Origin of the sequence: Streptomyces sp. cg40, assembly GCF_050320165.1 — a bacterium.
GTDB classification, from domain to species: domain Bacteria; phylum Actinomycetota; class Actinomycetes; order Streptomycetales; family Streptomycetaceae; genus Streptomyces; species Streptomyces hokutonensis.
In genome coordinates, this window is record NZ_CP190128.1 from 2633094 (window position 1) to 2690764 (window position 57671).

General features: G+C 69.8%; 48 protein-coding genes and 2 pseudogenes (2 of these 50 cut by a window edge). 28 read left to right on the forward strand and 22 right to left on the reverse strand.

What is annotated here, in order from left to right; all coding sequences use genetic code 11:
- The 6 genes from ACQHII_RS11630 to ACQHII_RS11655 form a co-directional block, all read left to right on the forward strand.
- On the forward strand, nt 1-1626 hold the 3' portion of the coding sequence (locus tag ACQHII_RS11630; RefSeq protein WP_427919227.1) for a flavin-containing monooxygenase. 12 nt of this gene lie to the left of the window's left edge; the window shows 1626 of its 1638 coding nt (coding positions 13-1638); the start codon falls outside the window, past its left edge; the stop codon is at nt 1624-1626.
- A complete protein-coding gene (locus ACQHII_RS11635; protein ID WP_427919228.1) occupies nt 1623-2441 on the forward strand; it encodes an enoyl-CoA hydratase/isomerase family protein in 819 nt (272 codons plus the stop codon). The genes ACQHII_RS11630 and ACQHII_RS11635 overlap by 4 nt, the downstream gene beginning before the upstream one ends.
- A complete protein-coding gene (locus ACQHII_RS11640) occupies nt 2438-3589 on the forward strand; it encodes a CaiB/BaiF CoA transferase family protein (RefSeq protein WP_427919229.1) in 1152 nt (383 codons plus the stop codon). Before ACQHII_RS11635 ends, ACQHII_RS11640 begins: the two co-directional genes overlap by 4 nt.
- Nucleotides 3590-4041: 452 nt before the next feature.
- The gene (locus ACQHII_RS11645) at nt 4042-4803 is read left to right on the forward strand and encodes a FadR/GntR family transcriptional regulator (protein ID WP_427919230.1); all 762 of its coding nucleotides are present in this window, start codon (nt 4042-4044) and stop codon (nt 4801-4803) included.
- A gap of 115 nt (nt 4804-4918) precedes the next feature.
- Entirely contained in the window at nt 4919-5524 is a 606-nt protein-coding gene (locus ACQHII_RS11650) for a hypothetical protein (RefSeq protein WP_427919231.1), read from the forward strand.
- The gene (locus ACQHII_RS11655) at nt 5521-6426 is read left to right on the forward strand and encodes a ribosome-inactivating family protein (RefSeq protein WP_427919232.1); all 906 of its coding nucleotides are present in this window, start codon (nt 5521-5523) and stop codon (nt 6424-6426) included. The genes ACQHII_RS11650 and ACQHII_RS11655 overlap by 4 nt, the downstream gene beginning before the upstream one ends.
- A 239-nt stretch (nt 6427-6665) precedes the next feature.
- On the opposite strand, the pseudogene ACQHII_RS11660 reads toward ACQHII_RS11655, so the two are convergent.
- Nucleotides 6666-7373, reverse strand: a pseudogene (locus ACQHII_RS11660) (recombinase family protein); the annotation flags it as partial.
- Nucleotides 7374-7449: 76 nt separating this feature from the next.
- A pseudogene (locus ACQHII_RS11665) lies at nt 7450-7908 on the reverse strand (ribosome small subunit-dependent GTPase A); the annotation flags it as partial.
- A gap of 271 nt (nt 7909-8179) precedes the next feature.
- On the opposite strand from ACQHII_RS11665, the gene ACQHII_RS11670 reads away from it, so the two are divergent.
- Nucleotides 8180-8710, forward strand: a complete 531-nt coding sequence (locus ACQHII_RS11670) for a hypothetical protein (RefSeq protein WP_427919233.1) — start codon at nt 8180-8182, stop codon at nt 8708-8710.
- Nucleotides 8711-8886: 176 nt separating this feature from the next.
- On the opposite strand, the gene ACQHII_RS11675 is transcribed toward ACQHII_RS11670, so the two are convergent.
- The 8 genes from ACQHII_RS11675 to ACQHII_RS11710 form a co-directional block, all read right to left on the reverse strand.
- Nucleotides 8887-9879 carry a L,D-transpeptidase gene (locus tag ACQHII_RS11675; RefSeq protein WP_427919234.1) on the reverse strand — a complete coding sequence of 331 codons (993 nt, stop codon included), beginning with the start codon at nt 9877-9879 and terminating at the stop codon, nt 8887-8889.
- Nucleotides 9880-10026: 147 nt separating this feature from the next.
- The gene (locus ACQHII_RS11680) at nt 10027-10590 is read right to left on the reverse strand and encodes a YbhB/YbcL family Raf kinase inhibitor-like protein (RefSeq protein ID WP_427919235.1); all 564 of its coding nucleotides are present in this window, start codon (nt 10588-10590) and stop codon (nt 10027-10029) included.
- A complete protein-coding gene (locus ACQHII_RS11685) occupies nt 10587-11243 on the reverse strand; it encodes an isochorismatase family cysteine hydrolase (RefSeq protein WP_427919236.1) in 657 nt (218 codons plus the stop codon). The genes ACQHII_RS11680 and ACQHII_RS11685 overlap by 4 nt, the downstream gene beginning before the upstream one ends.
- The gene (locus ACQHII_RS11690) at nt 11234-13120 is read right to left on the reverse strand and encodes an MFS transporter (RefSeq protein WP_427919237.1); all 1887 of its coding nucleotides are present in this window, start codon (nt 13118-13120) and stop codon (nt 11234-11236) included. Before ACQHII_RS11690 ends, ACQHII_RS11685 begins: the two co-directional genes overlap by 10 nt.
- Before the next feature lie 28 nt (nt 13121-13148).
- Nucleotides 13149-13592, reverse strand: coding sequence for a MarR family winged helix-turn-helix transcriptional regulator (locus ACQHII_RS11695; protein ID WP_427919238.1), 444 nt, complete (start codon nt 13590-13592; stop codon nt 13149-13151).
- Nucleotides 13593-13756: 164 nt separating this feature from the next.
- Nucleotides 13757-15253: a cellulose binding domain-containing protein gene (locus ACQHII_RS11700; RefSeq protein ID WP_427919239.1), complete on the reverse strand. Its 1497-nt coding sequence runs from the start codon at nt 15251-15253 to the stop codon at nt 13757-13759.
- A gap of 214 nt (nt 15254-15467) precedes the next feature.
- The gene (locus ACQHII_RS11705; RefSeq protein WP_427919240.1) at nt 15468-16787 is read right to left on the reverse strand and encodes a radical SAM protein; all 1320 of its coding nucleotides are present in this window, start codon (nt 16785-16787) and stop codon (nt 15468-15470) included.
- A gap of 242 nt (nt 16788-17029) precedes the next feature.
- Nucleotides 17030-17689, reverse strand: coding sequence for a pyridoxamine 5'-phosphate oxidase family protein (locus ACQHII_RS11710; RefSeq protein WP_427919241.1), 660 nt, complete (start codon nt 17687-17689; stop codon nt 17030-17032).
- A 127-nt stretch (nt 17690-17816) separates the two neighbouring features.
- Here ACQHII_RS11710 and ACQHII_RS11715 point away from each other — a divergent pair, with 127 nt between their 5' ends.
- From ACQHII_RS11715 to ACQHII_RS11775, 13 genes are all read left to right on the forward strand, one after another.
- Complete coding sequence (locus ACQHII_RS11715) at nt 17817-18356, forward strand: TetR/AcrR family transcriptional regulator (protein WP_427919242.1); 540 nt, start codon at nt 17817-17819, stop codon at nt 18354-18356.
- A gap of 5 nt (nt 18357-18361) precedes the next feature.
- Nucleotides 18362-18688, forward strand: a complete 327-nt coding sequence (locus ACQHII_RS11720) for a hypothetical protein (protein WP_427919243.1) — start codon at nt 18362-18364, stop codon at nt 18686-18688.
- Complete coding sequence (locus tag ACQHII_RS11725) at nt 18685-19929, forward strand: FAD-binding protein (protein WP_427919244.1); 1245 nt, start codon at nt 18685-18687, stop codon at nt 19927-19929. The genes ACQHII_RS11720 and ACQHII_RS11725 overlap by 4 nt, the downstream gene beginning before the upstream one ends.
- 176 nt (nt 19930-20105) lie before the next feature.
- Nucleotides 20106-21353, forward strand: a complete 1248-nt coding sequence (locus ACQHII_RS11730) for an ROK family protein (protein ID WP_427919245.1) — start codon at nt 20106-20108, stop codon at nt 21351-21353.
- A gap of 11 nt (nt 21354-21364) precedes the next feature.
- Entirely contained in the window at nt 21365-23221 is a 1857-nt protein-coding gene (locus ACQHII_RS11735) for a glycoside hydrolase (RefSeq protein ID WP_427919246.1), read from the forward strand.
- A gap of 214 nt (nt 23222-23435) precedes the next feature.
- Nucleotides 23436-24701 (forward strand): ABC transporter substrate-binding protein, encoded by a 1266-nt coding sequence (locus tag ACQHII_RS11740; RefSeq protein ID WP_427919247.1) that lies wholly within the window; start codon nt 23436-23438, stop codon nt 24699-24701.
- A 20-nt stretch (nt 24702-24721) separates the two neighbouring features.
- On the forward strand, nt 24722-25690 hold the full coding sequence (locus ACQHII_RS11745; RefSeq protein ID WP_427919248.1) for a carbohydrate ABC transporter permease: 969 nt from the start codon (nt 24722-24724) through the stop codon (nt 25688-25690).
- The gene (locus ACQHII_RS11750) at nt 25687-26553 is read left to right on the forward strand and encodes a carbohydrate ABC transporter permease (protein WP_427919249.1); all 867 of its coding nucleotides are present in this window, start codon (nt 25687-25689) and stop codon (nt 26551-26553) included. Before ACQHII_RS11745 ends, ACQHII_RS11750 begins: the two co-directional genes overlap by 4 nt.
- 27 nt (nt 26554-26580) lie before the next feature.
- Nucleotides 26581-29469 carry a glycoside hydrolase family 2 TIM barrel-domain containing protein gene (locus ACQHII_RS11755; RefSeq protein WP_427919250.1) on the forward strand — a complete coding sequence of 963 codons (2889 nt, stop codon included), beginning with the start codon at nt 26581-26583 and terminating at the stop codon, nt 29467-29469.
- Nucleotides 29470-29480: 11 nt separating this feature from the next.
- Nucleotides 29481-30638 carry an MFS transporter gene (locus tag ACQHII_RS11760; protein WP_427925293.1) on the forward strand — a complete coding sequence of 386 codons (1158 nt, stop codon included), beginning with the start codon at nt 29481-29483 and terminating at the stop codon, nt 30636-30638.
- A gap of 34 nt (nt 30639-30672) precedes the next feature.
- Nucleotides 30673-31683: an ABC transporter ATP-binding protein gene (locus ACQHII_RS11765; RefSeq protein WP_427919251.1), complete on the forward strand. Its 1011-nt coding sequence runs from the start codon at nt 30673-30675 to the stop codon at nt 31681-31683.
- Nucleotide 31684: 1 nt separating this feature from the next.
- Nucleotides 31685-32488 (forward strand): ABC transporter permease, encoded by an 804-nt coding sequence (locus tag ACQHII_RS11770; protein WP_427919252.1) that lies wholly within the window; start codon nt 31685-31687, stop codon nt 32486-32488.
- Entirely contained in the window at nt 32488-33294 is an 807-nt protein-coding gene (locus tag ACQHII_RS11775) for an ABC transporter permease (RefSeq protein ID WP_427919253.1), read from the forward strand. Before ACQHII_RS11770 ends, ACQHII_RS11775 begins: the two co-directional genes overlap by 1 nt.
- Nucleotides 33295-33456: 162 nt before the next feature.
- Here ACQHII_RS11775 and ACQHII_RS11780 read toward each other — a convergent pair whose 3' ends face one another.
- The 4 genes from ACQHII_RS11780 to ACQHII_RS11795 all read right to left on the reverse strand — a co-directional run bounded on the left by ACQHII_RS11780 (nt 33457) and on the right by ACQHII_RS11795 (nt 37945).
- Nucleotides 33457-34656: an MFS transporter gene (locus tag ACQHII_RS11780; protein ID WP_427919254.1), complete on the reverse strand. Its 1200-nt coding sequence runs from the start codon at nt 34654-34656 to the stop codon at nt 33457-33459.
- A gap of 30 nt (nt 34657-34686) precedes the next feature.
- A complete protein-coding gene (locus ACQHII_RS11785; RefSeq protein WP_427919255.1) occupies nt 34687-35994 on the reverse strand; it encodes an MFS transporter in 1308 nt (435 codons plus the stop codon).
- A complete protein-coding gene (locus ACQHII_RS11790) occupies nt 35991-36599 on the reverse strand; it encodes an ArsR/SmtB family transcription factor (protein WP_427919256.1) in 609 nt (202 codons plus the stop codon). The genes ACQHII_RS11785 and ACQHII_RS11790 overlap by 4 nt, the downstream gene beginning before the upstream one ends.
- A gap of 65 nt (nt 36600-36664) precedes the next feature.
- Entirely contained in the window at nt 36665-37945 is a 1281-nt protein-coding gene (locus tag ACQHII_RS11795; protein ID WP_427919257.1) for a YhgE/Pip domain-containing protein, read from the reverse strand.
- A gap of 124 nt (nt 37946-38069) precedes the next feature.
- On the opposite strand from ACQHII_RS11795, the gene ACQHII_RS11800 reads away from it, so the two are divergent.
- The 3 genes from ACQHII_RS11800 (at nt 38070) to ACQHII_RS11810 (ending at nt 40961) form a co-directional block, all read left to right on the forward strand.
- Nucleotides 38070-38651 (forward strand): TetR-like C-terminal domain-containing protein, encoded by a 582-nt coding sequence (locus tag ACQHII_RS11800; protein ID WP_427919258.1) that lies wholly within the window; start codon nt 38070-38072, stop codon nt 38649-38651.
- 131 nt (nt 38652-38782) lie between these two features.
- Nucleotides 38783-40213 carry a hypothetical protein gene (locus tag ACQHII_RS11805; RefSeq protein ID WP_427919259.1) on the forward strand — a complete coding sequence of 477 codons (1431 nt, stop codon included), beginning with the start codon at nt 38783-38785 and terminating at the stop codon, nt 40211-40213.
- A gap of 22 nt (nt 40214-40235) precedes the next feature.
- A complete protein-coding gene (locus ACQHII_RS11810; RefSeq protein WP_427919260.1) occupies nt 40236-40961 on the forward strand; it encodes a hypothetical protein in 726 nt (241 codons plus the stop codon).
- Here the strand turns inward: ACQHII_RS11810 and ACQHII_RS11815 are convergent.
- Nucleotides 40948-41376: an NUDIX hydrolase gene (locus tag ACQHII_RS11815; RefSeq protein ID WP_427925294.1), complete on the reverse strand. Its 429-nt coding sequence runs from the start codon at nt 41374-41376 to the stop codon at nt 40948-40950. The two genes, ACQHII_RS11810 and ACQHII_RS11815, sit on opposite strands and share 14 nt — an antisense overlap.
- Nucleotides 41377-41546: 170 nt before the next feature.
- Here ACQHII_RS11815 and ACQHII_RS11820 point away from each other — a divergent pair, with 170 nt between their 5' ends.
- Complete coding sequence (locus tag ACQHII_RS11820; protein ID WP_427919261.1) at nt 41547-43112, forward strand: hypothetical protein; 1566 nt, start codon at nt 41547-41549, stop codon at nt 43110-43112.
- Here the strand turns inward: ACQHII_RS11820 and ACQHII_RS11825 are convergent.
- On the reverse strand, nt 43057-44763 hold the full coding sequence (locus ACQHII_RS11825; protein ID WP_427919262.1) for a DUF2264 domain-containing protein: 1707 nt from the start codon (nt 44761-44763) through the stop codon (nt 43057-43059). The two genes, ACQHII_RS11820 and ACQHII_RS11825, sit on opposite strands and share 56 nt — an antisense overlap.
- A gap of 115 nt (nt 44764-44878) precedes the next feature.
- Nucleotides 44879-45922, reverse strand: coding sequence for a rhamnogalacturonan acetylesterase (locus tag ACQHII_RS11830; protein ID WP_427919263.1), 1044 nt, complete (start codon nt 45920-45922; stop codon nt 44879-44881).
- A 186-nt stretch (nt 45923-46108) separates the two neighbouring features.
- Between ACQHII_RS11830 and ACQHII_RS11835 the strand changes: the two genes are divergently transcribed.
- Nucleotides 46109-47788 (forward strand): rhamnogalacturonan lyase B N-terminal domain-containing protein, encoded by a 1680-nt coding sequence (locus tag ACQHII_RS11835; RefSeq protein WP_427919264.1) that lies wholly within the window; start codon nt 46109-46111, stop codon nt 47786-47788.
- Between the two features lie 15 nt (nt 47789-47803).
- Here ACQHII_RS11835 and ACQHII_RS11840 read toward each other — a convergent pair.
- Nucleotides 47804-48663 (reverse strand): IS5 family transposase gene (locus ACQHII_RS11840; protein ID WP_427925200.1). Its coding sequence is split into 2 segments (ribosomal slippage): nt 47804-48318 and nt 48318-48663, totalling 861 coding nucleotides; the frame shifts between segments, so codons are not numbered across the junction.
- A gap of 65 nt (nt 48664-48728) precedes the next feature.
- Between ACQHII_RS11840 and ACQHII_RS11845 the strand changes: the two genes are divergently transcribed.
- Nucleotides 48729-49802, forward strand: coding sequence for a pectinesterase family protein (locus tag ACQHII_RS11845; RefSeq protein WP_427919265.1), 1074 nt, complete (start codon nt 48729-48731; stop codon nt 49800-49802).
- Nucleotides 49803-49810: 8 nt separating this feature from the next.
- Here the strand turns inward: ACQHII_RS11845 and ACQHII_RS11850 are convergent, their stop codons facing one another.
- Together ACQHII_RS11850 and ACQHII_RS11855 are read right to left on the reverse strand one after the other, a co-directional pair.
- Nucleotides 49811-51223, reverse strand: a complete 1413-nt coding sequence (locus ACQHII_RS11850) for an RICIN domain-containing protein (RefSeq protein ID WP_427919266.1) — start codon at nt 51221-51223, stop codon at nt 49811-49813.
- A 1-nt stretch (nt 51224) separates the two neighbouring features.
- On the reverse strand, nt 51225-52295 hold the full coding sequence (locus ACQHII_RS11855; protein ID WP_427919267.1) for a glycoside hydrolase family 43 protein: 1071 nt from the start codon (nt 52293-52295) through the stop codon (nt 51225-51227).
- A gap of 198 nt (nt 52296-52493) precedes the next feature.
- On the opposite strand from ACQHII_RS11855, the gene ACQHII_RS11860 reads away from it, so the two are divergent.
- Nucleotides 52494-54605, forward strand: coding sequence for an autotransporter (locus tag ACQHII_RS11860; protein ID WP_427919268.1), 2112 nt, complete (start codon nt 52494-52496; stop codon nt 54603-54605).
- A 44-nt stretch (nt 54606-54649) separates the two neighbouring features.
- A complete protein-coding gene (gene mmuM, locus ACQHII_RS11865; RefSeq protein ID WP_427919269.1) occupies nt 54650-55576 on the forward strand; it encodes a homocysteine S-methyltransferase in 927 nt (308 codons plus the stop codon).
- Here mmuM and ACQHII_RS11870 read toward each other — a convergent pair.
- The gene (locus ACQHII_RS11870; protein WP_427919270.1) at nt 55563-56612 is read right to left on the reverse strand and encodes a LacI family DNA-binding transcriptional regulator; all 1050 of its coding nucleotides are present in this window, start codon (nt 56610-56612) and stop codon (nt 55563-55565) included. The genes mmuM and ACQHII_RS11870 overlap by 14 nt on opposite strands.
- Nucleotides 56613-56801: 189 nt before the next feature.
- Nucleotides 56802-57671 carry the 3' portion of a carboxylesterase/lipase family protein gene (locus tag ACQHII_RS11875; protein WP_427919271.1) on the reverse strand. It continues 708 nt past the right edge of the window, so 870 of the gene's 1578 nt are visible here — the last part of the coding sequence; the start codon falls outside the window, past its right edge; its stop codon occupies nt 56802-56804.

Sequence of the window (57671 nt, forward strand, 5' to 3'; positions counted from 1 at the left end):
CACCAACGGTTCGACGCCGTTGTCGTCGGCGCCGGCTTCGCCGGTCTGTACATGATCAAAAGGCTGCTCGACAGCGGCTTCACCGTCCGGGCCTACGAGGCGGGCGACGGCGTCGGCGGCACCTGGTACTGGAACCGGTATCCCGGCGCCCGATGCGACCTGGAGAGTGTGGACTACTCCTACTCGTTCTCGGCCGAGCTCGAACAGGAGTGGCACTGGTCCGAGCGTTACGCCTCGCAACCGGAGATCCTGCGGTATCTCGACCATGTCGCGGACCGGTTCGAACTCCGGCCGCACATCGTGCTCGGAACCTCGGTCACCTCTGCCGTCTTCGACGAGACACGCGATTCATGGACCGTGACGACCGACAAGGGGGAACAGGTCGAGGCGCGGTACTGCATCATGGCCACCGGCGTGCTGTCCACTCCGAAACCCCCTGAGATCGACGGGCTGGAGACGTTCGCCGGCCCGAGCTATCACACCGGCCGATGGCCGCACGAAGGCGTCGATTTCACCGGCCGGCGGGTGGCACTGGTCGGCACCGGGTCATCAGGGGTGCAGTCGATACCGTTGATCGCTGAACAGGCGGCCGAACTGGTCGTCTTCCAGCGGACGGCGAACTACACGGTTCCCTCGGTCAACTATCCCCTGGACGCCACGGCGATGGCCGCGGTCAGGAAGCACTACCCGGAGCGCCGGGCGCTCGCGCGCCGCTCGCGGTTCGGTGTTCCCGCGCAGTTCCCGACGGTCTCCGCGCTCGCCGTGGAAGCCGAGGAACGGCAGGCCGTCTACCAACAGGCCTGGGACGAGAGCCACTTGCTGGCCTTCCGGCTCACCTTCGGCGACATCCTGACCGATGAGAAGGCCAACGACACGGTTGCGGACTTCCTCCGGGCCAAGATCGGCCAGATCCTGCGGGACCCGGACACCGCACGGAAGCTGATGCCCCGCAGCTACCCCTTCGGCACCAAGCGGCCCTGTCTGGGCAACGCCTACTACGAGACGTTCAACCGAGACAACGTGACGCTCGTCGACGTCCGCAGTACCCCGATCGTCCGCGCCACACCGAGGGGTATCGAAACCAGTGACGCCGAATACGAGGCGGACAGCCTCGTGTTCGCCACCGGCTGGGACGCGCTGACCGGAGCGGTACTGCGGATCGACGTCCGCGGCCTCGGCAATGTCCGCCTGCGGGACCAGTGGGCCGCCGGACCACTGAGCTATCTCGGGCTGGCGGTCAGCGACTTCCCGAACCTCTTCCTCGTCACCGGCCCCGGCAGTCCCGGGCCGCTGAGCAACATGGTCGTGTCGATCGAACAGCATGTGGAGTGGATCGGCGACTGCCTGGACTGGCTCCGGGACAACGGCGTCGCCCGTATCACAGCGGACGCGGACGCCGAGCGCGCCTGGTTCGAGCATGTGCAGGAGGTCGTCGCGGGGACCCTCTACCTGCGGGCCGACTCCTGGTATCTGGGAGCCAACGTACCGGGCAAACCAAGGGTGTTCATGCCCTACGTCGGCGGAGTGGGTGTCTACCGGGCGAAGTGCGAGGAGGTGGCGGCACAGGGGTACACCGGGTTCCAACTGTCCGCCCGCGCCGCCGACCTGTCGGGAACCGGCGCATGACCGAGGGAGACAACGGCGTGGAGAACGCCTCCTACGAACAGTTCCCGTCACTCACCGTCGACAGGCCCGCCACGGGCGTGCTGCGCATCGTGCTCGACGGCCCCGATCTCAACGCCGTCGGGCCGCGGATGCACCATGACCTCGCCGCGATCTGGCCGGCGATCGACCAGGACCCGTCGGTCCGCTGCGTGTTGATCCGAGGCGCGGGCGAGCGGGCGTTCTCCGCGGGCGGGAGCTTCGATCTGATCGAATCCATGGTCAAGGACTTCGACGTGCGTACCCGGACGATGCGTGAAGCCCGCGACCTGGTCTACAACGTGATCAACTGCTCGGTACCGATCGTCTCGGCGATCAATGGGCCGGCGGTCGGCGCCGGGCTGGTGGCGGCCGTGCTCGCCGATGTGTCCGTCGCGGGGCGACGAGCGAAGATCATCGACGGCCACACCCGGCTCGGGGTCGCCGCCGGCGACCATGCGGCCATCTGCTGGCCCTTGTTGTGCGGCATGGCCAAAGCGAAGTACTACCTTCTCACCTGCGAGGTCCTGACGGGCGAGGAAGCCGAGCGGATAGGCCTGGTGTCACTGGTCGTGGATGACGACGCCGTGCAGGACCGCGCTCTGCAGATCGCGAAGAGCCTGGCGACCGGGTCGTCCAGCGCGATCCGGGCCACGAAGTACGCACTCAACAACTGGTACCGCCAACTGGGGCCGATCTTCGATGCCTCGCTGGGTATGGAGTTCTACGGATTCGGCGGTCCCGATGTCTCCGAGGGACTGGCCGCCCACCGCGAGAAGCGACCGCCGAGGTTCACGTGACGCCGCGCATCCCGCACGCGCCGCTGGAGGGCGTTACGGTTCTGGGGCTGGAGCAGGCCGTGGCCGCCCCCTTGTGTACTCGCCATCTGGCGGACCTGGGCGCCCGGGTCATCAAGGTGGAACAACCGGGAGTCGGCGACTCGGCGCGGCACTACGACGACGCGGTGCGCGGGCTCTCCTCGCACTTCGCCTGGCTCAACCACGGCAAGGAGTCGGTCGCGCTCGATCTCGCCGACGGCCGCGACGCCGAGGTGTTCGACCGGCTCCTTGCCCAAGCGGACGTCCTGGTCAGCAATCTCGCCCCCGGCGCCTTGGACCGGCTCGGCCTGAACCGCGACCAACTGCTCGAACGGCACCCCCGGTTGATCGTCGTGGACATCTCCGGCTACGGGCGGGGCGGTCCGCTGGACCACAAGCGCGCCTACGACCTCCTGGTCCAGGCCGAGGGCGGCGCCTGCGCGATAACCGGCGTCCCGGGACAGCCCGTCAAGTCCGGCATTCCCATCGCCGATGTCGGCACCGGGCTCTACGCGTTCTCGGCCGTGCTCACCGCTCTGTACGACCGGGATCGGACCGGGCGCGGGACCGTGGTGTCGTTGGCCATGATCGATGTGGTCGCCGAGTTGATGGGCGTTGCGATCAACCAGCTGATCCACACCGGCAGCGTGCCCGATCCGGTGGGCATGGGATCACCCATGGTCTCGCCGTACGGTGCCTATCGGACCAGGGACGAACGGCAGGTCGTGCTGGGTACGACCAGCGACCGGGAGTGGCAGCGTTTCGCGCTCAAGGTGCTCGATCGTCCCGATCTCGCAGAGGATCCCCGACTGGTGCGCAACCCGGGGCGGGTCACCCACCGGGGCGAACTCGACGAGATCATCGGTGCCTGGTGCGGGCAGCGCGACTGTGCCGACATCCAGCGGCTCGCCGACGCGGCGGGCATCGGAAACGCGGTCCTCAACGACGTGCCCGGTCTTGTGGCCCATCCTCAGCTCACCTTGCGGGAACGTTGGCGTCAGGTTGGATCACCGGTCGGTGACCTACCGGTTCTCCTGCCGCCGGCCGCCAGTGCGGACTGGCTGATCCGGGCCGGGCAGATTCCCGCTCTCGGTGAGCACACCGCGAAAATCCGTGGGGAGGCGGGTTAGAAGGACATCGCGTCGATCACCTCCCGATGGTCCGGCCACCTCGCTCCGGCGTCCGCCGGGGGGGGCGACGACACGATCCGCGCCCGCCTGCGTATCAGTTGACGGCACGCCCAGACCGACGACCGACTGATCCAAAGGAAAGTACCCAACTGCCGGCTGCGAACCGGTACTCGGCCCGCTGAGCCGCTGCTGTCCGACAGCGCGGTCGCTGCCGGTCCGTGCGGCGCGCTCGGGTTGACCACGCCCCATGCCGTTCCGCCAAGCGGCGACCGATCATCCGACGCAAGTGCATCTCTGCGGTGTATGCTACTACTTACGGCACTCGACATCTGACGCCACAGGCGTGTCGCGGCCACTTGGCGCCGAATTCAGGCACGGTGGCCGCAACGCACCCTCCGGGGAGACGGGACTCAGCGCACATGGCGGTTGACCGGGCCTCAGCGACTCGTGACGTGTTGCTGGAACGAGCGGCAACACTCAAAACCGACCGGACGCGCCTGTCCACCCGGGTCGCGGACCTGATCGCCCGGACAATTCTGGAGGAAGGGCTACCCCAGGGTCACCGACTGCCGCCGGAGCGGGAGATGATCGAGCACTTCGGGGTCGGCCGGGCCACGCTCAGGGAAGCGCTCCGGATCCTGGAGTCCGACGGCCTGCTCCGGATGAGGATGGGCCCCGCCGGGGGGCCGGAAGTCAGCCGCCCGGAGATCGATCGCGTCACCCGTGTCCTCTTTCTGTTCCTCGTGACATCGCAGGCCACCTTGCGGGACATCTACGCGGTGCGAGCGGCAGTCGATCCCGCGACGGCACGGCTCGCGGCGGTCGAGGCCGATCCGCGCCGCGATCAGGGCCTGATGGAATCGGTGTCCAGGATGAAGGCGTCCGTCTCCGACGAACGGGCCTTCCTTCGCGAGTGCGAGACTTTTCACCGGCTGGTGGCTGAGAGTTGCAGGAACCCGATGTTCGCAGCCGTATCGCTGTCGCTGCACACCATCCTGGACGGGCACGAGGCCGGTGTCCGCTACAGCCGGGCGGCACTGCGTTCCGTCGTGGAACTGCACACGGCGATCACCACGGCGATTGTCGCTGGCGATGCCGATGCCGCCGAGGAAGCCGCAGCCGACCACGTCCGGACAGCGGTGGAGTACTTCGAGAAGAAGTTCCCACGATCACTCGACACGGTTCTGCAACCGTCCCACTTTCCTGACTTCTAGAGGGCTTGGACATGCAAAGCCCCCTTGATCAGGTCAAGTTTGCGGAGGGTGCAGGTTTTGCCTGTTCAGACACCCCATGTCGTTTGAAGTCAAGCGGCGTGGGGGTGGGCGTGGTGTGACCAGGCGGTTGCCGGAGCACGCCTTCCTCACCGACTCCCCGACGGCCCGCGCCGCCGAGGCCGAAGCCGAGGACCGTGAGGCTCGGAAAGCCCGGGCCCTGACCGCCGCACTGTCCGCGTTCCTCGCACTCGCCCCGGCCGCCGGCCTGTTCGCCTGGCAGCAGAGCCGGGAGTCCGTCCAGCTCTGGGACACCGACACCCAGCAGCCCCCGGTCTCCGAGACGCCCACGACCGGCGACAAGATCCGTTCCGCGACCTTCGGCCCCAACGGCGGCACGCTGTACGTCTCCGATCGGCACGTCCCGCTGCGGAGCTGCACCGTCGCCCCGGACCGGGTGGTGACCGCCGTCTGCGCCCGCATGGGCTCCGGCGGGCTGTCGCGGGCCGACTGGCAGGCGTACGTGCGGAGGTGCCGTACCGCGCTGTCTGCGGCTGAAGGGGTCGTCACCCTTCCCCCTTTCCCTCCTTTCCTCATTGATTCCAGGTCCGCACCCGCTGCTGATCAATACGGCGGTGCCGCGAGGCTCGGTCCCGGCTCGGCGCCACCGGTTCGGTACCAAGGCGCGAGTGAGCCCATGACTGAGGAAAGGGAAGCCCCATGAAGTCGAACACCCTTGGCCGTTTCCAGAAGGCCGCGATTCCCGCCGTACTCGGCGCCCTCCTGGTCACCGGCGTGAGCGAGCTCGCCCCGTCGGCGCCCAGCGGACTCGGAGGCATCCAGCTGGCCGCCGCGGACCGGGCCACCGACGGGATGAGCTACAACCTGTCGATGTCCAACCAGGCGCAGTTCGCCAACGCGTACGACAACCTGATCGGCGCCATCCGCGGCCGGGTCCACAGCGTCCGTCTCTACGGGAACGTCAGCCTGACCCGCAATGTGGACGACTACTTCGGTATCACCCTGGCGAGCGGCTCCAGCACCGTCACCCTGGTGATGAACGCCAGGAACCTGTACGTCGTCGGCTGGTGGAACATGAGCACGAACGTGTACTACCGCCTGGGTGAGGGGCCCACGATGCCCGTGGCAGCGGGCTCGTCGCAGAACAGGAACTGGCTCAGCTACAGCCAGATGGAGAACGCCGCGGGCGCCAACCGCGTCAACGTGCCCATCGAGCTCTCCACGATCCAGCGGTCGATCGAAGACCTGGGCGGTCGCGGTTCGACCCCTCAGTCCTCCCAGGCGCGGGCCCTGATGATCCTCGTCCAGACACTCTCCGAGGGGGCCCGTTTCGACTTCATCTCCTACCGCATCAGCCAGGCCATCAGGGGCGGCCGCAACTGGACCGCGGGGCAGACCGACTTCGTCAGCGGGGACGGGTCGTCGAGCAGCCAGGGAATAGGGGTGACCGGAGCGGATCTCGAGAACAACTGGTCGACCCTGTCCACGGCCGTCGTCAGCGCCACCCAGAACGCCACGCAGCCCAACGTGCAGATCGGCGGGGGACGGTTCACGACGCTCGCGGCCATCGACGCCCAGCTGGCGATCGCCCTGCGCCGCTCCTGACGACGGGGCTCCCGCGAGCCGGGCGGGAAGCGCGGCGGCCGAATTGACCAGACCGACCAGGACGGCGCCTGATCAAAACCCTGGGCGGAAACGATCGGGTGCCCGACGTCGACATCGAGGGCGCAGGCCTTCACGACCGTACGGCGAGCGAGGGCGAGGCCGAACGGCGCGAGGTGCCGGTGGGGTGAGGCACCGGTGGCGTGACGTCCCGGTGGGTCGGCGTCGTACTTGCGCTCCTTCGCCGGCAAAAGACCAGCCCAAGCGGGCGACTTCACCATGCGGGTGATGGCACGAGAACACCAGCGGGCCCCGTCACGCGTCCGGATTCCGTCCTGTTCCAGCCCATGGGCCACGCTCATTGCCGAACTGCCCTTGAGGAGTTCGTCGGCGATACGCCGGGCGTGCGGATACTCGCCCAAGGGCTCGACGATCCCCGAGCCCTTGGGCGGGCGCACACCGTAGGGCGTCCGCCCGCCCGGCCACTTGCCTGCCACCCGGGCCGCGGTCTTGCCCGCCGTGACACGAAGAGTCAGGTCCTCAATCTCTTCGCGAGCCCGCTCGGCAAGCATCGCGAAGAGGATCCGTGCGCCCCGCCGGCTTGAGTCCAGATGTTCCTGGAGCACGAAGAGCCGTGCCCTGCGCCGGTCGCACTCGTCCAGCGCCGCGCCCAGAGTGGCCATGCCCCTGCGGTCGAAGCGGTCCGTCTTCCACACCGCGAGCGTCTTGACCTCGCCGGCGATGACGGCGGTCATCGCGCCCTCAAGCTTCTCTCGCCGCACATGCTGCTTCGAGGCGCTGAGTTGCTCCAGCCACACCTTCTTGAGGGTTTCGAGGGTCTCCCGTTTCTTGCTCCGCCGGAGGTACAGGTCGGCCAGGTCCTTGGGACCCTTGCCGACCAGCTCTTCGGGACGGGCATCCCGGAACTCCTCTGCCACACGCGCTGCCATATAGCCCTCCTACAACACAGATCCGGCCGCTCCAAACGGCATCTGTGCAGGTGAGGACTGGTGTGCATTACACGACGGACTCCCAAGCGAGCGCGAGGAACCGTTCGATACGGCCCAGATCGAGATCCCCGGTCAGCGGTACGGCGACGATCGCGTGATCGACATTGGCCGCGAGGATCTGCCCCTCGGACCGCTTGGAGGAGGTGGACCGCACGAAGGCGGTACGGCGGGGCAGCAACGTCCGCACATAGCGCGGATCGCCGCCCTCGGGGTCGACGGCGACCCAGTCCCCCGTGCACACGACCTTCATCGGGTCGCGGGGGACGACGAACTCGGTGTCGGCACGGACGACACCGGCCGACGTGACGACATCACACAGGCCACGATCGACCCGCACGACACGGCCGGGCAGGAGCCCCTGCCCGGCGAACGGCCCGAACTCGGCCTCCCACTCCGCGTCCCAGCCGTACGGCTGCAACGGATGCACGGAAGAGGGCGACGACGAGAACGAACCCGGGAGAGAAGAGAAAGACAAGGGGTGACCCTTCACAAGGGTGGCCCCGGCACCGCGCACACAGACGCGGGAGAAGTCCTGAGATCAGCCGGAGGCCACGGGAGTGGACTTGACGAACTTCCGGATGCGGGCAGCGCCCATCACAGAGACAGTCATCGGTCACACCTCCCACAGCACAAGCCAAGTCACCGGCGACACCACGCGGGTGGCCGCTCGAACACCACGGAGACTAGAAGACGCGGGAGCCTCGACGCCACCGAATTACTTCAACGCCAGTGGCAGAGTGGCCGCCATGTCCAACTCCTATGCGCAGCCCGTCCTCAGAACGACTGATCTCTCGGCGGCACTGCGCGTTGCGGAGCGGTTGCTCGCGATCGCCGATCTGCGGGATCTCGAAGTCGATCTCGAGGCGCGGGTCTCCTCGGCGGACGTTCTCGCCGCACTGCTGAAACTGATTCCGGGCGCCGAGCGGTGGGCCGAGGGGGACGATCCCGCGGCGCACCTCCCCGTTCGGCTGCGGGGCTGGGCCATGCCTCCCGATGCGGTCGAGCCGTTCCTCAGGGCGGTGGGCGAAAGCCCCGCCTCGGTTCGGTGGGACTTCAATGCCTGGCCCGAGGCGCCGGAAGCGGGCCTGGGCGTCGGTGGGACGCGAGGTGCGTTCGTGACGCTGTGCGTGAACGTCCGTGACCTCGAACTGGAGGAACCCGCGCCCGACCACACGGTTTTCGTCCACGTCAAACAGATCGAGGCCGAACGCGCGCCGTGGCTCGCGGCCCAGGTCGGTCTGGGTGTGATCGGCGAGCTGGTCATGGCTCCGTACTGAACGCGCACGCGCCGTTGCCAGTCGTCGATGCCCGCGCAGCGGTCCTTCGGCTCAGGACCGCCGGGGAAGGAGGCTTTCGTCCACGGAACCGCTTCCTCGTCCTTCTCCGCCCGGAGTCCTGCTCCACGCGGACATGACGAAGGACGAGGAACACCGCCCCGTGGCCGGCACCACCGTCAGAGCGTCGCCGTAGTCCCCTCACCCGAGCCGCTGCCCGCCAGCCACTGGCTCCAGTCCAGGTTGAAGTCCGCGTAGCCGTTGTCCGCGGGGGCCTTGCCTCGGGGGGAGCCGGTGATGGTGATGGGGTCGCCCTGCTTGACCTGGCCGTAGAACCACTCGGCGTCCGAGAGGGAGAGGTGGACGCAGCCGTGCGAGCCGCGGGCGCTGCCGCTGCCCGGGTTCGGGTCGCCGGTCGAGTAGTGGACGTAGGTGCCGGACTGGGTGAGGTGGATGTCCCAGGGCAGCGTCAGGTCGTAGTAGTTGGGGCTGCCCTTGTCGCAGCTGATGCCGACGCTGCAGGAGGTCATGTGGACCTTCTTCTGCTTGTCGATGACGGCCATCGTGCCGTCCCACGTCGGGTACTCGGCACTGCCCGCGTTGATCGACAGGGTGCGTACCGTCGCGCCGTTCTTGGTCACCTTCATGGTGTGGTTGGTGACCGAGACGTCGGCGCGCACGTCGTCGCCGATCTTGAAGGTGTGGGTGTAGTTGTGCACGCCGTAGCGGCCGTTGCCGTTGCTGACGCCCGTCATGTCGGCGTCGATCTTCACCGTCGTACCGGAGGGCCAGTACGTCTTCGGGCGCCAGTCGGCGCGCTGGTTGCCCATCCAGTGCCAGGCGCCGACGACCGGCTGCGAGGCGCTCACCTTCATGTGCTTCTCGACCGTGGCGTGTGCCGAGGCCGCCACCGGGTTGGTGAAGATCACCGAGATCGGCATGGCCACGCCGACCGTGGTTCCGGTCTGCGGGGTGATCGTGTCCAGCAGCATCGGCGGGCCCGCGGGCTTCGTCGGCGACGGCGAGGCACTCGCGCTGGGCTTGCCCGACGCCTTCGCGTCGTCCCCGCTCCCGCTCGCCTTGGCACTGCCGCCCCCGCCGCAGGCACTCGCGCCCACCAGCACCACACCTGTGACGAGTGCGATCCCTATGCTGCCCTTGCGCCGTCCCACGACGTGCCCCACTCTCTCGTTGCTTCGGCCCTCACGGACCCGACTCCATGTCAGACGGTTACCCCATGGGCAACAGTTTCGTCCGCCACGTAAAACGTGTCCCAAGATTCGCTGTGTGCCGCGGATTCACTGCGCGTCACAGGGGAGTCAGCGTTCGAAGACGCCGGTCAGCCGGGCGCGGCCGAGGACGGGCGCGGAGATGGTGGGCAGGAGGGCGCGGGGGCGTACCCGGTCCACCGGCGTGGCGCCGTCGAGGGAGGCCCGGAGGGCGAACAGCTGGAAGACGTAACGGTGCGGGCCGTGGCCCTTGATGGGCGCGGGACCGTGGTAGCCGCGTCCGACGGTGGAGCGCAGTACCCGTACCCCGGGGCCGGGGTGTCGCGCGGACAGGGCACCGAGGTCCAGGCGTCCGGCCGCCGGGTCGATCAGGGCGAGGCAGTGCACGGCCGGTTTGGCCAGGGGAACGTCGATGTCCTCCACGACCAGGAGGAGTTGGGCGGTGCCGGGCGGGGGCGGCGTCCAGGCCAGGTGGGGGGACCGGTCTGCGCCGCCGATGTGTTTCGCGCAGTTCTCCAGCGGCATGGTGGCACCGTCGGCGAAGTCCTGGCTGGTGAGGGTCAGGAGCTCGGGGCCTTGCAGGTGGGGCAGGTTCCACGCGGTGTGGGTCTCCCCTGCTCTGCGGTTGTTGAGGAGTCGGCCGAGCAGGGTCATCGGGTCGCCTCCAGCATGGCTACGACCTCGGCGGTGGTCGCGGTCTCGCCGAGTTTGGGGAAGACACGCTCGACGCTGTGCCGATGCGCCTCGGGGTCCGGATCGGTCATGGCGTCGGTGGCCAGGACGACGTGGTAGCCGTGGTCGGAGGCCGAGCGTGCGGTCGATTCGACACCCGAACCGGTCGAGACGCCGGCGAGCACGATCTGCGTGGCGCCCAGGTCCCGCAGGAGGGTGTCGAGACCGGTGTCGTGGAACGCGCTGCGCCGCCGCTTGGTGAGCAGGTGGTCGGTCGGCCGGACGTCGAGCTCATCGACGAGGTCTGCCCAACCAGCCGACGGCGCCGGGCTGTTCGCGACCCGCCCGGTGTCCGTGCTGTTCGCGGACCGTCCGGAGTCCGTACTGCCCGCGGACCGTCCGGAGTCCGTACTGCCCGCGGACCGCCCGGAGTCCGTACGACCCGGCGCGCGGCCGGTGACGTTGACCAGGACCACGGGCAGCCCTTGCCGCCGGAACTCGGTGGCCAGGCGGGTTGCCCGGTCGACGGTGGTGGCGGCGGCCTGCCGGGCCGTGCCGGCGAGAGCCGAGACGATGCCCTTCTGGAGGTCGATCACGACAAGTGCGGGTGTGGGGTCGATCGTTGTCAGTGGCACGGGGGTGTCTCTCCTGTGGTGGTCCCGGTCGTCGGACTGTCCGTCCGGGCGGGCGGGGGCGTCTCGGTGACGGATGTTCGCGGTGGGATCCTGGCGGCGGGTGTTCGCGGCGCCGGCGTCTCGGTGACGGGCGTTCGCGGCCCCGGCGTCTCGGTGACGGACGTCCGCGGCCCCGGAGTTCTGGGCGCGGCCGGGTTCGCGCCCCGCAGCACCGACGCGATCGCCGCGAGCAGCGCGAGCGTGGCGCCGAAGGCGAACACGACGACCAGGCCGGAGTGGAAGGGCCCGGATATCAGGGTCGGGAAGAACTCGCTTCCGGTGAGGGCGTGTTGCTGTGTCGCGGTGAGGTGGGTCAGGGCGCCGCTGGGCCGGAGCAGGTGCTGGACCGGGTTGACGCCGAGCTGGGCGGCGAACAGGGAGGAGACCGGGGGCAGTTCGCCGACCTGGGTGGCGATGTGGGCCGGTACGCCCTGCTGTTCCAGGCCCGTGGTGAGTGCCTGCGGGAGGCTCCTGGCCAGTCCGGCGATCATGAGGGAGAAGAAGACGCCGATGGAGACGGCGGTGCCGGAGTTCTGGAAGGTGGCGCGCATTCCGGAGGCGACACCGCGCAGGTTCGCGGGCACACTGCCCATGATCGAGGAGGAGTTGGGGGAGGCGAACATCCCGCTGGCGATCCCGTTGACGGTGATCAGCAGCGCGAAGATCCCGTATCCGAAGTCGATCGGCAGGCACATCAGGCCCAGGAAGCTCGCGCCGAAGAGCAGCGCGCCGCCGGTGGCCAGGCCGCGTGAGCCGAGCCGGTCGGAGAGGTAGCCGGAGACGGGTCCGGCCACGAGGAAGCCTGCGGTGAGCGGCAGCATGAAGATGCCGGCCCACAGGGGCGTGTCGGCGTAGTCGTAGCCGTGCAGCGGGAGCCAGATGCCCTGGAGCCAGATGATCAGCACGAACTGCATCCCGCCGCGGCCGACGGAGATGGCGAGACCCGCCAAGTTGCCGAAGGTGAAGGCCCGTTGGCGGAACAGGCCGAGCTGGATCATCGGCGCGGAGACGCGTTTCTCGATGACGACGAAGGCCGCCAGCAGGAGCAGTCCCCCGGCGATCAGCGCGTCGGCCGACGGGTTGGTCCAGCCCATGGTGTGGCCGCCGTAGGGCTGGAGGCCGATGGTGATCGCGATCAGGGTGGCGCTGAGGCCCACGGCGAAGGTGATGTTGCCCCACCAGTCGATACGGCCGCCGTCGCGTCCGGCGGTCTCGCGGAGGGTGCGGTAGGCCCACACCGTGAAGAACACGCCGACGGGGACGTTCACCCAGAACACCGCCCGCCAGTCCCAGGCCGACAGCAGGCCGCCGGCGACGAGGCCGATGAACATCCCTCCCAGGGCGGCGACCTGGTTGATGCCGAGGGCGAAGCCGCGCTGTTCCTCGGGGAAGGCGTCGGTCAGGATCGCGGCCGAGTTCGCGGTGAGCATCGAGCCGCCGACGGCCTGGAGCACCCGCCAGGCGATCAGCCACATCGCTCCGTGGCCACCGTCGAAGGGGTCGAAGGAGAGCAGGACCGAGGCGAAGGTGAAGACGGCGAACCCGGAGTTGTAGATCCGGACCCGGCCGTACATGTCGCCCAGGCGGCCGACCGTGACCACCAGGACGGCCTGGACCAGCCGGTAGCCCATGATCATCCACAACAGGTACGCGATGTTGCCGGGGGCGAGCGGGTCGAGGTGCACGCCGCGGAAGATGGCCGGCAGGGCGATCAGCACGATCGAGCCGTCGAGCGCGGACATGAAGACCGCGGCGGTGGTGTTGGTCAGCGCGGTCCACTTGTAACGGTCCACGGCGGCCGTACGGCGCGGGGTGCGCGTCCTGGGAGGTTTCGTCATGCGGTTGCTTCCTCCGCGGCCGTCGGCATCAGATCTTCTGGGCCAGTCGCTCCAACAGCGGTGCGGCTGCGGCGAGTTGCTTCAGTTCCGCCGGGGTGAAGGTGCCGCCGGTCAGGGCTCGGCCGATGAGTTCGGCGCGCGCGTTGCGCTTGTTCCGCAGCGCCTGGCGGCCCTCGTCGGTCACCGTCAGCACCACGCGCCGGCCGTCCTCCGGGTCCGGGCGGCGCTCGACCAGGCCCCGGGTCCGCAGCGCGCTCAGTGTGGCCCCCATGGCCTGTGCGGTGATCTGCGCGTCGCGGGCCAGCGCCGAGGAGGTGGTGGGGCCGGAACGGTCCAACTGCGCCAGGGCGGCCCGCTCGGGCATCGTCAGCCCGCCCTCGACGGGCACTTGGCGCACCCTCCGCACCAGCACGCCGATACTCGCGAGCAGCGCGGAGGCGACCGCGTCGGGATCCAGATCTTCGTCGCTCATACACTAAGGCTACTTTATCAACCTGCCTTAGTAAATTGCGGCCGCGCTACGGCGATCAACACGCACACATCCCCGAACCGAGCCGCCGACCCCGCACGCACTCGGGGGACCCCGTTTCCAGGGCCCCCGTCAGTCACACATACTTCTCTGACTCACCGTCAGAACTAGTCGCAGGCAGCCCCGTTGAGCGTGAAGCCGGACGGTGCCGAGTTCTTGCTGTTGTTCCAGGTGCCGAGGAAGCCGAAGGTGAGGCTGCCGTTCGCGGCGACGTTCTTGTTGTAGTCGGCGGCGGTGGCGGTGACCCGGGAGCCGTCCTGGGCGACGCTCGCGTCCCACATCTGCGTGACCTGCTGGCCGTCGCGGTAGGACCAGGCGACGCGCCAGTTGTCGAGGGCCTTGGTGGTGGTGACGGTGACCGTGGCCTGGAAGCCGTCGTTCCACTGGCCGACGAGGTCGTAGGTGACGTCGCAGCTCGCCGCGGCGGGCGGCTGCCCCGGCGCGCCAGTGGTCGGCGCGGGGGCGTCGCTCGCGGTGGCCGAGGCGGTGCCCTGGGGTTCGGTGTCGGGGTTCTTGTCGCCGGGCGCTGCGGACGCCGTGCTGTCGCTGGCCGTCGGCCGGCCGGAGGCGGACGGCGTGCTCGACGGGTGCGTGCCGACGGGGGTCACGGTGGAGCCGGGGTCGATCACCGGCTGGGTGTCGGCGTCGTCGCTGGCCGTGTTCTCGCGCCCGGAGCCGCCCATCGGCATCATCGACACCCCGAGCGCCACGAAGGAGAGGAGGACGGCGGCGACGAGCAGACCGTTGCGGACCAGCCGCGCCTTGCTCGCGCCCTCCTTCGGCTCCCCCGCCTCCAGTTCGGCCACGGGGCGCCCGGCACCGAGCCGTACCTCGGCGGCGCGGCGGCGGCGCTCCAGGTAGGCGAGCCCGCCCCAGCCGATCACTCCGCTCGCGAGGGCCGACGGCAGTCCGCCGCCCTGGAGTCGCAGACAGGCGGCGGCCTCCGCGCACTGCACGCAGGTGGCGAGGTGGCGCGAGAGGTCCTCGGGGGTGTCGGCGGACGGCGAGCGGGTGACCGCGTCGAGCAGCCGGGCGTAACTGCGGCACTCCGCGGCCATCGGCGAGTCGAGGTGGTTGCGGTGGCAGCGGTCCCTGAACAGGCCGCGCACCTGGGCGAGTTCACCGGAGACGATCGCCGGGTCGAGGCCGAGGCGGCGGGCCACGACGGTCAGCGGCAGCGCCTCGACCTCGGCCAGCCACAGCAGCGCCGCGTCCGGCTCCTGCAGATCCCGCAGCCCGCGCAGGGCGATCGGGCGCTGCAACGGCATGCCGTGGAAGCGGGCCGCCTTCTCCGAGTTGAGCCAGAGCCGCAGGTCGGGGTCGAGCCGGTGCCCCCGCCCGGCGAACTCCCATTCCGCGGCCGTGGTCCGTACGGCGGTCAGCAGCAGCGGTATCACCGGCAGGACCCGGCGGGTCGGGCCGCGCATCGGGCCGGACCCGGCGGAACGGGCCTCCTGTATACCGAGTGCGAAAGCCTCGCTCGCCAGCTCGGTGGCCGGGGCGGCGCCGGACGTGCACAGGTCGGCGTAGGACAGCACCGCGTCCCAGCACTCGGTGAACAGCGCGGCCTCAGCGGCGTCCTGAGGAGTCGGCAGGTCGGGCATGGGTCTCCTGCATCCACGAATGACGGCCAACTAGCTCTGACATTAAGCGAGTTGGAGGGGGGCTGCCTCGTGACAGGGCCAGAGCCTTTCACGCATCCCACACAACTGACAAGCCGGGTATTCAATTACGGTAACCGTCAGTCGCCTCTGTGCAGTTGTACGTGTCCGAGCCCCTCCCGTCTCACCCGTCGCAGGAGTTGTCCACACCGTTACCTTACAAAGACGCGGGCTCCTCGGCGGGCAGGCTGTCCATGAAGGAACTGACGGAGAAGACCGCGCGGCCGGGGCCCGGTTCGCCGTATCCGGGCGGGGACTTGAGGCCGAAGTCCTCCATCGTGGCACGGTAGGCCTCAAGGAGCCGGATGTGGTACTCCAGCGGCGCACCCTGCGGGTTGGCCTTGCCGAGGGGGGTGGTCGGTTCGGGGCACCATGTGGTGAAGCGGGGCGTGATGCCCTGCGACATGAAGAAGCGCAGGCCCTCGGTGGTGGAGGCGATCGCCTCGTCGACGGTCTTGAAGCCGAACGGCTCCGCCATCTCCACGCCGGCCACGAAGTTGGGGATCACGTTGCGCGCGCCGAAGATCTCGGCCGAGTCGAGGATCCGCCTGTGCCACTCGTCGCGGCCGACGTAGCGCTCCTTGCCCGGGCAGTGCAGCTTGAACAGGTACTCGTCCCACACCTCGTAGTTGGGGTGGTAGATCTGCACGCCGTAGTCCTTGAAGCGCTGTACGTCGTCCTTCGGCAGCGCCTGGGCGACGACCTTGCCGATCCAGCGGCCCGGGAAGCGCTCCTCGATGGCCTTGGCGTAGTGGCCGTAGAAGTCGGCCTCGTCGCGCCCGGCGACCGTCTTGGTGATCGCGCCGCCGGTGAGGGTGTACGCGGTCGACACCTTCGCGGTGTCGTAGCGGTCGATGATCTCCAGGGCCTCGAGGACCTCCTCGACGTCCTTGACTCCGGTATACGGTCGACCGGCGGCCTTGTGCTGGCGCCAGTTGTGGTTGATGTCGCAGTACTGGCACTCCTCCTTGGCACCGAAGTACTGGCAGACCCGGAAGACGGTCAGGTAGATCAGATAGCCCCACTGGATCGTCGGGGCCACCTCCATGACGGACTTCCCGTTGGCGAGCTTGTGCTTGTAGTACTCCGGCATCGGAGGCACCCCGACGTCCGCGATCCGCTTGCCGTCGAGATAGAGCCCGAGCACGCCGTCCTCGTCGGAGGCCACCCGGTACGGCGAGGTCGGATTCACCCGCACGGAGACGACGGTCCGCCTCAGGTCGTACGGGCCGCCCGTGAGGATGATCTCCTCGGGCGGGCGGCGCAGCGCGGCCTCGCCCAGCTCCGGCAGGGTGCCGTGGTCGAAGGAGAAGATGAAGTACGACTTCGGCTTGACCTCGCCGTCCTCGTTGTCGCTCAGCGCGGACGGGTCGAAGGCGACACCCCCGCGCAGCAGGTCCTCCTTGAAGACGGCTTCCCGCGGCACATGCGGAAAGCGCTCCATCAGATCCTCGACCAGTGCGGTGCGGCTGCCCATCCCGTATCTCCTCCCGGCACGTACGCCCTGCTCGGACGTACGACTCCTCACGGTATGCCCCCGGTGGTTGTGCTGGAGGAGCGGGGGGCGCGGTCCGGTGCGGACCGGTCGGCAGTCGGCAGTCGGCAGTCGGCAGTCGGCAGTCGGCAGTCGGCAGTCGGCAGTCGGCAGTCGGCCGACGATACGGTCCCTGGCGGCACCGCCCCTTGTGGCGCCGCAGGCACAGACAGAACGTTGCCGGGTCACCCCTGCCCCGTTCCCTCGCGGCGCGCGATGTGCTCCGGCACCGGGATGTCCGCCGGCAACGCGGGGTCCGGGACGGGCGCACCCCAGGTCGAGGTCAGCGGCAGCGTCCCGGCCCACAGGCCCAGCTCCGCGTCGGGCCCGTCCCCGTCGTCGGGGCCGCCGGTGCGGATCTTGACGGAGGCCTCGTCCAGCGCGAGGACGAGCAGCGTGGTGGCGGCGAGTTCCCTGCGGTTCGGCTGTCTGGCGTACGACCACTGCCCCGGCGTCGCGTGTTCGGTGAGGCGGCGCAGGCCGGCCAGTTTCTCGTCCGGGTCGGTGACCTTGCGGGGCACCCCGTGGATCATCGCGCTGCGGTAGTCGACCCCGTGCTCGAAGACGGACCTGGCCAGCACCAGCCCGTCGACATGCGTGACGGTGACGCACACGGGGTCTCCGCCCGCGAGGCTGCGACTCGCCACGGACCCGTGCAGATACAGCCGCCGCCCGTCCCTCCCGTACACCGTGGGGACAACGACCGGCCGCCCCTCGACCACGACCCCGAGATGGCAGACGAAACCGGCGTCCAGGATCGCGTCCAGGTCGGCGCGGTCGAGGCTGCCCTGTTCGCGGAGCCGGCGGTGGCGGGTGCGGTCGGTCTCAGGCAGGCGGTCGCTCATAGCGCTGGAGACTACCGATACAGCACTTCAAAGGCTATGCGCATTTCGGATACAGCATCCTGAAGGCTGCACAACGACGAAATCCGAATCATTGACGATGCTGACATTTCTCGTCAGAATTGTCAGCATGGACAAGCGGGACGACATCGTCACAGCGGCCGTCGACGTCTTCGGCCGGTACGGGTTCCGGCAGACGTCGATGGAACTCGTCGCGCGGGCCGCGGGCGTGTCCCGGCCCGCGCTGTACCAGCACTTCACGAACAAGCAGGATGTCTTCGCCGCCGTCGCCGCGCGCGTCACCGACCTCATGACGGACGCGGCCCACCGCGCACGCGACGCCGGGGGGACACCGGCCGACCAGGTCCACGGTGTGCTCTCGGTGAAACTGGAGACGGCGATCGGCGTCACCGGGGCCGGGTTCCGGCAGGAACTGGTCGCGGAGGCCGCCGCGATGGGGCTGACCTCGGTCGAGGACCGGCTGGTCGACGCGCTGGCGGACCTGCTCCACGAGGCTCCCGAGCCCCGCGAGACGGCCGAGCTCCTGCTCGCCTCGACCGTCGGCATCGGCCAGTCCGAGGGCACCCCGGAGGTACTCCGCCGCCGGCTGCGCCGGCTGGTCGACCTCGTGATGGGCGGCCTCGACACCGCACCACGTCAAAGGAGTTGAGCACCATGATCGGTACGCTCGCCCTCGGTTTCGCGGCAGGTTTCTGCGCGGGAGACGGGCTCCCCTACTACGTGATGGGCAGCACGGGAGAGAGCGTCGGCCCCGGCCCGTTCCGTCCCTCCGCCTACGCCAACGTCCTCTCCGGCTGGGTGCTGATCGTCGCGGCGGCCGTCTGCTGGCACTACACCGATACGCGGGCGCATCCGCTGCCGACTTATGCTGCGGCAGCAGCAGGAGTCCTCCTGGTCGGGCTGATCCACGCCCGGCTGTGGCGCACCGACCCCTGGGGCAGAACACGCAGGCGCACGCTCCCGGAGGGACGGCAGGCATGACGGAGACAGTCACCAACTGGGCCGGCAACATCACCTACGCGGCGAAGGAACTCCACCGCCCGCACACGCTCGACGCGCTCAGGACCCTCGTGGCCGAGAGCGCGCGGGTACGGGTTCTGGGCAGCGGCCACTCCTTCAACGAGATCGCCGAGCCGGGCCCGGACGGCACCCTGCTGTCGATCGCCGCGCTGCCGGCCGAGTTCGACGTGGACACGACGGCCCGGACGGTGCGGGTGTCGGGCGGCGTCCGTTACGCCGAACTGGCCCGCCGGGTGGCCGAGCACGGCCTCGCGCTGCCCAACATGGCGTCCCTGCCGCACATTTCGGTGGCCGGTTCGGTGGCCACCGGCACCCATGGCTCGGGCGTCCGCAACGGCTCGCTCGCGGCGGCCGTCCGCGAGGTCGAGATCGTCACGGCGGACGGATCGACGGTGACGATCGCACGCGGCGACGACCGCTTCGACGGTGCCGTGACCTCGCTCGGCGCACTCGGCGTCGTCACCTCCCTCACCCTCGACCTGGAGCCGGCCTTCGAGGTCGAGCAGCACGTCTTCACCGAACTCCCCCTCGCCGGGCTGGACTTCGAGACGGTGGCGGCCTCGGCGTACAGCGTGAGTCTCTTCACCGACTGGCGGGAGCCGGGCTTCCGCCAGGTCTGGCTGAAGCGGCGCACCGACCAGGCGCCGGTCGACTTCCCGTGGGCCGCGCCCGCCACCGAGCCGCAGCACCCGGTGCCGGGGATGCCCGCCGTCAACACCACCGAGCAGCTCGGGGTGCCGGGGCCGTGGCACGAGCGGCTGCCGCACTTCCGGGCGGAGTTCACCCCGAGCAGCGGGGCGGAGCTCCAGTCGGAGTATCTGCTGCCGCGGTCGACCGCATACGAAGCGCTGTATGCGGTCGACGGGATCCGGGAGACGGTCGCCGGTGTACTACAGATCTGCGAAGTGCGGACCGTCGCCGCCGACGCGCAGTGGCTGAGCCCCTCCTACGGGCGGGACACGGTGGCGCTGCACTTCACCTGGATCGAGGACACGGCGGCGGTGCTGCCGGTGGTGCGGCGGCTGGAGGAGGCGCTGGACGGCTTCGACGCGCGACCGCACTGGGGGAAGGTGTTCACCACTCCGGCGGAGGTGCTGCGCGGGCGCTATCCGCGGCTCGGCGACTTCGCGGCGCTGGCGCGGGACCTCGACCCGCAGGGCACGTTCGCGAACGCATTCGTCCGGGACGTCATCGGTGGATGACCCGGTCCACGACTCGGCGGGCGGCCCGGCGGAGGACCGGGCCCACGACCGGGTGGGCGACTTTGTATAGCCCCTTTCCTAACCCCTTGTCGAACGTCACCCGCAGCCCATAGCCTTGCCGCGCGCCGGAGCCGTCGTGCTTCGGCATGACCGCGAAGGCCTTGGGGGGCAACCCGGTGAAACGCACCTCACGCGACATCCGCACCGCGAACCGCTACGAGGTGCTGCGTCAGATCATCGCCCGGTCGCCCACCTCCCGGCAGGAGTTGGCCGCCGCGACCGGACTGAGCCTGGCCACGGTGGCCACACTCGTCGGTGAGCTGCTGGACCTGCGGATGATCACCGAGGTCGGGTTCGAGGACTCGGCGGGGGGCCGCCCCCGGGGTCTGGTCGCGGTCAACGCGTCGGGGGGCGCGCTGATCGGTGTCGACATCGCGGAGACGTACGTCCATGTCGAGCTGTTCGACCTGGCGCTGAACGTCCTCGCGCGTGCCGACGAGGACATGCGGCCCGGCGAGAGCCGTCCGGAGCAGGTGGTCGGCCATGTCGCCGCCGCCGTCGGCTCGGTGGTCGCGCAGGCCGGTGTCGAGGCGGCCCGCGTCCTCGGTGTCGGGGTGAGCGTGCCGGGCCAGGTGGACCGCAAGACCGGCATCTCCGAGTACGCGCCCAACTGGGACTGGCACGACGTGCCGCTGCTCGACCTGCTGTCCGAGGTCATCGCCTACCCGCTCTACCTGGACAATCCGCTGCGGGCCGGCGCGGTCGCCGAGATGTGGTTCGGGGCGGCGCGCGGGCGCGGGGACACGGTGGTGGTCAACCTCGGGACCGGGGTCGGCGCCGGGCTCGCGCTGGGCGGCGGGCTGTACCGGGGGGTGAGCAACAGCGCCGGCGAGTGGGGCCACACCACGCTCGTCCTGGACGGGCGGCTGTGCCGCTGCGGCAACCACGGCTGCGTCGAGGCCTATGTCGGCGCGCCCGGAATCATGCTGAATCTGCGGGAGTTGAGCCCGCAGAGCCCGTTGCTGCACCCCGAGGACCAGACCGCCACCATCAACGCGCTGGCCCACGGCGTGGCCGCGAACGACCCCGTGGCCCTCAAGGTCGTGCGGGAGACGGCCCGTTACATCGGCGCGGGCATCGCCAACCTGGTCAACGTCCTCAACCCCGAAGTGGTCGTGCTCAGCAGCTGGGTCGCCCGCAAGCTCGGCGATCCGCTGCTGCACGAAGTGCGCGAGGCCGTCGGGCGGCACGCGCTCAGGCGGCCGTTCGCCGCCACCGAGATCGTCCTCTCCCCCATTCCCACCGATCCTGCGTGCCTCGGAGCGGCAACGTTCGCACTTGAGGGGGCACTTCAGTCGGTCGGGCAGAGGAACGGTAAGAACCGCACCACCCAGGCAAGGAGCCGTACCGCACCACCTTCATGACGACGGAAGGGATGCACGTGACTCAGCCCCACCCCAGGAGATCGATCCTCGCGACAGCGGCAGCCGCGCTCGCCGTCACCGGGGCCCTGATATCCGCGCCGCCCGCGAACGCCGACGGCGTCGCACCGGCGGAAGTCTCCCCCCACGCGGCCCAGACCATCGACAACATCGGCGCGTCCGGCGCCTGGTGGGTCAACGACCTCCAGTACTTCAAGCCCGAGGTGCAGGCCCGGGTCGCCCAACTCCTGTTCTCGGAGAAGGGGTTGGACCTCTCCTCCTACCGCTACAACATCGGCGGCGGTGGCACCGCGGTCACCACCCCGGCCCGCGCCGCGCAGGACTTCCTGAACGCCGACGGCAGCTACGACTGGAGCAGGGACAACGGCGGGCGGACGTTCCTCAAGTACGCCGCGAAGTACGGCGTCCAGGACCTGATCGGGTTCGTGAACAGCGCGCCCGCACAGTGGACGACCAACGGGCAGAGCTGCGGCGGCCAGTTGAAGGCGGAGAACGAGGGCGACTACGCGAAGTACATCGCCGACGTCACCGCCCACTTCGCCGAGCAGGGCGCCAAGTTCGACTACATCAGCCCCTTCAACGAGCCCAACAACGACTTCGGCGACTGCGGCCAGGAGGGCATGCAGGTCACCGTCGACCAACGCGACGACATCGTGCGGGCGTTGGGCGCCGAGCAGCGGGCCCGGAAGCAGCAGACGAGCATCATCGCCGACGAGTCGAGCAGCACGGTCAGCTTCAGCACCGAGGTCCCGCAGTGGATCTCGCAGCCGGACACCGCGCAGTACGTGTCCGAGCTGGCGCACCACACGTACAACAACCCGAACGACGGCCAGTTGGGCAATGTCTACGAGACGGCGAGGACGGTCGGCAAGCCCTCCTGGGCCACCGAGATCTGCTGCTTCGGCAAGGGCACCACGGGCTGGAACCAGGAGTACGACCCGACCATCGACAACGCCCTGCTGATGTCCCGGATCATGTACAAGGACTTCGCGAGCGCACACGACTCGGCGTTCCAGTGGTGGGTGGCCCTCGCCAGCGGCTACGGCACCGACCCCGCCGCGCGCAACGACGTCGGCTGGAACGACGGGCTGATCTACTACGACCCCGACTACGCGACGGACGGCAACCAGACCCTGTACTTCACCAAGCGGTACTACGCGCTCGGCCAGTACAGCAAGTTCGTCCGGCCCGGCTCGGTCGCGCACAACGTGACGGGCGCGCCGAGCGGTGTCGAGGTGACCTCCTACGACCGGGACGGCAAGTGGGTCGTCGTGGTCAACAACCAGAACACCACGGACACTTCGCTCAACCTGCACTTCAACAGCAGGACGCCGGTGCGGGCGGCGCAGGCGGTACGGACCTCGGCCACGGAGAACTGGGCGAAGGTCGCGAAGCCGGACGTGAGCGGCTCCACGGTCTCCACGACCCTCGCCGCCCGCTCGATCACGACGTACGTCCTCGACCAGAAACCCCGCAAGGGCCAAGGGAGTTCGACGGCCGTCACCGGCGCCCTCCGGGGTAGTCAGTCCGGGAAGTGCCTGACGGCGGGCGTCTCGGGGGCCGCGATCGGCACCTGCACGGGCGGGGCGGAGCAGTCGTGGTCGTACGACGCGAAGGGTGGCCTGAAGGGGGCAGACGGGTATCTGACGGTGGGGAGTTCGGGGCTGACGACCACCGCCGGCTTCACGGGTGATCCCGGCCAGCGGTGGCTGTTGAACGCCAACGGGCAGATCCTCAGCGAGGCGTCCGGGAAGTGTCTCGACGTGAGCGGTCAGGCGACCGCGGACGGCAGCAAAGTGATCCTCTACAGCTGCAACGGCGGGGCCAACGAGGCCTGGTCGAAGGTCTGATGACGACCTGAAGGCGTGGTGCGGGCCGACCGCGCGGCGGCCCGCACCTTCGTCACGTCCGGTATTCCGAACCTTGCACAACGCTTCGAACAGACTTCGTCCAACCCCTTGCCGAAGCCTTAGGCGAAGGTTAACGTCCCGCTCCGCACCTCGATTTCAGCCACGGGCAGCTGAGCCGTGGAGCCGCAGCCGCGCGAGAGACAAGGACGTCACCATGTCGGCAATGAGCAACAGCAACTGGTCCCGCCGATCGATATTCCGGGCGGCAGCGGGAATGGCCGCGGCCGGCACGCTGGCCGCGTGCGGCGGCAACAACGGGCGTGGGGGAAGCGGGGGTTCGGGCAAGCAGCTCGTCCAGTACTTCCACGCGTACGGCGAGGCCGGCACAGAACAGGCCATCAAGCGGTACGCGAAGGCGTACACCAAGGCCGACGTCACCACGAACTGGATCACCGGCAACAACTTCGAGGCCAAGCTCTTCTCGTCCCTGCTCACCAAGCAGGCACCCGACGTCTTCGAGTTCCACCCGCAGTTGCAGCTGGTCAAGAGCGGTCAGGTGGCCGACCTCAGCGACATCATCGATCCGGTGAAGGACGACTTCAATCCGGCCGACATCAAGTCGCACACGGTCGACGGGAAGATCTACGGGATCCGGATGATCGACGACCCGCAGTTCTTCTACTACCGCAAGTCGATGCTGGAGAAGGCCAAGGTCGAAGTCCCCACCACACTCGACGAGTTGCTGGAGGCCGCCGCCAAGCTCACCACGAGCAAGGTCAAGGGCGCCTACCTGGGCAACGACTTCACGGCGGTCCAGAACCCGATCATCTGGTCGGCCGGCGCCGACACACTCGACACCAACAACCAGATCGCCTACCACACGGACGGCGTCGTCGAGGGCCTCAAGAAGCTCCGCCAGCTGTTCACCAGCGGTCATGTGCTGCTCGACGCCCCGACAGACTTCTGGGACCCGTCCTCCCTCAACCAGGGCCTGTGCGCGATCCAGTGGGGCGGCATGTGGTCCATGCCGGCGATGCAGCAGGCACTCGGCGACGACCTGGGCATCTTCCCGTTCCCCAGCATCGGGAGCGCGGGCAAGCAGTCGGTGTACAACGGCGGTTGGTCGATGTTCGTCAACGCCAAGGGCGACAACGTCGAGGCCGCGAAGGCCTACGTCAAGTGGCTGTGGATCGACCAGAAGAAGTACCAGGAGGACTGGGCGACGTCCTACGGCTTCCACATCCCGCCGCGCTCCTCGATCGCCGCCGGGGCCACCAAGCTCAAGTCCGGCCTGCCCGCCGAGGGCGTCAAGCTCTTCACCGACTACGGCCACTTCGACAACATCGGCTTCGACCAGACCATGCTCACCGCGTTCGCCGACGTGATCGCCAACTCCGTCCGCAAGAACGGCAATCCGGAAGCCGCGCTCGACGCCTGCGACAAGAAGGTCAACGTCGAGCTCAAGAAGCTGTTCGGATAGGCCGGCGGACGGAACCCGAGATGTCGACCACCACCACGCGCGGGGTCGCCCAGCCCTCCGCGGCCAAGGCCTCCAAGGCCCGGCCGCGGCGGGGCCTGCGGTCCAACGCCACCCTGAACTTCTGGCTCTTCACCGGCCCGTTCCTCATCGGCCTGGTGATCTTCGTCTTCGTCCCCATCGGCTGGAGCATCTGGCTCAGCTTCTTCGACGCCCGCTACACCGTCACACCGAGCCATTTCATCGGCCTCGACAACTACAAGCAGATCCTGACCAACAGCAACTTCCCTGATTCGCTGCTGACGTTCACGGTGTTCGCCGCGTTCATCGTGCCGACCACCTGGGCGCTCTCACTGGGTCTGGCGCTGCTGGTCAACCAACTGCGGTTCATGCGGGCGTTCTTCCGGTCGGTGTTCTTCCTCCCGACCGCCGTCTCGTACGTGGCCGCGGCGCTGATCTGGAAGATGTCCATCTTCAGCGGCGTCCGCTTCGGTCTGATGAACACCGTCCTGGGCTGGTTCGGCGTCGACAACATCGCCTACCTCGCCAACCCGAGCCCGCCCTGGTACTGGCTGGTCATCGTGACCCTGCGGCTGTGGATCCAGGCCGGCTTCTACATGATCCTGTTTCTCGCGGCGCTCCAGAACATCCCGGCCGAGCTGTACGAGGCCGCCGAGATCGACGGCGCCAAGCGCGGCTGGCAGACCTTCCGGTACATCACGCTGCCCCAACTCCGCGCCACCTCCACGGCGGTGGTCCTGCTGCTGCTCGTCGCCGCGTACCAGGCGTTCGACGAGTTCTTCAACATCATCGGCACCAAGGCCACTTGGGCCCAGACACCGCTCATGGAGCTGTACAAGGCGGCCCTCGGCACCAGCCAGGACTACGGCGCCGGCAGCGCGGGCGCGGTCATCCTCTCGCTGCTGATCTGCATCGTCACCCTCGCCCAGGGCAGGATCATGGGCTTCGGAAGGGGGGAGGAGTCCAAGTGACCACCACCACACCGCAGTTGGGCAAGAAGCGGAAGAAGCGCGGAGGCATCCTCGGCAACACGGGTCTGTACCTCGCCGTGAGCGTCGCCGCTCTGCTCTTCCTGATCCCCTTCTATCTGATCCTCCGCAACGCCCTCTCCACGGACCCGGAGATCACCGGCGAGAACTGGAAGCTGCTGCCCTCCTTCCAGTGGGGCAACATCTCCGAGTTGTTCGACGACCCGACCGTCCAGTTCGGCCGCTCCCTATGGAACTCAACGGTCGTCGCCGTCTCCATGACCGTGGGCACCCTGCTGGTCTGCTCGCTGGCCGGCTACGGCCTGGCACGCATCCCCTACAAGCACTCCAACAAGGTCTTCTACGCCGTCCTCGCGACCCTGATGGTCCCGACGGCCGTCACCTTCGTGCCGAGCTTCGTCCTCGTCTCGTCCCTCGGCTGGGTCGACACCTACCGGGGTCTCATCATCCCGGGCCTCTTCAGTGGTTTCACCTGCTTCCTCTTCCGGCAGTACTTCCTGGGGTTCCCCAAGGAGTTGGAGGAGGCGGCACGCGTGGACGGACTCGGCTACTGGGGCGCGTACTGGCGGATCGTCGTACCCAACTCGCTGAACTTCTTCGCCGCGATCGCCACGATCACCTTCATCAGCGGCTGGAACGCCTTCCTGTGGCCGCTGGTCATCGGCCAGGACCCGAACTCCTGGACCGTGCAGATCGCCCTGTCGTCGTTCATGACGAACCAGACCGTCAACTTCCATCTCATCTTCATGGCCACCGCAGTTTCCATCCTGCCCCTGGTGTTCGTGTTCCTCTTCCTCCAGCGTTGGCTGGTGCAGGGCATCGCACAGACCGGCATCAAGGGCTGACACCCGCATCTCACGACCTGGAGACCGATGACTTCCAGCACCGCCGCCGACTACATCGAGGACGTCTCACCGGGCAGCGGAGCCCTCCCACCCCGCGCCCGCTACGCGTCCTCGGACGCGAAGTCACTGTCACTGAACGGCAGTTGGCGTCTCCGTGTGTCGGCGACGGCCGACGCCGAGGACGACTCGTTCGCCGAGGAGGGCCACGACGCCGGGGACTGGGCCGAGGTCACGGTCCCCGGCCACTGGGTCCTGCAAGGACACGGCTCCCCCATCTACACCAACCACCTCTACCCCTTCCCGGTCGACCCGCCGCACGTCCCGACCGAGAACCCGACCGGCGACCATCTGCGCGTCTTCGACCTGCCGTCCGAGTGGCCCTCGGACGGCGGGGCGGTGCTGCGCTTCGACGGCGTGGAGTCCTGCGCCCGGATCTGGCTGAACGGCACGGACATCGGGGAGTTCAAGGGCTCCCGGCTGCCGCACGAGTTCGCGGTCGGGCATCTGCTCAAGCCCGGCGACAACGTGCTGGCCGTCCGCGTCCACCAGTGGTCGGCGGGCTCGTACCTGGAGGACCAGGACCAGTGGTGGCTGCCCGGCATCTTCCGTGACGTCACCCTGCTGCACCGCCCGCCGGGCAGCGTCCTCGACTTCTTCGTGCACGCCTCCTACGACCACGTCGGCGGTACGGGCACCCTGCGCGTCGACTCCGACGTCGACGGCCGGATCACCGTGCCCGCGCTGGACATCGATGTCGCGACGGGCGAGCCGGTCACCGTGCCGGTGCGGCCCTGGACGGCCGAACTCCCGTACCTGTACGACGGGTTGCTGACGACGGAGGGCGAGCGCGTCCCGCTGCGCATCGGCTTCCGGACCGTCGAACTCTCCGACGGTCTGATCAAGGTCAACGGGAAGGCGATCCTCTTCAAGGGCGTCAACCGCCACGAGTGGCACCCCGAGAAGGGCCGCGCCCTCGACCTGGAGACCATGCGCGAGGACGTGCTGCTGATGAAGCGGCACAACATCAACGCGGTCCGCACCTCGCACTATCCGCCGCATCCGGCCTTCCTGGACCTGTGCGACGAGTACGGCCTGTGGGTCATCGACGAGTGCGACCTGGAGACCCACGGCTTCACCGAACAGGCCTGGCGCGACAACCCCGTTGACGACGACCGCTGGACCCCGGCCCTGCTGGACCGCGCGGCCCGCATGGTCGAACGGGACAAGAACCACCCGTCGATCGTCATCTGGTCGCTGGGCAACGAGGCCGGCACGGGCCGCGGCCTCACCGCGATGGCCGAGTGGATCCACGGCCGTGACCGCTCACGTCTCGTGCACTACGAGGGCGACATCAACTGCCGTGACACGGACGTCTATTCACGGATGTACGCCTCCCACGCCGAGGTCGAACAGATCGGCCGGGAACTCGACGGCGGCACCCACAGGCGCCGCGGGCTCCCCTTCATCCTCTGCGAGTACGGCCACGCCATGGGCAACGGCCCCGGCGGACTCGCCGACTACCAGCGCCTCTTCGAGTCGCAGGACCGGCTCCAGGGCGGTTTCATCTGGGAGTGGATCGACCACGGCATCAAGGACGAGCGTCACGGCTTCGCGTACGGCGGCGACTTCGGCGAGGAGCTGCACGACGGGAACTTCGTCTGCGACGGACTGCTCTTCCCGGACCGCGTCCCCTCCCCCGGCCTGATCGAGTACAAGAAGGTCATCGAGCCGGTCTCCGTCGACAGCCCCGACGGCGGCTCCGTACGGATCACCAACAAGCACGACTTCGCCGACCTGTCCGCATTCGCCTTCCAGTGGTCCTACCAAGTGGACGGCGAGAGCGTCGGGTCGGGCCCGCTGACGGTGCCGCCGCTCGCACCCGGCGAATCGGCCGACGTGAAGCTGCCCGCACCGCCCGTGGAGTCCGACGGCGCCGAATCCCAGTGGACGGTACGGGCGTTGCTGGCCGCCGACACGGCGTGGGCGCCCGCGGGCCATGTGGTCGGCTGGGGCCAGATCCCGGTCGCGGCAAGGCCGTTGCCGTATGTCTCCGCCACCGCCGGGCCGGTCCTCGGTGAGCGGCGGATCACGCTCGGTCCGGCCTCCTTCGACGCCCGTACGGGCGAGTTGCAGTCGATCGGCGAGGTGGACGTCACCGGTCTCCGCCTGGACGTGTGGCGGGCGACCACGGACAACGACGACGGCGCGTCCTGGCAGACGGACATCCGCCACGGGCTGCTCTGGCGCAAGTTGGGGCTGCACCGGATGCGACACCGCCTGGACGGCGTGGAGTTGGGCGAGGACGCGCTGACCGTGCGGACCCGGGTGGCGCCCGCCGCCTGGGAGATCGGGCTCGCCACGGTGTACCGCTGGACCTCGGACGGTTCACGTCTGCGGCTGACGGTGTCCGTGGCACCCGAGGGCGACTGGACGGTCCCGCTGCCCAGGCTCGGCATCCGCTTCGGGCTCGACGCGGGCGCCGACCGCGTGAAGTGGTTCGGCGGCGGCCCGGGCGAGGGCTACCCGGACACCAAGTCGGCTTCGCGGCTCGGCCGTTGGGAGTCCACGGTCGACGGCCTCCAGACCCCCTACGTCCGTCCGCAGGAGAACGGCGCCCGCGCGGACGTCCGTTGGGCGGAGCTGGGCGGGCTGCGGATCGAGGGCGACCCGGAGTTCTGGTTCACGGCCCGCCGCTGGACGACGGAACAGCTGGACGCCGCCGCCCACCGCACCGACCTGACTCCGGGCACTGCGTCCGATAGCGGCTCCGCCGCGGGGGTCTGGGTGAACCTCGACCACGGCCAGCACGGCATCGGCTCGCAGTCCTGCGGTCCGGGTCCGCTCCCGCAGTACTTCCTGAACGCCGAACCCGCCGCATTCTCCTTCGTGTTCTCGGAATCCCCGGAGATCAGTTGACCGGCACCGTCATGAAATCGGCCGCGGCCGACCGGCTCTTCAGTCGGTCGGCCGCGGTCGCGTCCTGCGTCGGCTCCATCCTCATCGGTATGCTCCAGTCCCTCTACGGCCCTTCGATACCGGGCCTGCGCCACGAGTTCGGGCTCTCCCCGTCCGGCGCGGGTCTCGGCCTGAGCCTGCACTTCACCGGCGGGGTCGCCGGTGTCCTGGCCTTCAACGCGATCCACTCCCGGATCAGCAACAGGGCGCTGCTGGCGTGGAGTTACGCCCTGATGGCAGCGGGCGGCGCGGGCTTCGCGCTCGCCCCGAACTGGCTTCTCGCGCTGGCCGCCGCGTTCCTCTGCGGTCTCGGCTTCGGCGGCATCGCCTACGGCCTCAACCAACTCTTCGCCGTCGGCTTCGGCGAGCGCGCCACCGCCATGCTGAACGTGCTCCACGCGCACTTCGGCATCGGCGCGGTGCTGGGTCCGGGGGTCGTGGCCTGGCTCGGCCCGGACGACTACCGGTACGCGTTCGGGGCGTGCGCAGTGCTGGCGGCGGCACTGGTGCTCGCGGGCTCAAGAGGCGTACGTACACAGGTATCTGACGGTCCACCAGCGGAAAGGGGAAACCGAGGCCTCGGCCTGCCCCGGGTCCTCGTCGGCTTCCTCGTCCTCTACATCCTCAACGTGGCGGTGGAAGCCGGTGTCGGCGGCTGGGAGCCCACACATCTGGAGACCATCGGCTACAGCGCGGCCATGGCGGCGTCGACGACCTCCGTCTTCTGGCTGATGATGACGGTGGGGCGCTTCCTGGTCGTCCCGATCACCCTGCGCCACTCCCCCGAGCGCATCCTCGCGGTGTGCGCGGCCGGGATGACGGTGTGTCTGCTGTTGACGCTGTTTAAAGGAGTGGCACCGGTGGCGTACGCCGGTGTTGGCTTGTTCATCGCGCCGGTTTTCCCGACGGGTCTCTCCTGGCTCAACAAGGCGCTCCCCCAGGCCAGGCGGGCCGGTGCGTGGGTGATCGCGGGGTCGATGATCGGCGGGGTGGCGGCTCCGCCGCTGCTCGGTGTCGGGATCGAGGCCTCCGGGATCCACGCGGTGCCCTGGCTGTTGACCGCACTGTCGGGCGCGTCGCTGCTGGCGACGCTCCGGTTGATCCGACTGACGAGGAGGTCCGCATCATGAAGGCCCTGTTCCTGCTCACGCGAAGGCTGGCAGAGTGAACGCGAGCAGCATCGAGGTCCGGGGGTTGTCCCGTACCTTCCACACAACTGTCCGGCGCCCGGGCCTCGTCGGTGGCCTGCGCTCCCTCGTCAACCCGGAGCGCGTGCCCAAGTACGCGGTCTCCGACGTCTCGTTCGACGTGGCCCCGGGCGAACTCCTCGCCCTGCTGGGCCCGAACGGCGCCGGCAAGTCCACCACCATCAAGATCCTCACCGGGATTCTGACGCCCACCTCCGGGGAGGCCAGGGTCGCGGGCGTGGTGCCGTACCAGGAGCGGGAGCGCAACGCCCGTAACATCGGGGCGGTGTTCGGGCAGCGCACCCAGCTGTGGTGGGACCTGCCGGTGCGCGAGTCGTTCGCGATCCTGCGGGACATCTACGAGGTGCCGAAGGCCCAGCACGCGTCCCGGTTGCAGGAGTTCGACGACCTCCTCGAACTGTCCAGCTTCTGGGACACCCGGGTCCGGCATCTCTCCCTCGGCCAGCGGGTGCGCTGCGACCTGGCCGCCGCCCTGCTGCACGACCCGCCGGTCGTCTTCCTCGACGAGCCGACCATCGGCATGGACGTGGTGGTGAAGGAGCAGGTGCGGGAGTTCCTGCGCCATCAGGTGGAGGAGCGCGGCCGCACGGTCCTGCTGACCACGCACGACATGACGGAGGTGGCCCGGCTCGCCGAGCGGGTCGTCCTCATCAACCACGGCCGGCTGGTGCTGGACGGCACCCTCGACGAGATCCGCCGCAGGTTCGGCTCGACCTGGCAGATCCGCGCGACGCTGGCCGACGCGCACGCCGAGGTCGTGCCGCTGCCGGGTATCGCGCTGGTGCGGCGGGACGGACCGCAGGTGGTCTTCGGCCCGGAGGGGAGCGAGGGGCCGACCGTCCATCAGGCGCTGAAGCAGGTCATCGAGCGGTACGAGGTGACCGAAGTCGCCATGGACGAGGCCGAGTTGGAGGACGTGATGCGGACCGCGTACGTCCAGGCCGGTCCGCGCGCCGAGGAGACCTGAGATGGCCGCCCTGCACGCCTGGCGCGCCGCCCGGGTCACCCCGCTCGGCGAACTCCTCGCCCCGCCCCGCATCACCGCCGCCCTGCTCCGGCTGACGGTGCAGATCGTGCTGGTGGCGTCCCTGTGGCGCGGCCTGTACTCCCAGACCGGCACCACCGCGGGACTCACCCGCGACCAGGCGGTGACGTACGCCGTACTGGCCGTACTCGCCTCCCGGCTGCGGGAGTTGGACCAGTACGCGGGCCGGGACACGGTCCTCCAGCACATGCACTTCGGCACGATCATCTACTGGTATCTGCGCCCGCTGCCGCCCCAGCGCTACTACGCGCTGCGGGCGTTCGGCGAGCAGCTGTACGGGCTGGCCTGGGCGCTGACGGGATACGTGGTCTGCCTCGCCGCCGGGGTGGTGGAACCGCCCGAGTCGGTTGCCGCGGCGGGGGTGTTCGCGCTCAGCATGCTGCTCGGGCAGCTCGTCCTGTACTACGTCATGCTCCTCATCGACCAGTTGTGCTTCTGGACCCTCCGCAACGGGGCCGCGATGCTCATCCTGATCTTCGCGCAGAACCTGCTGTCCGGTGTGTACGCGCCGCTGTGGTTCTTCCCGGACTGGTTCATCACGATGAGCCGCTTCCTGCCGTTCCAGGCGACGCTCAGCGTGCCGCTCTCGATCTACGTGGGCCGCATCCCGCTGTCCGACGCGGGAGCCCAACTCGCCCTCCAGGCCGCCTGGGTGGCGGTCCTGTCCCTGTTCACCCGGTTCCTGTGGCGGCGCGCCGCCCGCCGGGTCGTGGCCCAAGGAGGTTGATGCGTGTGAAAGCCGTCCGGATCGTCTGGCGCATCACGCGCCTCAACTTCCGTGCCCAGCTTGAATACCGCACCGAGTTCCTGCTGATGATCGCGATCGGCGCGATCTGGCAGGTGTCGGTGATCGTGTTCGCGACGGTGCTGCTCACCCGGTTCTCCGGAATGGGCGGCTGGGACAGCTCGGACGTGCTGCTGATCCCGGCGACCCGGATGATGGCGCACGGGCTGATGGTGCTGTTCCTGGGCCGGATGCACGGCCTCGGCCGGTACATCCAGGAAGGCCGTATCGACATCTATCTGGTGCGGCCGATGCCGGTGCACCGCCAGGCGCAGCTGGAGTACTTCCCCACCAACGCGATCGGCGACCTCACGGTGGCGGGCGGCCTCATGGTCGGCGCGCTCAGCCGCAGCCACCTGGACTGGAACGCGGGCCGTGTCGCGTATCTGATCGCCGCGCTCATCGGCGGCATGCTCGTGGAGGCGGCCCTCTTCACGACCGTCGCCTCCGCCTCCCTCCGCTTCCCGTCCGCGGACTACTGGAGCCGCTGGGTCGAGGACCTCCTCGGCACCTTCGGCAACTACCCGCTCAACGTCCTGCCCCGCGCGGTGGGCGGCTTCCTCACCTACGGCCTTCCGCTCGCGTTCGTCGCCTTCCTCCCGGCCGCCGTGCTCACCGGGCACGGCCACGACATCGGGGTGCCGTACTGGCTGGCGGCGGGCTCACCCCTCGTAGGCCTGCTGGCCTATCTCGGGGCGCGGCTGCTGTGGCGGTGGAGCCTCAGCAACTACACGGGGGTGAACGGGTGACCACGACCGCTGTCACGTCCGGCCCACGGGCGCGGCTCGCGGCCGGGCCGAGCAGGAGGTCCACGATGGAGTGACGGGTGGCACGGTGGACGTGAGGCTCTGCGCAGGTCGGCCTGGTCGACCGGTCGAGGACCCGGCCCTGGGCGTGCTCGCACGAGCCGCTCAGGACCGCCGGATCGGGGTCAGCAGGGCGACGACCGCGATCAGTGCGCAGCACGCACCCGCCACCACGGCGACCGGTGCGGTGCCGTGCCGCTCGGCGGCCCAGGTGAGGACGGCCGCGCCGACGGGGGCCGCGGCGTAGTGGAGGGTCCAGAAGGCGGAGGTGACCCGGCCGAGGAGCTGCTCCGGCGTCACTTCCTGCCGCAGCGACATGGAACAGGTGCCGGCCATCTGGTCGCAGCCCAGGAACGCGGCACTCACCATCGCGACGGCCGGCACGTCGTTCGCCCGGCTCAACCAGGCGAAGGCCGCCCCGCACACGGCCACGCCCCCGATCCAGGTCGCTCCGAAGCCGAACCGGCGCCGCGCCCGGGCCACCAGCAGCGCCCCGGCGATCGTGCCGAGTGCGCCGACCGCCATGACCGTGCCCACGGTGCCGTCGTCGTGCCCCAGGTCGTGCTTGAGGTGGTAGATCACCAGGTCGTTGAGGCCGAGGGTGAGAAAGCTGAAGCAGAAGAGAAGTGCGGTCAGGGCGCGGAGCACCCGGTGCCCGCGAAGGAAGGCGATTCCGATGCGCAGGTCTCGCCACAACCCGCCCCGCTCCGACCGCTGTTCGGGGTCGGGGCGGCTCCGGAACCGTACGAACGCCAGACAGACGGCCGACACCCCGAAGCTCGCCGCGTCCACACCGACGGCGGCGGCCGGCCCGCTCCAGGCCGCGACGATTCCGGCGCCGAGCGGCCCGAGGACCCCGGCTGCGGCGGCTGTGGCGTTCAACCGCCCGTTGGCCTCGGTGAGTTGCCCGGTGCCGACCAGCCCGCGGACGACCGTCACGTACCCGACGGAGAACAGCATGCCGACGGCCTCGCACAACGGCAGTACCACGTACAGGAGCCAGATGCGCGGCCCGAACGCCCACACCAGCGGAACGACCCCGTACAACACCATGCGCACGAGGTCGCACCGGATGAGCAGCCCGCGCCGGTCGACCCGGTCCACCACGACCCCCGCGAACACCGCCGCGACGACCGAGGCCGCCCCGCCCACCGCCGTCAGCAGCCCCATCCGCGCGACCGATCCCGTGGCCTGAAGCACCAGGAGGGGGAGGGCGATCAGCGCGAAGGAGTCGCCCAGCACGGAGAGGGTCTGGGCCGTCCAGAAGGTGGCGAAGTCCCTTTGCCGCCAGAGGGGTTGGGCCATTCCGGCAACCCTAGGCAGGCCGGCGGCGAATCAGAAACGATATTCCTCCTGCGTGATCCCGGCCTCGGCGTCCGGGCTCTCCCCCAGCACCCGGGTCCCAGGTATCGGCGAGGGCAGCAGCCACAGCACGCACAGGGCGCCGCCGACGGCCGCGACGACGAGGGTCGCCCTGAGGCCGACCAGCGTGGCGAGCCCGCCTCCCGCCAGGGCGCCCAGCGGCCGTACGCCGTAGTTGACCGTGTTGTACGCCCCGGTCACCCGGCTCCGCAGCCCGTCCGGAACGACCGATGTCTGGAGCGAGTTGAGGTTGACGTCGAGGAGCATGACGCCGAAGGCGGAGAGGAACTCGGACGCGCCCAGGATGCCGAGGCGGGCCCAGGTCGGGCCGGTCGCCGCCGCGATGAGGGCGATGGGGGCCGGATACAGGACCGCCCCGATGACGATGCTGCGGCCCACGCCGATCCGGCGGGTGATCGCGGGAGCCGCCACAGCCCCGAGGAGGCCGCCCGTGGCACCCACTCCGAACGCCAACCCGATGGCCCCGGGCGACAGTTGGAGGACCCGGTCGGCGAACAGCACCACCAGGCCCGTGCTCGCCAGGAACGTGAAGAAGTTGACGGTCGTGGCGCAGAGGAGCCCGGCCCGCATGACGGGCTCGTGGATCACGAAGTCCAGGCCCTCTCGCGCCCGCCGCAGCAGCGAGGGGCCGGATGCCTGGGTGCTGTGCGCCGGTTCGTCGACGCGGGTGCGACCGACGAGGACCGCCGACGTGACGAACGACAGCGCGTCCGCGATCACCGCGACCGGTGCCGTCAGCGCCTGCACCAGACCGCCGCCGATCGCGGGGCCCGCGATGAAGGACACCGATCTGCTCGCGCTGAGCTTGCTGTTGGCGTCGACGTACGCCGTCTGCGGCACGAGATGCGCGAAGTAGGACGAGTAGGCCGTGTTGAACACGACCGCCGCCGCGCCGGTCAGCAGGGCCACCGCGTAGAGCTGGCCGAGCGTCACCGTGTCGAGCGCGTAGGCGATCGGGAGGGTGAGGAGTACCGCGGCGCGGAACAGGTCGGCGAGCACCATGAGTCGGCGCTTGCCGGGGCGGTGGTCGACCCATGCGCCCAGGAACAGGCCGAGGAGGTTCGGAGTCCAGACGAGGGCGGTCAGCCAGGCGACCTGGTTCGCGGAGGCGTGCAACGCACCGACTGCCAGGAGGGGCAGGGCCAGTTCGGAGACGCGGTCGCCCAGCTGGGAGACGGTCTGTCCGCACCAGAACCGTACGAAGCGGCTGTCCCGCCACAGCGAGCCGGGCGCGGGCCGAGGTGTCCATCGGCCCTTCACTCGGGTATGTCCGTCTCGCCGCTCTCGTTCCCGGCGCCCTCCGGCAGGGTGTACGTCAGCAGGCGGACGCCCCTGCCGTCGGGTGGCCGGCGATCCCGGTTGCGGGCGACGTACGGCGCGATCAGTTCCTCCATCGCGTCCTTCAGCGCGGCCAGTTCCTCCGCCGTCACCATGATCCGTGTGTCGGCCGCCCCGGCGAGCCGGCTCCACTCCGGTTCCAGGCCGGGTGCCGTCCCGGTGAGCCAGCGCAGGGGCACGTCCGCCCTGCGCGCGAACATCTCCCCGGCCAGTTCCTGCGCGGCCGACCAGCCCTCCTCGTCCTGTGCCGCCTCGAACCGGAAGCCCCGCGCCACCGCCGCCCAGCGCCGCTCCCGCCGGTCCGTCCCGCCCTCGGCGTCGTGGACCAGGCCGAAGCCGGCGAGATGGCGCAGATGCCAGCTGGTGACGGACGGGGTGGCGCCCACGTGCGGGGAGAGCCGGGAGGCGGTGGCGGGGCCGTGGCGCTGGAGGCGTTCGAGGATCGCGAGCCGTACGGGGTGCGCCAGTGCGCGCATCGCCTTCGGGTCGGAGATCTCCATGTCGCCGAAGCGGTTGCCGGATTCCATGATGTGAGAGTGTTCTCTCAGAGTGTCCGACAGTCAACTCCCGGATCCGGCCACGCAGTTGAGCCTCAGGCCATCGGCTGCGGCGTCAGGCGTCGGTGCCCCTTCCTGTCGTAGTACCGGACCATCGCGAAGCCGAAGAGCAGGCCGATGGCCGCCCCGACGCCGATCATGGTCCAGGCGCGGGTCAGGCCGGCGTCGCCGCGGGCGTCGAAGTAGAGGATCGCCCGTACTCCGTCGCTGAGTTGGCGCATGGGCTCGAAGTGGGAGAGGAAGCGGTAGAAGCCGGGGACGGCCTGGAGGGGGACGGTGGCGCCGGAGGACGGCAGGCCCAGGACGATGAACACGAACATGGAGACCAGTTGGCCGATCCCGCCGAACGCGGCGTTGATGGCCTGGACGCCGAGGCCGACGGCGAGGGCCGCGCAGTAGGAGTAGATCCACAGCAGCGGGATGTGGGTGGCGTCCATGCCGAGGATGCTGACGCTGGCGAGCATGATCAGGGAGACGCTGAGGAGGGTGATGCCGGCCGTCATGGCCATCTTCAGGAGCAGGGTCTGGGTGCGGTTGATCGGGACGGTGGGGCGGCGGGTGTGCCAGGGGCCGATCTCGTTGTCGGCGTAGCCGAGGGCGGTGTCGACGCCGTTGCTGATGACGTTGCCGCCCATGAAGCCGGCCAGGACCAGCAGCAGTGTGTAGTAGAAGGCGGTCAGGCCGATGCCGCTGTTGCTGCCGATGGGGTGGCCGACCTGGGTGACGACGGCGACCGGGTCGGCCAGCAGCAGTTTCTGCGTGGAGTCGGCCTTCGCGGCCGCCGCCGTGAGCTGTTTGCCGATGGTCAGGGAGGCCTGCTGGGCGGCGGTCGTCGAGATCTTGCTCGCGAGGGAGGAGCCGAGGCTGCCCTTGCCGGGGTTGGTGAGCACGGTGATCGTGGGGCGGGCGGTGGCGTTCGTGGTCGTCAGCGCGGCGACGGAGTCGGTGAAGCCGGCGGGGATGACCAGGGCGCCGTAGACCTTGCCGGAGTCGAGTTCCCGCTGGGCCTGGACTCTCGTGAGTTGTCTCCAGCCGGCCGCGCGGCTGCTGGTGTTCGTCACGATGGCGTGGGCGATCTGGGTGCCCAGGTTCTGCTGCTGCCCGGGGAGCGGGTTGCCCGTGTCGCTGTTGACGAGGGCGATGGGCAGGTCGTTCAGTTCGCGGTTGGGGTTGACGATGCCGCCCATGTAGAGGAGGGACAGCAGGAAAGCGAGCAGGCCGGTCAGCACGGTGGGGATGAGCCACAGCTTGGGGCGGCCGAGGAGTGCGGTGGCGCGGAGGCCGGTGGGGGCGGGGGTTCCGGAGTCGTCGTCCATGGTGGTCAAGTCTGGTGCCGGAGTGCCGTGGCGGCGGTGTGGAAACACGCGGGGCACCCCTCTTGTTACTGGCTATTGTCCTAGGGTCTCCAGTTGTCGCAGGTCAGAGGAGAGGTGGAGCACCGTGCCCCGTGCGGGACTCACCGTCGACCGGGTCGTGGCGGCGGCGGCCGACCTCGCCGACGAGGTCGGCTTCGAGAACGTCAGCCTGTCCGCGCTGGCCCGCGGCTTCGGCGTCAAGGACGCCAGCCTGTACTCGCACGTCAGGAACCTCCAGGACCTGCGCACCCGGGTCGCGTTCCTCGCGGGCGGGGAGATGGTCGACCGGATCGCCGTCGCGGTCGAGGGCCGCTCCGGCCGGGCCGCGCTGGGCGCGTTCGCCGACGCCTACCGGGCCTACGCCCTGGAGCACCCGGGCCGGTACGCGGCCACCCAGATCCGCGTCGACCAGACCCTGGTCGCCGCCTCCCCCGCCCTGCGCCGCACCGCCGAGCTCACCTACGGCCTGCTGCGCGCCTACGGCTTGGAGGAGCCCGATCTCACCGACGCCGTACGGCTGTTGCGCAGTACGTTCCACGGCTACTGCGCGCTGGAGTCCACCGGGGGCTTCGGCGCGCCGCGTGATGTGCGGCGGTCGTGGGAGCGGGCGGTGGACGCGTTGCATGTGGCTCTGACGCACTGGCCGCGGGAAGCCGCGGAGGGCTGACGGAGACGGTGGTTCCGGTCCACGCCCCAGGCGCATCGCTGACCACTTAGACTGGAAGCTTCGCGAATGCCACGTGCCACCCTGGGGGGAGGGAGCGCGACTTGTCTCAACAGCAGCTGGGACGTGGTCCCTTGAGAACGCCGGGAGCGGCGGGAGCGCCCGGTCCGGTGCCGTCCGGCGGGAGTCCACCGGCCAGGTTCGTGGGCTGGCTGGGCCGGTTCGGGTGCCTGGCCGCCGGATACGCGGTGTTCCAGTTCCTGTTCGAGGTGCTGCCCGACTCGATCGACGGGGCGCCAGCCAAGTATCTGATCGCCGGGCTGAGCGGCCTCGCCACGGCCGGGATGACCTGGCTCGCGGCGGCCCTGCTCCGCGCCCGCACGTCCGGCCCCGCACCGCTGACCGCCCCCGCTCCCCCGGCACCGGCCGCCCCCGGCCCACTGCCACAGGTGTTCGGTTCCGCCTACGACACCCTCGTCGCCCAGGTCGCCGAGGTCGACGACCCGGTGCGCGGCCGTCTCATCGGCTGGCCGCACTCCCTCCTGGAGCTGGACGGCCCCGCCCGGCCGACCTCGCTGGCCACGGCGTACGGACTGCACATCGTGCTGGACCTGGGCGTGCCGGACGGACGCCTGCACACCGGCGACCTCATCGACACGCTGTGGCGGCTGCGGTTGCAGGGCGGCGGCTGGTCGGCCCGCTCGCAGGGGGCGGTGGCCCGCCCTGAGGTCACCGCGATGGTGCTGGGCGCGCTGGCCCGGGCGGGGGCCTCCCGGGAGCGGCTGGCGGACGAGGTGGCCCGCTGCGAGGCCGGCTTCACGCCCGAACTCGACAGCACGGGGCGGGCGTTGACCCATGTCGTGACCACCGTGATGCGGGGGCTGCTGCGCGCGGCACCGGACGCGCCGATCCTTCCCGTGCTACGGGACGCCCTGGTCGACGGCGCCTTCCCCGACCCGCAGCGCCAGCACCGCCGCTGCTGGAGCCACCGGCTGTCGACGCTGCCGTGGCCCGCGCACCCGGACCGGCCCGTCGTCCGGCTCCCCGCCCAGCCCTCCGCGCTGCACACCGCGCAGGCCGTGGTCGCCCTGGACCGGGCGGCCCGGGTGCTGGGCGAGGGGCCGGTGGAGCGTGCGGCGCGCGAGGACGGGGTGCGCTGGCTGCTGGCCTGCCCGGCGACCGCGCACGACGCCTGCGCCGATCTGGCGAACCTGCGCGAGGAGGTGCGCCGCCACCATCCGGACGACTCCTCGCACCACGAGGTGCTGAACGTCCGCCATTTCACGGCGAGTTGGATCGTACGTGCGCTGCTCACCCCGGGCGCCCAGGAGATCGCCCGGGAGGACGGTCTGGAGGAGGCCTGGCAGGAGCGGCTGAACGGGGCGGCCGGCGCGGTGTGGGCGGCACAGACCGACGGGATCTGGTCCTGGAACCGCGACGGATCGATGTTCACGACGACGGAGGAACTGCGCCAGCCGATCTGGATGACCTACCAAGGGCTTTCGGCGCTGCGCGCACATGCCGTATGGATGTATCAGCCGGATACTCGAACGAGGCTGGTGTGAGGGCGAGTTGGGGAGCGAGTGCATGGGTGGTCGGCAGATTCTGGCGGCGCGACGGCTGCTGACCGAGGCGCTGGACGGCGATCTGTCCGACGACGGGACGGTGACCGCGGCCCGTGCCGTCATCGCCGAACTCGGCTCCGCCGACCGCCTGTTGGAGCTGGTGGCCGAACTCGCCTCCGGTGAGGGCGATCCCGAGCACTGCGCCGGGCTGTCGTACCGTCATGTACTGGGTTTCGACAAGCTGTTGCTGATCGACGGCGGTCCCCGGCACATGCTGCGCGCGCACCTCTGGCATCACGACTCGGCGGCGATCGGCGCGGAGGACATCCACAACCACCGCTCCCCGCTTGCCTCTTACGTGGTCCGCGGGCGGCTCGCGATGGAGCTGTACGAGGCGCGCGGCGACGGCGGGATCACGGCGGACCGTTACGAGGAGTCCCTCGCCGAGCGCAGTGCCGACTGGACGCTGCGGCCCACGGGACCGGCGCGGCTGCGGCTGACGCATGTGGGCCAGTACGCGGCGGGCAGCACCTACGCCCTCCCGGCGAACACCCTGCACCGGGCCTGGTGCGACACGGAGGCACCGACCGTGACGCTGTTCCTGGAGACGGGGGCCGAACGGCGGCGCCACACCGACGTGTTCACGGCCGCGGGCCCGCATCCGGGCGCAGTGGCGAAGGTGCCGCTCGATGTGAAGGACTACCTGGGCGCGTTGAACGCCTTGGCGGAGTCGCTCAGAAGTTCGTGAGGGCCTGGCGTACGACGTCCAGGTTGTACGCGTCGATGTCGAGGCCGGAGTCCGTGCCGGTCAGCTCGGACGGCGCGATCCAGATGTACGCCTGGTCGGGCTCGGGGAGAGTGATGTCCCGGCTCAGTGGCCTGACCAGGAAGTTGTCCTGCCAGTTCTTGGTCTCGCGGCCCTGGTACTCGCTGACGAACGACGACTCGCCGATCCTGCGGACGATCTCGCCGAGGAGCCCGGTCTCTTCCTTCAGCTCGCGCAGCGCGCCGTCCTCGGGCTGCTCGCCCGGCTCCAGCTTCCCGCAGGGCACGCCCCACACCCGGGGCAGGAATCGCTCGGTCGCGCTGCGGCGCACCAGAAGTACGCGCCCGTCGTCGTCCATCACGACGGCAGCCGCCAGCCGCTTGTCGCCGGGGTCCATGGTCATGGTTCCTCGGTCCCTCGCCGGAGATGAGTCCAAAGGGTCTGATACCCAGGAAAGCATCCAACGTACCAGGATCGGCCCGCCCGGGCTGTGGAGCCGGTCTCACCTCCAGAACATTGCGCTCGGCACCGCGGCAACCTCCTTCGCGCGGGCGGCGACTTGGGGGCATGACCAACGCAAGACGCACCACTTCACACCGTCACCGCGACCCCCGCCGCATCGCCCGCAAGCCGCTCGCGGGCTCACTTGCCGTCGCGGCCCTGCTGGGCGGCGCGTGGTACGCGACCGCGGCGACGGACAGCGGCGGAAGCGGCAGCTCGACCGCAGCCGGGGCGACCACGTCCCCGTCCACCGGCGCCGACGGCTCCGCGTCCGCCTCGCCCACGGCGACCACGGCCGCCTCCTCCGCGAAGTCCACCTCGACAACCACCCCGAAGGCGGTCGCGAAGACCCCGGCCGCCGCCGCCAAGACCGTGACCGGCACGCTCACCCCGACCAGCACCACGGTGGCGCTCGCCGCCAAGTTCCCCTATCTGACGGCCGGTTACAACAACATCCGCCAGTGGACCCGTACGACGACGGCGGTGGCCCCGAACGGCACCCTGCGCGTGGCCTGGCCGGCCGCCGACGGAGTCCATGTCACCCCGCTGAACGCCGCCGGAGTGCGCTCGGGCGCCGACACGGTCGTCAAGGGCGCCAAGGAGGTCGGCGGCCTGGTCGCGCACAACGACGGGTTCGCGCTGCTCACCCGGGTGGCCGACACCAACAAGTGGAAGGAGACGGCCGCCGCGATCATCCGCTACACGAACGGCAAGCAGACCTTCCGTACCAAGCTCACGGGCACCGCCTCGAACGACACCTCCCCGGGTCTCGACGGCCAACTCGTCTGGAACGGCACCAAGTACGGCGCGTACTTCGTCGTGCACGGCGCGGGCGGCTTCGCGGACGGCCACTTCGGCGACAAGTTGGCGTACATCAGCGCCAAGGGCGCGAAGCTGAGCGGTGGTTGGAGCTGGGGTTGCAGCCACAACGAGGGCATCGCGCTGCACGCCGAGACCACCGGCGCCTTCACCTCGCTCTGCTTCGACGACTGGCGTTCGGGCCTGTTCGTCTCCACCGGGATCGGCGCCCCGGACGTGGCGCCGGTCGTACAGCGCGAGCAGTGCTGGGCAGGGTACTGCGGTGGTACCTTCCCCGGCCGCACGGGTGACCTCGTGAAGTCGGCGAGCGGACGGTACGCCACGGCCTTCGCCTCCCGCGGCGCCGCCTCGGCCAAGAAGAACTCCGCCGACTCCAGCGGACGCGGCTGGACGGTCACCCCGAGGACGAGCACCCACCAGGTCGCCGTCGCCTTCATGGCGAACCGCAACTCCGGCCCCGGCAAGGCGGTTTACCTCACGAGCGCGGCCGGCACCGAGAACGTCAACGTGCACATCGCGCCGTACGGCAAGGACCGTCTCCTGGTCTCCTGGGAGTCCCTGAAGGGCGCCAAGTGCGCGGCCGGCACCTGCACCGGCACCTTCACGGGCACACACCTGCGGCTCATCGACTGGAACGGCAAGTTCCAGAGCGCGGACAAGGTGGTGAGCACCAGGATCACCGGTGACATCGCGGTCCTCAAGAACGGCACGCTGACCTGGGCGTACGCACCGGTCACCCCGACCTACGCGACCCCGCTCAACGGGGCTTCACCGACCGCGACGAGCCTGCGGATAGCCCGGTTGACTCCGTGAACCGGTAGTTCGTCCGCCGGCCGCCGGCCCACTGGACAAAGACGCCGTGATCCCCGTCGACCTCCACGGACACCAGTTCCGCGAGGGGACGGGGGTCCGGCTCCGCGGTGAGCCGGACCAGGGCGACGAACAGGGTGGGCCCGTCGCCCACGACACCCTCACCGCCCAACAGGCCGTGCAGGGAGACGAGTTCGGCGTGCTGTCCGTCCTCCGCCGACCAGCCCGTGACCCGCACCGGCGTGCCCGCAGCCGCGCCGGCCACCAGATGCGCCCGCACCTCCACCGCGCCCTCGGCCATCACCACGCTGGTCACCCGCGCCCCGGCAGCCGCCGTGTGCCGGGAGGCCGCCAGTCCCTCCCCCACCCCCAACGGCACAATCTCCGTACGGCTCGGATCGCCGCCCACGAACACGCTGTTGTCGTACGACGGCGACGGCGTCGTGGCCGTGGAGTAGGCGAGGCGCGTGTAGTACGGGTCGTAGCGGACGTCCTCGCTGCCGTGGTTGTGGAGGCGCACCAGGCCGTCCGAACTGGTCGACTGGAGAAGCCAGTTGGCGGGCGCGATCGCCGTGGTCACGTCCGCGCGTTCCGCCGGGCCCGGTTCCTCTGCGGCCGTCCACACCTCGTGGTCCGGCGGGAGGAGCAGGCCGAGAAAGCCCTTGCTGGCCCAGTACGGGGACGCGGGGCCCGAATAGCCTTGCAGGACGGCCTCGTCGGGGCCGTGCCACCCGAGGGTCAGCAGACCGTGGTCGTCGACCGCGCCCCGGTCGAGGAAGTAGCGGAGCGCCCCGGAGGCCAGCCGTCGTGTCTCCCCCGGCGCCAGTGGCGTACGGCCCGTCAGCGCGCCAAGCCACAGCGGAGCCGTCGTCGCGAAGCGGTACGTCAGTGAGCGGCCCTGGTGCATCGGGGCGCCGTCGCCGCCGAACAGGCGGGCGTAGTCGGCGAGATGGCGTTCCAGACGGGTGCCGTAGAGGTCGAGGAGCCGGGGGTCGTCGGCGAGCCAGGCGTGCAGGACCGGGTAGAGGTGCATGGCCCAGCCGTTGTAGTAGTCGAACTTGCGGCCGTCGCCGTCGGTGTACCAGCCGTCGCCGACGTACCACTGCTCGATGCGTTCCAGGCCGTGGTCGATGGCCTTGCGGGAGGCCTCGGGTTCGTGGCCGATCTCCTGGAGGAAGCCGCCGACCGTGACGGGGAACAACTCCCAGTTGCAGGGCCAGGGTCGGGCGGTGAGGGCGTCGGTGAGCCAGGCCGCGGCGCGCTGCCGTACGGGCTCGTCGAGGCGGTCCCAGAGGAGGGGGCGGGTCAGGCGCAGGGCGAGGGCGATCGAGGCGGCCTCCACCAGGGGCTGGCCGCGGTCCTCGATGCGGGGCCAGACGCCCGCGACGCCCGCCGCGAGTCCGTCGGCGTACCGCTCCAGTGCCGTCTCGTCGCGGCGGAAGGCGGCCAGCAGCAGGGTGCGGGCGTAGCCCTCCAGGCCGTCGGAGAGCCTGCCGGACCAACTGGTGTGCGTGCCGGGGAGGTGGTAGAGCGCGCGGTCCTCCGTGGCGTAGGGCTCCACTGCGGCGAGGAGGGCTTCGGCGGCCGTCTCCCAGTGGGCCCGGGTGTAGCCGGTGCGGGGGCTCGACTCACGGTCGTCGGCGGGCAGTTGCATCGGCTCACTCTCACGGGCGACGGGGGGCGACAGGTACGGCGGGTGGAGCCTGGGGCGCCCCGGTTCCGGTCGGAACGCCCCAGGGGTCTTTCGGGTCTCGACCCACCCGCGGGTCTCACCCCACCCGTACCCGGTCCCCCGGCAGCAGATGCCCGGCGACGAGTGCGTCGCGGACCAGGCCCGCGTACACCGTGGCACCGTGCACGGAGGTGTGCGTGTTGTCCTTCTTCTCGTTGTAGAGATAGATCGCCTTGGAGCCTTCCACTCCCAGCGACTCCACCAGCGCCTTGGTCTGCGCCGTGAGATCGATCAGCGTTACCCCCTCGGCGGCGGCGACCGAGCGGATGACGCCCGGCAGGTCGACGCCGAGTCCGTTCACCAGCAGTGCTGTCCCGTTGTTCAGTGTGCCGTCGGCATTGAACCAGCGTCGGACGATCGGTGTCACCAGAACCGGACGACCGCCCCTCTCCCGGATACCCGCTACGAGGGTTTCCAAGTTCGCGCGGTACGTCGCCTCGTCGGTCGTCTTGTCGTTGTGCGCGAGCTGGACCAGGACGAGGTCACCGGGGTTGATCAGCGGCTGAACCGTCCCCCAGAGCAAGGGATTCGCCAGATAGGTGACCGTACTCTCCCCGGAATCGGCGTAGTTGGCGACGGAGACGCCCTTGCGCAGGAACTGCGGGAGCTGTTGGCCCCAGCCCGAATACGGGTCGCCCGGTTGGTCGCAGACCGTGGAATCGCCGATCAGGAAGATCTGGCGGGGGTGGCGGGCGGGGGTCACGCGGATGCCGGCGAGGGCGGGCGCGGTGCCGCCGAGGGTGAGGTCGAGGCCGGGGGTGCCGTCGGGGCCGGTGGGTTCGCCCTCGGGGGTGCGGACGTTCACGGTGAAGCTGCGGGTCACGGTCCGCCCGGCGGCGGTGGCCGTCTCGGGGAGCAGGGAGCGTCTGGTCTCGCCGGTGACGGCCGTGCTCGCCGCGCTCTCGCCGCCGAGGCGGACCGTGACGTCGTAGGTGCCGGGCGGGACGTCGAAGTGGCAGGCCGTGGCAGTGCAGTTGGCGATGCCGAGCGGGGGCGTGCGGTCGTGGGCCTGTGCGGGTGCGGCCGACAGGGCGGTGCTCAGGGTCACCGCGGCCAGCAGCGCGATGTTGAAACGTCTCATCCGTGGCTCCTCCGTGCGACGACAGGGCCTGGCGGTGGACCGTACCGCTCCGGACAAGCGCTTTCTAGACCTGTGCCGAATTTCGCATCATCGCCAACTCCTGAGCTGTGAAAGCCCTTTCGCGAAATCGATTCAACTGTCACCCTCCAAAGCACCCGCACCCCACCTCCCGAAGGAGGCACCCCCATGTCCGGTTCCGTGAACAGACCGGTCCGTCGCCGCACCTTCGTCCTCGGCACGGCGGCCGCGGCCAGTACGGCGGCGCTCGTCGGGCCGCTCGCCGAGACAGCCTCGGCCGCGAGTTTCGGCTACACCGACGACGGCTCGAACTACGTCGTCGACACCGGCGCCAGCCTCGTCTTCAAGGTCAGCAAGACGAACGGCGACCTGACCTCACTCGTCTACAAGGGCACCGAGTACCAGGGCTACGGAGGCAAGAACTCGCACGTCGAGTCCGGCCTCGGCACCTCCACCGTGACCATCGCCCAGTCCGGCACGACGATCCTGATCTCCGTCGCGTATGGCACGCTGAAGCACTACTACGCGGCCCGCAGCGGCGAGAACAACATCTACCTGTGGACCAACAAGGCCGACGACTCCGTCAGCGCGACCCGCTACATCGTGCGCGTGAAGGCCGGTCTGTTCCTCAACGACGAGCCGGATTCCTACACCTACGCGCCCACCACCATCGAGTCCGCCGACATCTTCGAGAAGTCCGACGGCCAGACCCGCTCCAAGCACTACTCGAAGAAGCGGGTCGCCGACTACGACTACATCGGCTGGACCACCGGCAGCGTCGGCCTGTGGGTCGTGCGCAGCAACCACGAGAAGGCGTCCGGCGGCCCGTTCTACCGTTCCCTGCTGCGCCACCAGAGCGCGGACGGCGGCGGGTTGTACGAGATCCTGTACTACGGCGAGAACCAGACGGAGGCGCAGCGCTTCGGTCTCCAGGGGCCGTACGTCATCGCGTTCACGGACGGCGGCGCGCCTTCCTCGGCGCTGTACCACGCCAACCTCACGACCTCGTGGGCCGATTCGCTCGGCATCTCCGGGTACGTGGCTTCCGGCAGCCGGGGCCGGGTGGCGGGCGTCGGCATCACCGGGCGGGACACGGCGTACGCGTACACCGTCGGGCTCGCCAACTCGGCGGCGCAGTACTGGGGTTCGGCGCGGGCGTCGGACGGCTACTTCTCCATCACGGCAGTGCTGCCGGGAACGTACACGCTGACCGTCTTCAAGGGTGAACTCGCCGTCTACACCGGGTCGGTGGCGGTCACGGCGGGCGGCACGACGACGCTGAACAGCATCGCGATCCCGGCCTCGAACGACCCGTCCAACGCGAGCGCGATCTGGCGGATCGGCAACTGGGACGGCACGCCCGGCGGGTTCAAGAACGCGGACCTGATGACGTACGCGCATCCGTCGGACGTGCGGGCGGCCTCCTGGACCGGCAATGTCGTCGTCGGCAGCGGGACGGAGACCTCGGCGTTCCCCTGCTACCTGTGGAAGGACGTCAACAGCGGCATCATCGTGTACTTCAAGCTGACGGCCGCCCAGATCGCCGCCGCGCACACGCTGCGCATCGGCGTGACGACGGCCTACGCGAACGGCCGGCCGCAGGTCGTCGTCAACGACACCTGGACCTCGGCCGTCCCGTCGCCGCCCACGCAGCCGAGCACGCGGTCACTGACCGTGGGGTCGTACCGGGGCAACAACTACACGTTCACGTACAGCGTTCCGGCGTCCGCCTGGCTGACGGACACGAGCGCGTACAACACGCTGAAGATCTATGTGGCGAGCGGGTCGGGATCGACGGCCTATCTGAGCGCGGGCACGTCCGTCGACGCGATCGACCTTCTCGCCTAGGGCGTTTCTTGTGGATCAGCGTGCGGACCAGATGAAGATGCCCGCGATGTGCAGTGCGGCAAGGTAGACGGTGGCGGTCTTGTCGTATCGAGTGGCAAGGCCGCGCCACTGCTTGAGCTTGTTGATGCACCGCTCGACAGTGTTGCGCTGCCGGTAGGCGGTCTTGTCGAAGGCGGGTGGCCTGCCGCCGGACCGGCCCCGCCGCCTGCGCTTGGCGATCTGGTCGGCAGGCTGCGGGATGACGGCCCGGATGCCGCGGCGGCGCAGGTGGGTGCGGATGGCCCGGGAGGAATACGCCTTGTCCGCCAGGACTGTCTCCGGGGTGGTCCGGGGCCGTCCGACCGGCCGGGCCACCCTCAAGCGGGCCATGACCTCAGTGAATGCGGGTGCATCACCCGCCTGTCCCGGTGTGAGGCAGAAGGCCAGGGGGCGGCAACGTCCGTCGGCAACCAGATGGATCTTGGTGGTCAGTCCGCCGCGGGAGCGACCGAGGGCATGGTCGTGCGGCTCGCCGGCCGGGGCCCCTTTTGACGGGCCCCGGCGGCGTGCTGGTGGGCGCGGACGATGGTGGAATCGACGGCGACGACCCAGTCGAGGTCGCCTTCGGAGTCGGCCTGGGCCAGCAGCGCGGCGAAGACCTTCTCCCAGGTGCCGTCGGCCGCCCACTTCCGTAGCCGGTTGTGGACGCCCTTCCAGGAGCCGAACTCCTCGGGCAGGTCCATCCACGGGCAGCCGGTGCGGTACTTGAAGGCGATCGCGTCGATCACCTGCCGATGATCCCGCCACCGCCCACCCCGCCTCGGTGCCCGATCGGGTAACAGCGGCTCGATCCGGGCCCACTGGGCGTCAGTCAACGACACACCCAGACCAACGATCAGATGATCCGAAGGAAACGCCCTAGGGGCGGCAACTTCCGTGCGGGGGACGGCGACTTGTAGGCATGACTGAGCCGAACACGCACCGCCGCTCCCCCGCCCGGCGTCGGGCCGCCGCCATGGCGACCGGTACCGCGGCCGCCCTCGGGCTGGTCGCGGTGTCGCTGGTGACCCAGGCGCGGGCCGCCACCGTCATCACCGTCGCCAAGGACGGTTCGGGCCGCTTCACGACCGTGCAGGCCGCCGTGAACGCGGCGGCGGCCGGCGACACGATCTCCGTGGCGAAGGGCACGTACGCCGAGATCGTCAACGTCCCCTCCGGGAAGACGGGGTTGACCATCCAGGGCGCCACCGGCAACGCCGAGGACGTCGTCATCACCTACGACCGGGCCGCCGGTTACACCGACGCCGGCGGCAACAAGTACGGCACGCTGGGGAGTTCGGTGGCGACGTTCTCGGCGAGCGGTCTCACCGTCACCGGGATCACCGTCCAGAACACCTTCGACAAGGCGGCCCACCCCGACATCACGGACACCCAGGCCGTCGCGGTCACCGCGCAGGGCGACCGGCAGACCTTCACCAACGACCGGTTCATCAGCCGCCAGGACACGGTCCTCAACTGGTCGCCGTCGCCGACCGGTCAGTACCGGCAGTACTTCTACTCGTCGTTCATATCGGGCGACGTGGACTTCATCTTCGGCAACGCCACCGCCGTCTACGACCGGGTCAACATCCAGCTGCGCAACTCGGGCGCGGCGGCGGGTGGTCTCAACGGCTTCCTGTCGGCGCCCAACACCAGCTCCGCGAAGACGTACGGCATCCTCGTCACCGGCAGTTCGGTGACGAGTTCTGCGGCGGCCAACACGTACTACCTGGGCCGCCCTTGGCACCCGACCGCGGACGCGGTAGGCCAACTGGTCGTCCGCCAAACCTCGTTGCCCGCCGCCGTGAAGGTCGCCGGGCCCTGGACGGACATGAGCGGGTACTCCTGGAAGAACGCCCGCTTCTTCGAGTACAAGAACACGGGCGCGGGCGCCACGGTGAACTCCAACCGCCCGCAGCTCACCGACTCCCAGGCCGCGAACTACACGGCCCAGAAGTACCTGGCGGGCACGGACGGTTGGAATCCGGTCCGGTAACGGAGCTGTCAACTGCCGCGCGTCCACTGCTGGTTGGTCGCCCCGCTGCACGCGTACGTGATGATCGCGGCGGAGTTGGCGGTGGACGCGCCGGACACGTCCAGGCACTCGCCGCTCGCCGCGGCCTTGACGAGGACGTAACTGCCGGACGTGGTCAGGCTCCACTGCTGGGTGGTGGCGCCGGTGCAGTTCTCCTGGGTGACGTTGGCCGCGTTCTCCTGGAGGCACAACGAGCTGCCCCGGCCCATGAGTTCGTAGTAGCCGGTGCCGAGGTCCTTGAACCACCACTTCTGGTTGGTGCCGCTGTTGCAGGTGTACTGGCTGATCGCCACGCCCTGCCACAGGGACTGGTTGGGGACGTCCGCGCACTTGCTGCTGTTGCGGGCGATGAGGGTGTTGTACGTCGCGCTCGTCCCGGTGATCGTGCCGGCGGCCGTGTCGATCGACACCTCCGGGTACCAGGACGCCATGGACATCGTGGTGGTGGTCGGGAAGGTCAACGGCAGCCAGACGTAACGGGAGTCGTTGACGGTGCCGCCGAAGGAGTTGCCCCAGCGGTCTCCCATGTAGAGATAGGACGTGCCCGAAGTCCCCGTGACCGGGAGGACGTAGGCCGTCTGCGAGTTGTACGCCGTGGAGTCGCCGACGTTCGTGAAGGCCGTCCAGGGACCCGTGATGCTGGTGGCGGTGGCGTACTGCTGCTGGTTGGCGCTCCAGCCGGTGGCGCCCGAAGTCAGCATGAAGTAGACGCCGTTGCGCTTGAAGAGGGCCGGTGCCTCGCGGTGTCCGCCGACCCACGGGTTGGCGACCAGGCTGTCGATGGCGGTGTAGTCGGCGGTGAGCTTGTAGATGTGCAGGTCGTAGTTCTCGTTGGCGGCGGAGACCATGTAGGCGGTGCCGTCGGTGTCGACGAACGTCGTGATGTCCCGGGACATGTTGTCGCCGAGCGGCTGGAAGCTGCCCTGGTAGGTGTAACTGCCGTCCACGGTCGAGGAGACGGCGACCGCGGCCTTGGCCTCGCTGTAGTCGACGCCGTTCTCCTTGTGCATCCACATCACGAACTGGCCGGTGGACGCGTTGTAGATGACCTTCGGACGCTCGATGTAGGCGGTGGCCAGCTCGGAGGCGCTGGACTGGGTCAGGACGTGGTTACGGAACTCCCAGTTCTTCAGGTCGGTGGAGCGGTAGGCGTCCACGTACCTGAAGGTGTTGTCGGCGTTGCGGTCCTCGCCGAACCAGTAGTAGTAGCTGCCGACCTTGATCACCCCGCCGCCGTGCGCGTGCAGGGCGTTGCCCGAAGTGTCCGTGAACTGAACGCCGTTGGTGATGGTCTGGGCCGCGGCCTGGGCCGGGCCCGCCGTCACCAGACCGGCGGCGAGGGCGCAGACCAGGGCGAGCAGGATGGCGTACGCACGTCTCATCTCACACACTCTCCTTCACGGTGTCGGCCACGGGGACGCCGAAGTCGGGGGTGCCGTCGGGGTGCCAGCCGAGGAGCTGGACCCGGGTGTGGCGGTTGGGGTCGTTCAGGGGGTCGCCGGTGATCTCCTTGTACTGGCGCGCGTGGTAGACGAGGACGTCGCCGCGGCCGTCCTCGGCGACCGTGAAGCAGTTGTGGCCGGGGCCGTACTGCCCGGTGGTGTCGTTGCTGGTGAAGACGGGGGTCGGCGACTTGGACCAGTTCGCCGGGTCCATGAGGTCGGCGTTCGCGTCGACGGTCAGCAGGCCCATGCAGTAGTGCCAGTCGGTGGCGCTGGCCGAGTAGGAGAGGAAGAGGCGGCCGTTGCGGGCGATGACGGCCGGGCCCTCGTTGACCTTGTAGCCGATGGTCTCCCAGTCGTACTCCGGTGTGGACAGGCGTATTTGAGGGCCCGTCAGGGTCCACGGGTTCGCCATCCGCGACAGCCACAGGGCGGTGTTGTTGTCCATGCCGGGCTCGTGCTGGGCCCAGGCGAGATAACGGGTGCCCCGGTGGGTGAAGGTGGTGGCGTCCAGGGAGAAGGTCTCCCAGGCGGTCCTGACCTGGCCCTTCTCCTCCCAAGTGCCCTGGAAGGGGTCGGGGTTGGCGTTCTCCAGGACCCAGATGCGGATGTCCCAGACGCTCTCGGCGGGCGCCGAGGCGAAGTAGACGTACCACTTGCCGCCGATGCGATGGATCTCCGGCGCCCAGATGTGGGCGCCCATCGCGCCGGTCGCGTGCTTGGTCCAGATCACCGACTCGGCAGCGGCGGCAAGGCCGTTGAGAGAGCGGGAGCGGCGTAGGACGATGCGGTCGTACTCGGGGACGGTGGCGGTGAAGTAGTAGTGGCCGTCGGTGTGCCGGTGGATGTACGGGTCGGCACGCTGGCGGACGAGCGGGTTCACGAACGGGGCTGCTTTCGGGGACGCGACAGCCGGGGCCGGGGTGACGGCCAGGGCGCCCGCGGCCAGAGCGGCTCCCTTCAGCATCAGCCTCCGGCTGGGGGCATGGGGCAGTTCGTCGTTGCGGCTCATACAACTGCCTCTCGGAAACGTTCGAGGTTGCGAACACAATCTGTCATTTACGAACGACTTCGAACGCCGAAAAGGTAAGGGTGTGCCACCACGAGGTCAACGGGTCCGACGAGACATTGAGAGAGCGCTTTCCCCCGCCCTTTCATCTCCGGCCGAAATTTCTGTTATCCCGGGGCGCCCCGAACCGTCTCCACTCCCGTGCGCAGCCATACCCACAAGACAGCAGCCGCCGTAGGCGCCCTCGCGACCGTCGCTCTCCTGGTCGGCGCTCCCCCGGCCTCGGCCATCGGCACCCGTGACGCCACCGCCGACGTCCTCGCCGACCGCGATGTCACGCTCACCGGCGACACGGTGGTCACCGTGCCGGCCGGGACGACGACGTACGACGGGGTGTTCCGCGGCCAGGGGACGCTGACCGTGCGCGGTGGCGGGACGCTGGTCCTCACCAAGGACAGCGACTTCACGCTCCCGGCGGCCCGGCAGCGGCAGAAGGTGACCACCCAGGGCGGCAACCACCCGTACACGACGGTCAGCAACCCGGACCCGCCGGCGATCACCGTCGAGCGCGGCACGACGCTCCAGTACGGCACGGGCGGTGGCACCGGCCTGATCGGCCACTTCCCGTACAGCACACCGGGTTACCAGCTCAACCAGCTCAACGTCCGGGTCGACGGCACCCTCCGCCTCTCGCTGACCCGCACCTTCAACATCGGCACCATCAGCGGCTCGGGCCTGGTCACCCAGCCTCGCAACATGTGGGGGACGCTCGACCTCGCCGGAACCCACCCCTTTTCAGGGGTGATCGACAACGGCACCGGCATGGCGGTCGGCCGCCCCGAGTACCCGGTGGCGCTGCCCAACGCCCGCGCGATCCTCAACCAGGGCTCCTGGATCATCGACACCCCGCTGTACCAGACGATCACCCTGCGCCAGAACTTCTACCAGCGCGCGTACGGCAGCGACGTCAACGTGCACTCCCGGCCGGGCAGCAAGGTCGTCCTCACGGGCCAGTACAGCTACAGCGACCAGGGCGGCGACACCAACCCGTCACTCAGCGACCCCGGCCTCAACTGGCGTGCGATCGCCCACCAGTTGAACAAGCGCGGCACCAACGTCGAGGGCGCGAACGTCCAGTGGGGCGACGGCACCACCCACCAGATCTTCATGCCGGGCACCAAGGACACCGTCTACATCAACCTCCACGCGGCGAGCGGGGTCCGCTCCAGGCTGACCTTCGACTACGACGGTCCGGTCACCCTCGGTGCGCCGATCGGCGGCGGCAGGTACCACGACACCCTGGCCGCGCCCGGTGCCGGGGACATCGTGATCGCGGGGACGCGCGGGAACGACGTGACCTTCGCGGCGCCGCAGTACTACGACGGGTCGACGACCGTGGAGAAGGGGGCGGTGCTGCGGCTGGGGTCCGGGCAGCGGGGCGGCGACGGCGGGGTGCTGACCGGCACGGTGGGGCGGCGGATCGTCGACGACGGGACCCTTGTCGCGCGGAACGTGTCGCTCCCCGTGAAACTGTCGTACCTCTCCGGCAAGGGGTCCTTCGTCCAGTCCGGCGCCGCGACGACGACACTGACGGGCGCGGCGGTCACGTACACGGGGACGACGACGGTCTCGAAGGGCACGCTGGCGCTCAGGTCAGGGGTGACTCTGGTGCACAGCAAGTCGATCCGGCTCACCTCGGCGAGCGCGCGGCTGGACGTGGGGACGGCCGGCCTGCGTGTGGCCACTGACCTAACCGGTGTGGGCACGGTGAAGGGTTCGGTGACGAACGACAGCGTGGTGACGACCGGGTTGACCGTGACCGGGAACTACACGCAGAGCACGAAGGGCGAACTGATTCTGCGCGACAAACCGTTGAAGGTCGCGGGCAGGGTCGCCCTGGCCGGCGACCTCGATCTCTCGGCCGCCGGTACGCACCCGGCGCGGACCGTGACGATCCTCGATCACGCGGGCGACGCTCCAACGACCGGCTCCTTCAAGGGACTTCGCGAGGGCAGCAAGCTCAGGCTCGCCGACACGACGTACCGGATCAGCTACCGGGGCGGCGACGGCAACGACGTCGTCCTGACCACGGTCACCGCGAGCAGCTCCGCCTCCCCCACCGCCCACCCCAAGTCGTCGTCCGGGACGACGGTCGCCGAGGCCCGCACCGAGAACACCGCCCGAGGCGCCGGCTTCGGCTGGTGGCCCTACGCCCTCGGCCTCGGCCTCCTGGGCGCGCTACTGGTCCCGGCGACCAAGCGCACGCGCGGCGCGGGCAGGCGCGGGGGCGGGAGCGGGAGGCACGCGGCGTAAGGGCCGACAGGCGCTCGTGCGGCCGTATCGACTAGCGTCGAGGCATGACCAGCGACACCGCTCCCCTCCTCGCCGACGCCCTCGCCGCCGGAACGCTCGTACTCGACGGCGGGCTGTCCAACCAGCTCGGGGCGGCCGGGCACGATCTGAGCGACGAGCTGTGGTCGGCGCGGCTGCTCGCGGACCGGCCCGAGGCGATCGCCGAGGCGCATCTCGCGTACTACGAGGCGGGCGCCGACGTGGCGATCACCGCCAGCTACCAGGCCACCTTCGAGGGCTTCGCGAAACGCGGGATCAAGCACGACCGGGCGGCCGAACTCATGGCCGAGAGCGTGGAGTTGGGCGTCGACGCGGCGGTGGAGGCCGGGCGGCGGGGCATCGAGCGGCCCCTCTACGTGGCGGCCTCGGTCGGACCGTACGGCGCGATGCTCGCGGACGGCTCCGAGTACCGGGGCCGGTACGGGCTGAGCGTGGCCGAGCTGGAGGCCTTCCACCGGCCGCGCCTGGAGGTGCTGGACCTCGCCGGTCCCGACGTGCTGGCCTTCGAGACTATCCCGGACACCGACGAGGCCGAGGCGCTGCTGCGGGCGGTGCGCGGGCTGCGGACGCCGGCCTGGCTGTCGTACTCGATCGCCGGGGACCGGACCCGCGCCGGACAGCCGCTGGAGGAGGCGTTCGCCCTGGCCGCCGACGCGGACGAGATCATCGCGGTCGGGGTGAACTGCAGTGCCCCCGAGGACGTCGACGGCGCGGTCGAGATCGCGGCCCGCGTCACCGGGAAACCGGTCGTCGTCTACCCGAACAGCGGTGAGACCTGGGACGCCAACGCCCGTGCGTGGAACGGCCGTTCCACCTTCACCGCCGAGCAGGTCGAGCGCTGGCGGGCAACCGGAGCGCGGCTGATCGGCGGCTGCTGCCGGGTGGGGCCCGAGGCGATCACGGACATCCGCCGGACGCTCACACCGTCCTGATCGAGTTCCGTACGACCACGTGCGTGCCCAGCAGCAGGTGCTCGTCCGGGGACTCCGGGGTCCGGCCCAGCGCGGTGCGCACCGCGAGACGGCCCAGCTCCTCGTAGGGGACGTGGACGGTGGTCAGGGCGGGGTGCAGATCGCGGGCGAAGGGGATGTCGTCGTAGCCGGCCAGTGAGACGTCGCCGGGGACGTCGAGGCCCGCCTCGTGCAGCGCGGTCAGGGCGCCCGCCGCGACCATGTCGGTGGCGGCGACCACGGCGGTGAACTCCAGCTTCCGGCTCAGCGCCTGGCGCATCAGCCGGTGGCCCGAGTCGCGGGTGAAGTCGCCGTGGAGCAGGAGCTCCGGGTCGGGTTCGAGGCCGCGGGCGCGATGGGCGGCGAGGTATCCGCGTTCGCGGCCCTGCGCGGTCGCGTGGTCGGGTTTGCCGCCGAGGAACAGGACCCGCTGGTGGCCCTGGGCCAGGACGTGTGCGACCAGGGCGTAGGCGCCGCCCTCGTTGTCGTACTCGATGACCGTGACCGGTGCGCCCGGGCCGAGCGGTGGGCGTCCGCACAGCACGAGCCGCGAGCCGGCCGCCGCGAGCGAGTCGGCGATACGGCGGGTACGGGTGCGGTACTCGGGGGTGTCGGCGGTGCCGCCGACGAGGATCACGGCGGCGGTGCGCTGGGCGCGCATGGTCTCGATGAAGTCCAGTTCGCGCTGGACGTCGCCCTCCGTGCTGCACACCAGGCACAGATGCCCGAGCCGGGTCGCCTCGCGCTCCACACCGTGTGCCATCAGCGCGAACGACGGTCCCGTGATGTCCTCCAGGACGAAGGCGAGGGTCGGTGTCCCGACGCCCGCGACGGCCTTGGCGCGCGCGTCGGCGACGTAGTCCAGTTCACGTACGGCCCGCAGCACGCGGGTGCGGGTCGCCGTGCTCACCGGGTACTCGCCGCCGAGCACCCGCGACACCGTGGAGGCGGACACCCCGGCGCGGGCCGCCACGTCCCGGATGGTGCTCCCGCTCGCGTCCTGGCTCTTCCTGGTCATGCGCCGCCCCGCCCCTCCCCTGCCTGCGGGAACAGGTCCGGCAACCGGTTCCCTGCGCGGAGGGTAGCAGCGCACGACGGTCGGGAGGAGGGGCGTGTGTCGGCCAATTCACCTACGTCAGCACGGCAATCGTGGCCAGTCGGCGTTGGGCAACCGGTTTCCGAGCCGCTCCCGCCCGCTTCCGCCCGCTCACGACGACCGCCGCACGTCCCCTGTCCGCCGCAACCGCCGTACGACCGAACGCAGTTCGACGGCACCACGCGCGGGCGTGCCCACGACCGGGACCGCCGGTTCGCTCGTCGCCGTGTCGGCCGCCCACAGGGCGAACTCGGGGTCGCGCGGGCCGTCGGCGACGTAGGGCGCACCCTCGCCGAAGATCCGGACCGGATGGGAGTCGTCCCAGGCGCGCCAGCCCGGGTCGCCGTCCGCGGCGAACCGCACCCAGGCCGTGTGCATGGCGTCGGCGAGTTCCTGGGGCGCGCCCTCGCCCGCGAGTTTGGCGGCCTCGGGGACGCTGCCGGTGTCGAAGACGAAGCCGAGTTCGAGGGCGTGGCAGGAGCCGAGGTCGGGGAGGTTGGAGGGCCAGGCGAACTCGTAGAGGTAGGAGTTTCCGGGACGGGCGTCGGCCAGGCGGTGCAGCGGGTAGCGCAGCAGGTGGTCGGTGACGAGCTGGCCGACGGTCTCGGCGGTGCCGGCCGCGGGGTGCAGGGCGCGGTAGCCGCGCGGGACCTCGACTCCGCAGTGGCAGCGGGCCATCGCACCGGCCAGGGCGACCGCGCCGAGCCGGTCGACGCGCTCGTGCAGGCCGCCGGGGACCAGCCACAGCCGGTACTCGTCGCGGGTCCAGCCCATCAACAGGTCGACGCCCTGGGCGACTTGGCCGTCGACGAGGGCCTCCAGCGGGTCGCGGGGCACCAGTTCGCCGTCGATGACGATCCCGAAACTGGGACCGCCCAGCACCGGGCTGCTGAGTCTGCCGACGTCGGCCTGGGTGCGCAGCAGCAGTTCGCGGTCGACGGCGGCGAAGGCCTCGGCGGTGGCGGGGACCTTCAGGCGTGT

Bases quoted from the DNA above. Each gene is read 5' to 3' on its own strand.
- ACQHII_RS11635 (WP_427919228.1), top strand. From the start codon at position 1,623: ATGACCGAGGGAGACAACGGCGTGGAGAACGCCTCCTACGAACAGTTC.
- ACQHII_RS11655 (WP_427919232.1), top strand. From the start codon at position 5,521: ATGAAGTCGAACACCCTTGGCCGTTTCCAGAAGGCCGCGATTCCCGCC.
- ACQHII_RS11670 (WP_427919233.1), top strand. From the start codon at position 8,180: ATGTCCAACTCCTATGCGCAGCCCGTCCTCAGAACGACTGATCTCTCG.
- ACQHII_RS11680 (WP_427919235.1), bottom strand. From the start codon at position 10,590: ATGACCCTGCTCGGCCGACTCCTCAACAACCGCAGAGCAGGGGAGACC.
- ACQHII_RS11690 (WP_427919237.1), bottom strand. From the start codon at position 13,120: ATGACGAAACCTCCCAGGACGCGCACCCCGCGCCGTACGGCCGCCGTG.
- ACQHII_RS11695 (WP_427919238.1), bottom strand. From the start codon at position 13,592: ATGAGCGACGAAGATCTGGATCCCGACGCGGTCGCCTCCGCGCTGCTC.
- ACQHII_RS11700 (WP_427919239.1), bottom strand. From the start codon at position 15,253: ATGCCCGACCTGCCGACTCCTCAGGACGCCGCTGAGGCCGCGCTGTTC.
- ACQHII_RS11705 (WP_427919240.1), bottom strand. From the start codon at position 16,787: ATGGGCAGCCGCACCGCACTGGTCGAGGATCTGATGGAGCGCTTTCCG.
- ACQHII_RS11710 (WP_427919241.1), bottom strand. From the start codon at position 17,689: ATGAGCGACCGCCTGCCTGAGACCGACCGCACCCGCCACCGCCGGCTC.
- ACQHII_RS11715 (WP_427919242.1), top strand. From the start codon at position 17,817: ATGGACAAGCGGGACGACATCGTCACAGCGGCCGTCGACGTCTTCGGC.
- ACQHII_RS11720 (WP_427919243.1), top strand. From the start codon at position 18,362: ATGATCGGTACGCTCGCCCTCGGTTTCGCGGCAGGTTTCTGCGCGGGA.
- ACQHII_RS11725 (WP_427919244.1), top strand. From the start codon at position 18,685: ATGACGGAGACAGTCACCAACTGGGCCGGCAACATCACCTACGCGGCG.
- ACQHII_RS11735 (WP_427919246.1), top strand. From the start codon at position 21,365: ATGCACGTGACTCAGCCCCACCCCAGGAGATCGATCCTCGCGACAGCG.
- ACQHII_RS11740 (WP_427919247.1), top strand. From the start codon at position 23,436: ATGTCGGCAATGAGCAACAGCAACTGGTCCCGCCGATCGATATTCCGG.
- ACQHII_RS11745 (WP_427919248.1), top strand. From the start codon at position 24,722: ATGTCGACCACCACCACGCGCGGGGTCGCCCAGCCCTCCGCGGCCAAG.
- ACQHII_RS11755 (WP_427919250.1), top strand. From the start codon at position 26,581: ATGACTTCCAGCACCGCCGCCGACTACATCGAGGACGTCTCACCGGGC.
- ACQHII_RS11760 (WP_427925293.1), top strand. From the start codon at position 29,481: ATGAAATCGGCCGCGGCCGACCGGCTCTTCAGTCGGTCGGCCGCGGTC.
- ACQHII_RS11770 (WP_427919252.1), top strand. From the start codon at position 31,685: ATGGCCGCCCTGCACGCCTGGCGCGCCGCCCGGGTCACCCCGCTCGGC.
- ACQHII_RS11775 (WP_427919253.1), top strand. From the start codon at position 32,488: ATGCGTGTGAAAGCCGTCCGGATCGTCTGGCGCATCACGCGCCTCAAC.
- ACQHII_RS11780 (WP_427919254.1), bottom strand. From the start codon at position 34,656: ATGGCCCAACCCCTCTGGCGGCAAAGGGACTTCGCCACCTTCTGGACG.
- ACQHII_RS11790 (WP_427919256.1), bottom strand. From the start codon at position 36,599: ATGGAATCCGGCAACCGCTTCGGCGACATGGAGATCTCCGACCCGAAG.
- ACQHII_RS11795 (WP_427919257.1), bottom strand. From the start codon at position 37,945: ATGGACGACGACTCCGGAACCCCCGCCCCCACCGGCCTCCGCGCCACC.
- ACQHII_RS11810 (WP_427919260.1), top strand. From the start codon at position 40,236: ATGGGTGGTCGGCAGATTCTGGCGGCGCGACGGCTGCTGACCGAGGCG.
- ACQHII_RS11815 (WP_427925294.1), bottom strand. From the start codon at position 41,376: ATGGACCCCGGCGACAAGCGGCTGGCGGCTGCCGTCGTGATGGACGAC.
- ACQHII_RS11820 (WP_427919261.1), top strand. From the start codon at position 41,547: ATGACCAACGCAAGACGCACCACTTCACACCGTCACCGCGACCCCCGC.
- ACQHII_RS11825 (WP_427919262.1), bottom strand. From the start codon at position 44,763: ATGCAACTGCCCGCCGACGACCGTGAGTCGAGCCCCCGCACCGGCTAC.
- ACQHII_RS11830 (WP_427919263.1), bottom strand. From the start codon at position 45,922: ATGAGACGTTTCAACATCGCGCTGCTGGCCGCGGTGACCCTGAGCACC.
- ACQHII_RS11835 (WP_427919264.1), top strand. From the start codon at position 46,109: ATGTCCGGTTCCGTGAACAGACCGGTCCGTCGCCGCACCTTCGTCCTC.
- ACQHII_RS11845 (WP_427919265.1), top strand. From the start codon at position 48,729: ATGACTGAGCCGAACACGCACCGCCGCTCCCCCGCCCGGCGTCGGGCC.
- ACQHII_RS11850 (WP_427919266.1), bottom strand. From the start codon at position 51,223: ATGAGACGTGCGTACGCCATCCTGCTCGCCCTGGTCTGCGCCCTCGCC.
- ACQHII_RS11855 (WP_427919267.1), bottom strand. From the start codon at position 52,295: ATGAGCCGCAACGACGAACTGCCCCATGCCCCCAGCCGGAGGCTGATG.
- mmuM (WP_427919269.1), top strand. From the start codon at position 54,650: ATGACCAGCGACACCGCTCCCCTCCTCGCCGACGCCCTCGCCGCCGGA.
- ACQHII_RS11870 (WP_427919270.1), bottom strand. From the start codon at position 56,612: ATGACCAGGAAGAGCCAGGACGCGAGCGGGAGCACCATCCGGGACGTG.